Annotated in this window: 42 protein-coding genes and 2 pseudogenes (1 of these 44 only partly in view); 22 read left to right on the forward strand and 22 right to left on the reverse strand. The window is 73.5% G+C overall.

Going from position 1 to position 51,472, the window contains the following annotated elements; all coding sequences use genetic code 11:
• Positions 1–672: the 5' portion of an iron uptake system protein EfeO gene (efeO, locus tag J5Y04_RS27360; protein ID WP_209415075.1), read on the reverse strand. 474 nt of this gene lie to the left of the window's left edge; only the first 672 of its 1,146 coding nucleotides appear in the window; it begins with the start codon at positions 670–672; its stop codon lies beyond the left edge, outside the window.
• 424 nt (positions 673–1,096) lie between these two features.
• Positions 1,097–1,936 (reverse strand): ABC transporter ATP-binding protein, encoded by an 840-nt coding sequence (locus J5Y04_RS27365; protein WP_209415076.1) that lies wholly within the window; start codon positions 1,934–1,936, stop codon positions 1,097–1,099.
• Positions 1,937–2,312: 376 nt separating this feature from the next.
• Between J5Y04_RS27365 and J5Y04_RS27370 the strand changes: the two genes are divergently transcribed.
• The gene (locus tag J5Y04_RS27370) at positions 2,313–4,646 is read left to right on the forward strand and encodes an AMP-binding protein (RefSeq protein ID WP_209415077.1); all 2,334 of its coding nucleotides are present in this window, start codon (positions 2,313–2,315) and stop codon (positions 4,644–4,646) included.
• A 175-nt stretch (positions 4,647–4,821) separates the two neighbouring features.
• On the opposite strand, the gene J5Y04_RS27375 is transcribed toward J5Y04_RS27370, so the two are convergent.
• Both J5Y04_RS27375 and J5Y04_RS27380 read right to left on the reverse strand, forming a co-directional pair.
• Positions 4,822–6,210, reverse strand: coding sequence for a hypothetical protein (locus J5Y04_RS27375; protein WP_209415078.1), 1,389 nt, complete (start codon positions 6,208–6,210; stop codon positions 4,822–4,824).
• A 44-nt stretch (positions 6,211–6,254) separates the two neighbouring features.
• Entirely contained in the window at positions 6,255–6,782 is a 528-nt protein-coding gene (locus tag J5Y04_RS27380) for a GNAT family N-acetyltransferase (RefSeq protein ID WP_245205510.1), read from the reverse strand.
• A 171-nt stretch (positions 6,783–6,953) separates the two neighbouring features.
• Here J5Y04_RS27380 and J5Y04_RS27385 point away from each other — a divergent pair, with 171 nt between their 5' ends.
• The 7 genes and pseudogenes from J5Y04_RS27385 (at position 6,954) to J5Y04_RS27410 (ending at position 15,293) form a co-directional block, all read left to right on the forward strand.
• A complete protein-coding gene (locus tag J5Y04_RS27385; protein WP_209415079.1) occupies positions 6,954–8,549 on the forward strand; it encodes a M4 family metallopeptidase in 1,596 nt (531 codons plus the stop codon).
• A gap of 441 nt (positions 8,550–8,990) precedes the next feature.
• Entirely contained in the window at positions 8,991–9,188 is a 198-nt protein-coding gene (locus J5Y04_RS42195) for a hypothetical protein (RefSeq protein WP_245205513.1), read from the forward strand.
• Between the two features lie 26 nt (positions 9,189–9,214).
• Positions 9,215–9,400: a hypothetical protein gene (locus J5Y04_RS44020; RefSeq protein WP_374106116.1), complete on the forward strand. Its 186-nt coding sequence runs from the start codon at positions 9,215–9,217 to the stop codon at positions 9,398–9,400.
• Between the two features lie 121 nt (positions 9,401–9,521).
• Positions 9,522–10,085, forward strand: a pseudogene (locus J5Y04_RS27395) (GNAT family N-acetyltransferase).
• A 155-nt stretch (positions 10,086–10,240) separates the two neighbouring features.
• The gene (locus tag J5Y04_RS27400; protein WP_209415081.1) at positions 10,241–10,849 is read left to right on the forward strand and encodes a TetR/AcrR family transcriptional regulator; all 609 of its coding nucleotides are present in this window, start codon (positions 10,241–10,243) and stop codon (positions 10,847–10,849) included.
• A gap of 818 nt (positions 10,850–11,667) precedes the next feature.
• A complete protein-coding gene (locus tag J5Y04_RS27405) occupies positions 11,668–13,032 on the forward strand; it encodes an FAD-dependent oxidoreductase (RefSeq protein WP_209415082.1) in 1,365 nt (454 codons plus the stop codon).
• 479 nt (positions 13,033–13,511) lie between these two features.
• Entirely contained in the window at positions 13,512–15,293 is a 1,782-nt protein-coding gene (locus J5Y04_RS27410; protein ID WP_209415083.1) for an alpha/beta fold hydrolase, read from the forward strand.
• A 745-nt stretch (positions 15,294–16,038) separates the two neighbouring features.
• Here the strand turns inward: J5Y04_RS27410 and J5Y04_RS27415 are convergent.
• Together J5Y04_RS27415 and J5Y04_RS27420 are read right to left on the reverse strand one after the other, a co-directional pair.
• Complete coding sequence (locus J5Y04_RS27415; protein WP_307853317.1) at positions 16,039–16,632, reverse strand: DUF4291 domain-containing protein; 594 nt, start codon at positions 16,630–16,632, stop codon at positions 16,039–16,041.
• Positions 16,633–17,102: 470 nt separating this feature from the next.
• On the reverse strand, positions 17,103–17,768 hold the full coding sequence (locus tag J5Y04_RS27420) for a hypothetical protein (RefSeq protein WP_209415084.1): 666 nt from the start codon (positions 17,766–17,768) through the stop codon (positions 17,103–17,105).
• A gap of 263 nt (positions 17,769–18,031) precedes the next feature.
• On the opposite strand from J5Y04_RS27420, the gene J5Y04_RS27425 reads away from it, so the two are divergent.
• Both J5Y04_RS27425 and J5Y04_RS27430 read left to right on the forward strand, forming a co-directional pair.
• The gene (locus tag J5Y04_RS27425) at positions 18,032–18,550 is read left to right on the forward strand and encodes a DinB family protein (protein ID WP_209415085.1); all 519 of its coding nucleotides are present in this window, start codon (positions 18,032–18,034) and stop codon (positions 18,548–18,550) included.
• 235 nt (positions 18,551–18,785) lie between these two features.
• Positions 18,786–19,199, forward strand: coding sequence for a hypothetical protein (locus J5Y04_RS27430; protein WP_209415086.1), 414 nt, complete (start codon positions 18,786–18,788; stop codon positions 19,197–19,199).
• A 494-nt stretch (positions 19,200–19,693) separates the two neighbouring features.
• Here J5Y04_RS27430 and J5Y04_RS27435 read toward each other — a convergent pair whose 3' ends face one another.
• Positions 19,694–20,257 (reverse strand): class I SAM-dependent methyltransferase, encoded by a 564-nt coding sequence (locus J5Y04_RS27435; RefSeq protein WP_307853318.1) that lies wholly within the window; start codon positions 20,255–20,257, stop codon positions 19,694–19,696.
• Between the two features lie 84 nt (positions 20,258–20,341).
• The gene (locus tag J5Y04_RS27440) at positions 20,342–21,346 is read right to left on the reverse strand and encodes a zinc-binding dehydrogenase (protein ID WP_209415088.1); all 1,005 of its coding nucleotides are present in this window, start codon (positions 21,344–21,346) and stop codon (positions 20,342–20,344) included.
• A gap of 113 nt (positions 21,347–21,459) precedes the next feature.
• Here J5Y04_RS27440 and J5Y04_RS27445 point away from each other — a divergent pair, with 113 nt between their 5' ends.
• The gene (locus J5Y04_RS27445) at positions 21,460–22,062 is read left to right on the forward strand and encodes an ABATE domain-containing protein (RefSeq protein ID WP_209415089.1); all 603 of its coding nucleotides are present in this window, start codon (positions 21,460–21,462) and stop codon (positions 22,060–22,062) included.
• Positions 22,063–22,280: 218 nt separating this feature from the next.
• On the opposite strand, the gene J5Y04_RS27450 is transcribed toward J5Y04_RS27445, so the two are convergent.
• Positions 22,281–22,523 carry a hypothetical protein gene (locus J5Y04_RS27450; protein ID WP_209415090.1) on the reverse strand — a complete coding sequence of 81 codons (243 nt, stop codon included), beginning with the start codon at positions 22,521–22,523 and terminating at the stop codon, positions 22,281–22,283.
• A gap of 244 nt (positions 22,524–22,767) precedes the next feature.
• Positions 22,768–23,004, reverse strand: coding sequence for a hypothetical protein (locus tag J5Y04_RS27455; RefSeq protein WP_209415091.1), 237 nt, complete (start codon positions 23,002–23,004; stop codon positions 22,768–22,770).
• Between J5Y04_RS27455 and J5Y04_RS27460 the strand changes: the two genes are divergently transcribed.
• Positions 23,003–23,545 carry a hypothetical protein gene (locus tag J5Y04_RS27460; RefSeq protein ID WP_209415092.1) on the forward strand — a complete coding sequence of 181 codons (543 nt, stop codon included), beginning with the start codon at positions 23,003–23,005 and terminating at the stop codon, positions 23,543–23,545. The two genes, J5Y04_RS27455 and J5Y04_RS27460, sit on opposite strands and share 2 nt — an antisense overlap.
• A gap of 223 nt (positions 23,546–23,768) precedes the next feature.
• Here the strand turns inward: J5Y04_RS27460 and J5Y04_RS27465 are convergent, their stop codons facing one another.
• The 3 genes from J5Y04_RS27465 to J5Y04_RS27475 all read right to left on the reverse strand — a co-directional run bounded on the left by J5Y04_RS27465 (position 23,769) and on the right by J5Y04_RS27475 (position 28,702).
• Entirely contained in the window at positions 23,769–25,838 is a 2,070-nt protein-coding gene (locus J5Y04_RS27465; protein WP_209415093.1) for an acyltransferase family protein, read from the reverse strand.
• Between the two features lie 319 nt (positions 25,839–26,157).
• Positions 26,158–27,960 carry a glycosyltransferase family 2 protein gene (locus J5Y04_RS27470; RefSeq protein WP_209415094.1) on the reverse strand — a complete coding sequence of 601 codons (1,803 nt, stop codon included), beginning with the start codon at positions 27,958–27,960 and terminating at the stop codon, positions 26,158–26,160.
• Positions 27,961–28,117: 157 nt separating this feature from the next.
• The gene (locus tag J5Y04_RS27475; RefSeq protein WP_374106114.1) at positions 28,118–28,702 is read right to left on the reverse strand and encodes a GNAT family N-acetyltransferase; all 585 of its coding nucleotides are present in this window, start codon (positions 28,700–28,702) and stop codon (positions 28,118–28,120) included.
• A gap of 278 nt (positions 28,703–28,980) precedes the next feature.
• Here J5Y04_RS27475 and J5Y04_RS27480 point away from each other — a divergent pair, with 278 nt between their 5' ends.
• Positions 28,981–29,337, forward strand: a complete 357-nt coding sequence (locus tag J5Y04_RS27480) for a helix-turn-helix transcriptional regulator (RefSeq protein WP_209415095.1) — start codon at positions 28,981–28,983, stop codon at positions 29,335–29,337.
• A 51-nt stretch (positions 29,338–29,388) separates the two neighbouring features.
• Positions 29,389–29,514 carry a hypothetical protein gene (locus tag J5Y04_RS43000; RefSeq protein WP_256463560.1) on the forward strand — a complete coding sequence of 42 codons (126 nt, stop codon included), beginning with the start codon at positions 29,389–29,391 and terminating at the stop codon, positions 29,512–29,514.
• Between the two features lie 152 nt (positions 29,515–29,666).
• On the opposite strand, the gene J5Y04_RS43650 is transcribed toward J5Y04_RS43000, so the two are convergent.
• Positions 29,667–30,122: a HEAT repeat domain-containing protein gene (locus tag J5Y04_RS43650; protein WP_307853319.1), complete on the reverse strand. Its 456-nt coding sequence runs from the start codon at positions 30,120–30,122 to the stop codon at positions 29,667–29,669.
• 302 nt (positions 30,123–30,424) lie between these two features.
• Here J5Y04_RS43650 and J5Y04_RS27495 point away from each other — a divergent pair, with 302 nt between their 5' ends.
• The gene (locus J5Y04_RS27495) at positions 30,425–31,387 is read left to right on the forward strand and encodes a lysozyme (RefSeq protein WP_209415096.1); all 963 of its coding nucleotides are present in this window, start codon (positions 30,425–30,427) and stop codon (positions 31,385–31,387) included.
• Between the two features lie 426 nt (positions 31,388–31,813).
• On the opposite strand, the gene J5Y04_RS27500 is transcribed toward J5Y04_RS27495, so the two are convergent.
• Positions 31,814–32,206 carry a hypothetical protein gene (locus tag J5Y04_RS27500; protein ID WP_209415097.1) on the reverse strand — a complete coding sequence of 131 codons (393 nt, stop codon included), beginning with the start codon at positions 32,204–32,206 and terminating at the stop codon, positions 31,814–31,816.
• Positions 32,207–32,404: 198 nt separating this feature from the next.
• Positions 32,405–33,304 (reverse strand): aminoglycoside phosphotransferase family protein, encoded by a 900-nt coding sequence (locus tag J5Y04_RS27505; RefSeq protein ID WP_209415098.1) that lies wholly within the window; start codon positions 33,302–33,304, stop codon positions 32,405–32,407.
• 225 nt (positions 33,305–33,529) lie between these two features.
• Between J5Y04_RS27505 and J5Y04_RS27510 the strand changes: the two genes are divergently transcribed.
• A complete protein-coding gene (locus J5Y04_RS27510) occupies positions 33,530–33,925 on the forward strand; it encodes a ribonuclease domain-containing protein (RefSeq protein ID WP_209415099.1) in 396 nt (131 codons plus the stop codon).
• Between the two features lie 78 nt (positions 33,926–34,003).
• Here the strand turns inward: J5Y04_RS27510 and J5Y04_RS27515 are convergent, their stop codons facing one another.
• The gene (locus J5Y04_RS27515; RefSeq protein ID WP_209415100.1) at positions 34,004–35,629 is read right to left on the reverse strand and encodes a metallophosphoesterase family protein; all 1,626 of its coding nucleotides are present in this window, start codon (positions 35,627–35,629) and stop codon (positions 34,004–34,006) included.
• Between the two features lie 239 nt (positions 35,630–35,868).
• On the opposite strand from J5Y04_RS27515, the gene J5Y04_RS27520 reads away from it, so the two are divergent.
• A complete protein-coding gene (locus J5Y04_RS27520) occupies positions 35,869–36,666 on the forward strand; it encodes an SAM-dependent methyltransferase (protein WP_209415101.1) in 798 nt (265 codons plus the stop codon).
• A gap of 84 nt (positions 36,667–36,750) precedes the next feature.
• Here the strand turns inward: J5Y04_RS27520 and J5Y04_RS27525 are convergent, their stop codons facing one another.
• Entirely contained in the window at positions 36,751–37,758 is a 1,008-nt protein-coding gene (locus J5Y04_RS27525) for a transcriptional regulator (RefSeq protein WP_307853320.1), read from the reverse strand.
• 405 nt (positions 37,759–38,163) lie between these two features.
• Here J5Y04_RS27525 and J5Y04_RS27530 point away from each other — a divergent pair, with 405 nt between their 5' ends.
• The 5 genes from J5Y04_RS27530 (at position 38,164) to J5Y04_RS27550 (ending at position 44,368) form a co-directional block, all read left to right on the forward strand.
• On the forward strand, positions 38,164–39,249 hold the full coding sequence (locus tag J5Y04_RS27530; protein WP_209415102.1) for a prephenate dehydrogenase: 1,086 nt from the start codon (positions 38,164–38,166) through the stop codon (positions 39,247–39,249).
• A 468-nt stretch (positions 39,250–39,717) separates the two neighbouring features.
• Positions 39,718–40,515, forward strand: coding sequence for an alpha/beta fold hydrolase (locus tag J5Y04_RS27535; RefSeq protein WP_209415103.1), 798 nt, complete (start codon positions 39,718–39,720; stop codon positions 40,513–40,515).
• 118 nt (positions 40,516–40,633) lie between these two features.
• Complete coding sequence (locus J5Y04_RS27540) at positions 40,634–42,613, forward strand: ABC transporter ATP-binding protein (protein WP_245205515.1); 1,980 nt, start codon at positions 40,634–40,636, stop codon at positions 42,611–42,613.
• 307 nt (positions 42,614–42,920) lie between these two features.
• Positions 42,921–43,343 carry a cold shock domain-containing protein gene (locus tag J5Y04_RS27545; RefSeq protein ID WP_209415104.1) on the forward strand — a complete coding sequence of 141 codons (423 nt, stop codon included), beginning with the start codon at positions 42,921–42,923 and terminating at the stop codon, positions 43,341–43,343.
• A 74-nt stretch (positions 43,344–43,417) separates the two neighbouring features.
• The gene (locus J5Y04_RS27550; protein WP_209415105.1) at positions 43,418–44,368 is read left to right on the forward strand and encodes a TauD/TfdA family dioxygenase; all 951 of its coding nucleotides are present in this window, start codon (positions 43,418–43,420) and stop codon (positions 44,366–44,368) included.
• Between the two features lie 269 nt (positions 44,369–44,637).
• Here J5Y04_RS27550 and J5Y04_RS27555 read toward each other — a convergent pair whose 3' ends face one another.
• From J5Y04_RS27555 to J5Y04_RS44025, 4 genes and pseudogenes are all read right to left on the reverse strand, one after another.
• Entirely contained in the window at positions 44,638–45,297 is a 660-nt protein-coding gene (locus J5Y04_RS27555; protein ID WP_209415106.1) for a response regulator transcription factor, read from the reverse strand.
• Positions 45,294–46,475: a sensor histidine kinase gene (locus J5Y04_RS27560; protein WP_307853323.1), complete on the reverse strand. Its 1,182-nt coding sequence runs from the start codon at positions 46,473–46,475 to the stop codon at positions 45,294–45,296. The genes J5Y04_RS27555 and J5Y04_RS27560 overlap by 4 nt, the downstream gene beginning before the upstream one ends.
• A gap of 140 nt (positions 46,476–46,615) precedes the next feature.
• The gene (locus J5Y04_RS27565) at positions 46,616–51,235 is read right to left on the reverse strand and encodes an amino acid adenylation domain-containing protein (RefSeq protein ID WP_374106117.1); all 4,620 of its coding nucleotides are present in this window, start codon (positions 51,233–51,235) and stop codon (positions 46,616–46,618) included.
• Between the two features lie 45 nt (positions 51,236–51,280).
• Positions 51,281–51,472: pseudogene (locus J5Y04_RS44025) on the reverse strand (AMP-binding protein); the annotation flags it as partial.

A 51,472-nucleotide genomic window follows, 5' to 3' on the forward strand; every position in this document is an offset into this window, starting at 1 on the left:
CTCCAGCTTGTGCCAGCCGGTCCACTCCTGACCGGCCTCCAGCTTGTCCTCGCGGGTGTCGGTCTTCGGGTCGACGTCACCGAAGCTCTCGGCGACCGGCTCGGTGCGCTCCCAGCCGGCGCGCGACGGAGCGTACAGCGGCTTGGCCTTCTCCACGTCGCCGGCCTTGATCGCGGCGGCGAAGGCCTCGACGGCCGGGATGGTGGCGTCGGCCTGCTCCTGCGCGTACTTGCGGTAGGCGTCGACGGCGGCGGTCAGGCGCGGGTCGGCCGGGGCGGCCTGGGCGGAGGCGTCACCGGTGACGGTGATCTTCTGGCGGATGCCGTCGCCGACCATGCCGGGCTTGCAGGCGACCTCGTACGAGCCGGCCTTGATCTCGGCGTTGATTGTGGCCTTGGTGCCGGGGCCGATGTTCTCGCGCTCGGTGATGATCTTGTCACCGTCGCCGTAGACGTAGACCTCGGTGGTCTTCGAGCCCTTGTTGGCGATGTCGATCACGACGTGGCCGGCCGGGAAGCTGGTCCTGGAGACCTCGCAGGCCGTGTCGGTGGCGTTCACCTTCACGGCGTCGGCGGACGCCTTGTCGTCCTTCTTCTGCGAGCAACCGGCCAGAGCGGCGGTTGCCACAGCGAGGGTGAGCAGCGTGGCTGCGGTGGAACGACGGGCGGACATGAAGGCTCCAGCGGGAGGGCAGGGTGAACCAGGGCAGGGCTGAGTGTGGATGCGGGAACCGGAGCCACCCGGAGCCCCCACCCACTTAGCTAAGGCATACCTTAGAGATATCTGTTTTTGCCGTCTACACCGCCCCCCATTCGCCGTCCTCGCAGGTGGGGACGGCCCTTGGCGGCGGCATGTCGTCAGCCCACCGACGAATTCCGGCCACCACCCGCCGAACGGCGGGGTTGACCTCGCCCGCTTCCCCTGTTCCCCCTGCTCCTGGCGTTCCTCCCGCCTCTCCCACCCCTCGCGGTTCGCGCGGTCCGCGTGGTTCGTGCGGTCCGTGCGGTCCGCGTGGTCCGCGTGGCCCGCGCGGTCCGCACCTCGTGCGGTTCGCTCTCGCACGGTTCGCACCTCGCGGCTCGCACCTCGCGCGGTGTCAGCGCTCCGGCGTACGGCGGGTGGCGGCGCGGGCGGTCCAACGGCCCTCGTGACGGGTGATCCGGATGGGGTGGCCGAAGCAGGCGCTGATCAGCTCGGTGGTCATCACCTCGTCCACCGGCCCGGCCGCGAGGCACTCGCCCTCGCGGAGCAGCAGCGCGTGGGTGGTGCTCTCCGGCAGCTCCTCCAGGTGGTGCGTCACCAGCACGCTGGCCAGCTCCGGATGCTGGTGGCGCAGCAGGTCCAGGCTGTCCAGCAGCAGCTCGCGGGCGGTGAGGTCGAGTCCGGTGGCGGGCTCGTCGAGCAGCAGCAGACGGGGGCTGGGCATCAGCGCGCGGGCGATCAGGGCGCGGCCGCGCTCGCCCTGGGAGAGCGTGGTCCAGGGGGACTCGGCCATCGCGGTCATGCCGAGGGTCGCGATCAGTTGCTCGGCCCGGTCGAGCTCCTCGGGGGCGGGCTTGCGGTTGAGGTCCGGCTCGATGGTGTTGCCGGTGCCGGTGAGCACGACCTCGCGGACGGTCAGCGGCGAGCGCAGCGGGTGACGCGGGTTCACGTGGCCCAGGTGGGCACGCAGTTCGCGGATGTCGACCCGGCCGAGCCGGCGGCCGAGCACGTCCACCTCGCCGCGGGTGGGATGGGAGACCGCACCGAGCAGGCCGAGCAGGGTGGACTTGCCCGCGCCGTTGGGGCCGAGCAGCGCCCAGTGCTGACCGGGCTCGATGGCCAGGGTGATCCCGCGCAGCAGGTGGCGGCCGTCGCGGACGACGTCGACGTCCCGGGTGCGCAGCAGCGGGCCGGTGGGCAGCGGGTCGGACGTACTCGTGGCGGACGTACTCATGGCGGGCGGTCCTCCGGGGGTCGGCGCCGGGCAGGGGTGCGGGTGCGGCGCCGCGCCGGGCGGGCAGGCACCGACCGTCCGCGTGCAGAGTACAACCATCGCCGCGATGGCGGCCCGTGACGTCCGAGGGGCGGACGGGCAGGGCGGGCCGGAAGTGGCCAGGGCGGGCGCGCCGGAAGTGGCCGGGACGGGCGCGCCGGAAGTGGCCGGGACGGGCGGGGCGGACGGCACGGACGGGCGGCGAGTGACCGGGACGGCGGGGGCGGACGGCCCTTGCGAGGGGGCGCGCGCGAGGCGGTCGTTCGCACGCCCCTGTCGCCGGAAGGCAGTTGGCGGCAGGATCGGAGGGAAGCACGATGCGAAGGGGGCTGACAGGATGGGGTGGGACGCGGAACCGGTGGGGCGGGCCGGGACGTTGCACGGACGGTTCGAGGAGCAGGCCCGGCACTCGCCGGGCGCGACCGCCGTCCGCTGCGGCACCCGGGAGCTGACGTACGGTGAGCTGGACGCGCGGGCGGACCGGTTGGCCCGGCACCTCGCGGCACAGGGGCTGGCCCCGGGCGGCCGGGCGGCCGTGGCACTGGGCCGGGGCACCGAGGTGTTCGTCGCGCTGCTCGCGGTGCTGAAGGCGGGTGGCGCGTACGTACCGCTGGAACCGGGCGCGCCCGACCCGCTGCTGCGCCACGTGCTGGCGGACGCCGATCCGGCGCTGGTGGTGACCGAGGAGGCCCACCGGGTACGGCTGACCGACGCCAGCGGGCGGACGGTGGTCTGCGTGGACTCGGCGGCGGAGACGGTGGCGGCACTGCCCGCCGGACCGCCCGAGGCGTCCACCGGGCCGGAGGACCTCGCCTGCGTCTTCTTCACCTCCGGCTCCACCGGACTGCCCCGGGGCGCGCTGATCGAACACCGCAACCTGCTGGCCGCCCACCAGGGCTGGCACGAGGTGTACGGGCTCTCCCCCGCCGACCGGATCCTGCAGACGGCGAGCCTGGAGTTCGACGTCTTCACCGCCGACTGGGTCCGCGCGCTGTGCACCGGCGCCACCCTGGTGGTCGCGCCGCGCAACCTCACCCTGGACCGCACCGCCGACATCGCCGACCTCCCGGCGCTGGTGGCCGCCGAGCGGATCACCGTCCTGGAGCTGAACGTCCGCACCGCGCGCCGCCTGCGCGACCACCTGGCGGCCACCGGCGGCTCGCTGCCGGGTGTACGGCTGCTGACCGTGGGCGCGGAGAAGTGGTACCTGGACGAGCAGCTGAGCCTCCAGCAGCTGCTCGGCAGAGCCGGCGGCGGGCGTGTTGCGGGTGGCGCCGGCGGCAGGGGCGTCGAGGGTGGTACGGGCGGCGGGGGCGGCACCGCGGGCCTGGTCAAGCACGGCCCGGAGGACGGGGCCGCGGACGGCCCGGAGGACGGGGCCGGGAGTGCCACGGTGGACGGGGCCGGGGGCGCCACGGTGGACGGGCCCGGGGGCGGTGGCACGCGGGTGCTCAACGTGTACGGGCTCGCCGAGGCGTCCGTGGACAGCACCTGGTTCGACGCCGCCGGCTCCGCGGGCGGCGAACTCAGCGAACGCGTCTCGCTGGTCGGCACGCCCTTCCCCGGCACCCGCGTCTACGTGCTCGGCCCGGACGGCACCCCGCTGCCGCACGGGGAGGTCGGCGAGATCGCCGTCGCTGGCCCGGGCCTGGGCCGCGGCTACCTGAACCGCCCCGAGGAGACGGCCCGGCGCTTCGTCCGGGCGGTCTTCGACCCCGACGGCCGCGTCCTGCTCACCGGAGACCTCGGGCGGGTCCGCGAGGACGACGTCCTGGAGTTCACCGCCCGGGCCGAGGGCGTGGTCGGACCCACCGACTCCGTGCAGGCCGCCGACGTGGTCGAGCGGGTCACCAGGGCCGCCCACGCCGAGGGCGTGCTGCGCGCTCACCCGGCGGTGCGGGAGGCCGCCGTCGCCGAGGTCGAGCCGGAGCCGGGGCGGCGCGTCCTGGTCGGTTACGCGGTGGCGGCGCCGAACGCCGACGAGGTCGACGCCTGGTCGCTCTCCGCCCACCTGTCCGAGCGGCTGCCGGCCGGGGCCGCGCCGGCCGCCGTGGTGCCGCTGCCCACGCTCCCCCGCACCCGGGCCGGCAAGCCGGACCGCGCCGCCCTGCCGCTGCCGGCCCCGCGCGACTACTTCGCGTCCAACGGGCCAGGGGCCCCGAGGGGCGGTAAGGGCGGCAGGGGTGGAAAGGGTGGCGGGGGCGGCGGCAAGGCGGGGGGTCGGCGGCCGGGCGACGACCGGGCGGCCAAGCTCGGCTGCGGCTGGATCGCGCTCGCCCTGCCCTTCGCCTTCGTCGCCTGGCTGCTCACCGACACCCTCTGGCCGGGATCCACCGACGTCTCGGCGGTGCCTGACCCCTATTCCGGCTGGTTCCGCATCCTGTACGTCTTCGAGTACCTCTCCTTCGGCCTGGGCGTGGCCTTCCTCATGGCCGGCCCCGCGGTCATCGCCAGGTTCAACCGGCCGGTCGGGCTCTCCATCGCCACGGCGGTGTCGGTCTTCTGGCTGCTCGCCGCCTGGTGGCCCCAGGACAACCTCTACCGGACCAGCTCGCCGACGGACTGGCCCCGGCAGGCGGTCCTGGTCTACGCGTTCAACATCGCACTGATGATCGCCGCCGCGATCGTGGTGCGCTTCCTGGCCTGGAGGTCGCCGGCCGAGCGGAGGTGACAGCCCGCCGGGCGGAGGTGACGGCCCGCCGGGCGGAGGTGATGGTCCGCGGGGCGGAGGTGCTGGTCCGCGGGGCGTCAGGAGGCGAGGCGGCGAGAGGGCCCGCGGCGCGGCGAGCCGGCGAGAGGGCCCGCGGCGACGCAAGCCGACGGGCCCGCGGCGAGGCGCCGCGGGCTCAGCGCAGGGCCTCGAACATCCGGCCCAGCGCCTGGTTGGCCGCCCCGACCAGAGCCTCGGCCGCGTCCAACGCCTCGACCGCACCGGGCGCCCCGGCGTTCGGTGCGTCACCGCGCGCGGCGAGCGCCAGGCCGACGGCCGGTTCCGGGTCGTATCCGGCCGTCACCACCAGCGGCAGCAGGGTGACGCCGAGCGCGGCGCAGCGCGGGCGCAGCCGGTCCAGGTGGTCGTGGAGCGCCTGCTGGGAGAGCCGGGCGCCGAGCGGCATCGCGTCCAGGGTGCGGACCACGTGCCCCGGACCGCGGACCTGGTCCAGCCGAGCCTGCAGCACGAAGGCGATCGCGGGGCCGGTCAGCCGCAGGTTGGTCTCGGTGGGCGCGAGCCTCCGCTCCCGGTCGGTGACGAAGTCGACGTCGTACCAGCCGCGGTGACCCTCCGCCGCGAGGCGCTCGCCGACCGCGCGTCCGAACCTGCGGGCGGTCGCCGCCGCACCCGGCGGCACCACGCCCGGGCCGACCGTCACCCCCTGGTACCGGGTGCCGTCCACCGCCATCGCGCCGACGCCGACCGGGTGGACGGTCCCGTCCTCGCCGATCACCGCGTCGAAGGTGAGGTCGCGCAGACGGTCCGCCCGGCCGCCGTCGATGTACTCCTCCAGTAGCAGCCCTCCGCCGGGCGGCAGCACCTCCTCCCGGGCCAGGCGGCGCAGCAGGGCCCGCGCGCCGCCGGCCGCGAACAGCTGCTGCGGGGTCACCACGACGGTGCCGTAACCGCCGACGCCGTGCGGGCTCTTGACCACCGTGGTCTGGCCACGGCCCGCCCGGGCGGTGAGTCGGCGAGCGGTCCGGCGGGGCGAGTCCGGCTGCTCCTGCCGTGGCACGACGATCCCCGGGTGGTCCGGGGCCAGCCCGGCGAAGAGCCGGTGCGAGGCCGCCTTGGACTCGTACCGCCGCACCGCCGCGATTTCGGGCCCCTCCCCCTCGGGCCCCTCCCCCTCGGGCCCCTCCCCCTGCGCGGGCGTCCGTCCCCAGGCCAGCACCGGTTCGGGGCCTCCGGCGATCCGCGCCGCCAGCGCCGGACGGGCGGCCAGCGCCCGGGCGAGCGTCTCCCCCGGCGCGACCCCGCTGTACAGCTCCACCGGCCCCCAGTCCAACTCCCTTGCCAGCCAGTCGATCCAGTCCCGCTCGACCTCGCCGGGCAGCACCACCAGCGCCGGCTCGGGGCTGTAGCAGGTGGCCATGCCCGCGTAGTGGTGCGCCTGCCGCAACCGTCGTGCCCGCTGCGCGTCGTCCATCCCCGCCGCGAAGAACTGCTCGTTGAAGTCGGCCACGTTGCCCAGGTGCACGGCCCGCCGCCCACCCGTCCAGGCCCCCACCCATCCGTCCATCCGGCGAGCCTACGGTTTCGCGGCCCCGGGGTCGGCCGGGTCCGTCACATTCGGAGCCGGAGGAGGCCGGCGTCGGTGCTTCGGAAGCCGCAGGCGTCCAGGTAGAAGGCGCGCAGGTGGGGCTCGAAGTCGACGTGCAGCCATTCGCAGCCGGCCGCGCGGGCGCCGTCGGCGGCGGCGGCAACCAGGCCGGTGCCGACCCCGGTGTGGCGGGCGGCGGTGGCGACGACGGTGTCGAGCAGGAAGGCATGGGCGCCGCCGTCCCAGGCGACGTTGACGAAACCGGTCAGCGGAGCGGCGGCCGGCGGAGTGCCGGTTGACGCGGTGCCGGTCAGCGCGGTGCCGGTCAGCGCGGTGCCAGTCGGCGGAGCGACGGTCGTCCGGCCATCGGTCAGGGAAGTGGCCGTCAGCGGGTCGGCGGCCAACGGGCGGGCGCAGACCCAGCCGAGGCTGTGCCGCTCCACCCGGGCGCGCCAGCCGACCGACCGGCGGGGGTGACCGAAGCCTTCGGCGTGCAGGGCGTCGAGTTCGTCGTCGGTGAAGACGTCGCGCCAGGTGTAGCGGGTCGTCATGGAGCTGCTCCCAGAAAGGTGTTCGCATTCGATCAAATTTGATCAGTACAGGACACAACTTGGTCAAGATCTGACTCAATGTCTAGCCGAGGTTGGCAGCGCACCGTCAATCTCAGAGCTCGCGGCCGCGTCCGCAGCTCCTTCCCTGCAGCTACCCCGACTGGAGTCAGAGTGAGCCCCACCTCCTCTCACCGCCGCCGCCACCTCGCGGCCGGAGCCATAGCGGCCACCGCCGCCCTCGTCGCCGCCACCTTCCAGGCCGGTACGGCGTCCGCCGCCCCCGCCGGCCGTGACGCGGCGATCGCCCAGGCCAGGGCCAACGTCGCCCACAACGCCGGGGTCTTCGGCTTCGGTGACGGCCAGGACCTCCAGGTCAAGGACGTCATCATCGACGCCGACGGCACCCAGCACGTCCGCTTCGACCGCACCTACCGCGGACTGCCCGTCGTCGGCGGCGACCTGGTGGTCCACCAGGACGCGCGCGGCCGGCTCAAGGACTCCTCCCGCGCGGCGGCCCACGACGCCACCGTGAAGTCCACCGTCCCGAAGGTCCCGGCGCAGGCGAGCGCGAGCCAGGCGCTCCAGGCCGCGCCGACCATCGATGCCGCCACCAGCTCGCCCGAGCTGGTCGTCTGGGCCGCCGACGGCACGCCCCGGCTCGCCTGGAAGACCACCGTCGCCGGCGTCGGCGAGCACGGCCAGCCGGCCGGCAAGGTCGTCGTCACCGACGCCACCACCGGAGAGCAGATCGAGTCCTACGACTCCGAGCACCAGGCCAGCGGTACCGGCCACTCCGAGTACACCGGTGACATCACCATCGACACCACCCCGCAGAACGGCGGCTACGCGCTGATCGACCCGCTGCGCGGAACCATCACCAAGGACGCCCACAACGTCTCGTCCAACTCGCTCAACGCGAGCTCCGGGACGCTCTTCACCGACGCGGACAACGTGTGGGGTGACGGCAAGAAGTTCTCCGGCGACCGCGCCACCGCCGCCGTCGACGCCCACGCCAACACCGCCTGGACGTACGACTACTACAAGAACACCTTCGGCCGTAACGGCATCAAGAACGACGGCAAGGGCGCCACCGTCTTCGTCCACGTCGGCACCAACTGGGACAACGCCCAGTGGTCCGACAGCTGCTTCTGCATGATGACCGGCGACGGCGACGGCACCACCGACCCGGAGCAGGTCGACCTCGACACCATGGGCCACGAGATGACCCACGGCGTCACCAGCGCCACCGCCAACCTGCGCTACAGCGGCGAGTCCGGCGGCCTCAACGAGTCCACCAGCGACATCTTCGGGACGATGGTGGAGTGGTACGCCAACAACTCGGTGGACACCCCCGACTACCTGTTCAGCGACCAGTCCACCCCGCCGTGGCTGCGCCGGATGGACAAGCCCTCCCTGGACGGCCGGTCCGCCGACTGCTGGAGCCGCAAGGTCGGCCAGCTCGACGTGCACAACTCCTCGGGCGTCGGCAACCACTGGTTCTACCTGGCCAGTGAGGGCAGCGGCACCAAGACCGTCAACGGCTTCACCTACAACAGCCCCACCTGCAACGGCTCGACGGTGACCGGCATCGGCAACCAGAAGGTCGCCAAGATCTGGTACCGCGCGCTGACCGTCTACATGACGTCCACCACGGACTACAAGGGCGCGCGCGTCGCGTCCCTGAACGCCGCGAAGGACCTCTACGGTCTCAACAGCACCGAGTACAAGGCGGTCGCGGCCGCGTGGAGCGCCGTCTCCGTCGCCTGATCCGTCCCGCCCACGTGACCCTGCAGACGTGACCCTGCGCGGGTGATGCTTCGCGGGTAATGGTTCGCGGGTAGTGCCTCGTTCGTCATCCTGCTCGCGTCATCCTGGTCGCGTGACCTTCACGACTGTGGGCCCGCTATTTGCGGCGGGCCCACAGCCATGTCCGGGGCCCGGTGGCGGGCGAGGGTCGCGGGGCTCGGGACCTCGGGGCTCGGGGCTCGGGGCTCGGGGCCTCGGGGCTCGGGGCTCGGGGCCTCGGGGCCTCGGGCGAGGGGAGGCGGGCGCACCAACCGGCCGCCGTACGGGAAGCCGCTGCCCGCGTCCTGCCGGGCCGTTCGCCGACGACGACACGGGCCGCTCCACGATCGGCGTCCTCGGCCGGGCCGGGGCGTTCCTGCTGGGCCGGCGGGCGGACGAGCTCTCGCGAACCACTGGCCGAAGGTGACCGACCCGGCCGACCCCACCGCAACCCGGCTCACCACCCTGCCCAAGTACGTCGCCTCGAACACGCTGACCGCCCCGCACTGGGCGCTCACCCAGGTGCCGGCCGGCGACACCCCGGGCGAGGTCGCGCCCTCCGGGAGTGGCTGCCCGACACGCCCGACGGCGAGCCGCAGATCCACGGCGGTGGCGCACTGACGCGGTCGCTGACGGACCACGACCTGATCGACGAGTGCCACCTGCTCGTGTACCCGGTGGTCCTGGGCCGGGGCCAACACCTCTTCCCGGCGGGCGGGTTGCCGGCCTCGTTCGAGCTGACCGACTCCCTCACGTCGGGTGGCAGATTCGCCGTCCACACCTACCGGCCCACGGAGCGGCCCGCCTTCGGGCCCTTCGCGCCGGAGCAGTAACGGGCGGGCGTGGAACGCCCGCCGGCCCGACCCCGCCCGCCCCGTCGGCCCCGTCGGCCCCGTCGGCCGCCGTGAGAGGATCACTCGGCGGCGTGCGCCGTCCCCGACCCGGAAGGTGACCATGTTCGCGATACCCCTGGGCGAGGACGGCAGCGCACTGTGCCCGCTGTAGCCGTGGCAGGCCGAGGAGTTCCTCGCCCATGTGGACCGGGGGCGGGAGTTCATCGGGCGGTTCAACGGCCTGCCCGACGTCGTCACGGACCTGGAGTCGAGCCGCACGCTCCTCCAGGCCTACGCGGACCGGACCGCGGCCGACAGCGGGCGACTCTTCGGGATCCGGACGGCCGAGGGTCTGCTGGTCGGCGCGGTGCTGTTCCGGCGCTTCGAGACCGGCTCGGGCATCGCCGAGGCGGGCTGCTGGTTGGAGCCCGCGGCGGTGGGCCGGGGCCTGGTGACCCGGGCCGTCCGCGCGATCATCGACTGGGCCGTCGAGGAGCGCGGCATCCACCGCGTGGAGTGGTGGGTCTCGGCCGGGAACGAGCCGAGCATCGCCGTCGCCCGCCGGCTCGGGATGACGAAGGAGGCCGTCATGCGCGAGAGCTACCTGTACCGGGGCACTCGGCACGACGAAGAGGTCTGGTCGGTGCTGGCCCCGGAGTGGCGGGCGGCCAAGCAGACGTCCTGACCACCGACAGCGCAGCCCGAGCCCGGCTGCGCGGGCGCCGGAAACAGAGGGGCCGAGGGGCTGAGGGGCCGGGCGACGCTACTGCTGGGAGACAGGGCGACTGGGAGACTTCGCGGCTGTCGACAGGAATATGCAGACCGGTCTACTGTTTCCGCATGGGAGTCAAGGGTGAGGAGACCCGCGCCCGGCTGATCGCCGGAACGCGCAGTCTGATCGAGGCGCAGGGCTACTTCGGCACTGGCCTGAACCAGATCGTGGCGGAGAGCGGCGCACCACGCGGCTCGCTCTACTTCCACTTCCCCGAAGGCAAGGACCAGCTGGTCGCCGCCGCCCTCCGCCAGGCCGGCCAGGAGATCGAGGAACTCCTCAAGGCCCTGGCCCGCAAGGGCGCGGACGCCACCACGATCGTCGGACAGCTCACCGAGGCCTTCACGGCCCGTCTGGAGGACTCCGACTACACCAAGGGCTGCCCGATCGCGACCGTCGGCCTGGAAGTGGCCGGCACCAACGAGGCCCTGCGCAGCGTCTGCGCCGAGGTCTACGCGAGCTGGCAGGCCGTCCTCACCGAACGCCTGACGGCCGACGGCTTCGAACAGGACGAGGCCGAGACCGCGTCCGGCCAGGCCCTCGCCCTCCTGGAGGGCGCCGTCCTGCTCGCCCGCGTCCGCCGTGACCGGCACCCCCTCAACGACGCGCACCACGCCGTCCGGCACCTCCTCGTCACGCGCCGGGACCAGACGTCGAGCCGGTCGACCCACCACTGACGGGCAGGGCGCACTCGGAGCCGGTCGTCCCGGGAACCCCCGGCGTGCGCCGAGCCGGCCACGCTCGCGCTTTCCCGGGGTCGTCCCGCCGACACCGCTGGCCGACTCGCGCGACGCAACAGCCCAGTCGTGGGTTCCGACACCGGCTGGTGGCTACAGCCCCTGAAACAACGGCGGCTTCAGCATCAACCGCGGCGGCACCAACCGTGCCCCGACCAGCGCTCGGAGGAGCCCGTGGGAGCGGCTACGCACTGCGCGTGCCCTGCCCTGCCCGGGCCGGCGGCCGACGACCGGGCGACGCCGCGGCCGGCCATCGCGTCGGGGCGCAGGCTCAACGGTTCAAAACCGAAGTGATCGGTCGGCTCGTACCGTAGGGGCGCCGATCTCCCGCTGCCTGGCGCCGGCGTGCAGCCGGCCGAGTACGGGGGCGAGCATGCAGTCATACTCGGCCTGCACGTCGTCGGCGACGCCGACCGGGTGCCACCCGTCGAGCAGGTGCCGCGGGCCGTTCTCAGGGGAGGCGGTCCAGGGGTGCACCGCCCAGGGCCGCCACCCCGGATCGGCCGCTCCGCTCCGGACTCCGCGCTGCGTGGCGTGGCCGTGCGAACCGCCCTGAGAGCCGTGCCAGCCGCGGCGACCGTGAGAACCGCGGTGGCAGAGAGAGCCATGGTGGCAGTGAGCACCGTGGTGGCCGTGATGTTCCCGGCCGGGCCATAGGTCCGCTCTATGGGGTCATCGCTCCCTGGCCCCTACAGCGCTGCGGGTGGAGCGGGTTTGAATCAAGCACCCGCCCGTCTGCCAGAAGGAACGCACCGCCCATGACCCGCCCGATCCGTATCGCGATCGTCGGAGCCGGCCCCGCCGGCATCTACGCCGCGGACGCCCTTCTCAAGTCCGACGCAGCCCGGGAGCCCGGGGTCTCGATCGACCTGTTCGAACGGATGCCCGCCCCGTTCGGACTGATCCGCTACGGCGTGGCGCCCGACCATCCGCGGATCAAGGGCATCGTCACCGCGCTGCACCAGGTACTGGACAAGCCCCAGATCCGGCTCTTCGGCAACATCGACTACCCCGGCGACCTCGGCCTGGACGACCTGCACCGCTTCTACGACGCCACCGTCTTCGCCACCGGCGCGACGGCCGACCGCGCGCTCGACATACCGGGCGTCGGCCTGGACGGTTCGTACGGCGCCGCCGACTTCGTCTCCTGGTACGACGGGCACCCCGACGTCCCCCGCACCTGGCCGTTGGAGGCCGAGAAGGTCGCCGTGCTCGGCGCGGGCAACGTCGCCCTGGACGTCGCCCGGATCCTCGCCAAGACCGCCGACGAGCTTCTGCCCACCGAGATCCCCCCGAACGTCCACGCCGGGCTGAAGCGGAACAGGGCGCTGGAGGTCCACGTCTTCGGCCGCCGCGGGCCGGCCCAGGCCAAGTTCAGCCCGATGGAGCTGCGCGAACTCGACCACTCGCCGAACATCGAGGTGATCGTCGCCCCCGAGGACATCGAGTACGACGACGGGTCGATCGCCGAGCGGCGGGCCGCCAAGCACGTCGACATGGTCGCCTCCACGCTGGAGAACTGGGCGATCCGCGACGTCGGCGACCGCCCCCACCGGATCTACCTGCACTTCTTCGAGTCCCCGGTCGAGGTGACCGGCGAGGACGGCCGGGTGAGCGGCCTGCGCACCGAGCGCACCGAACTCGACGGCACCGGGAACGTCCGCGGCACCGGCCGCTTCACCGACTGGGACGTGCAGGCCGTCTACCGGGCGATCGGCTACTACTCCGACGAACTGCCCAAGCTGCCCTTCGACCCCGTCTCCGGCACCGTCCCCAACGAGGCCGGCCGCGTCCTGGCCGGCGACGGCTCGCACCAGGCGGCCACGTACGTCACGGGCTGGATCAAGCGCGGCCCGGTCGGCCTGATCGGCCACACCAAGGGCGACGCCAACGAGACCGTCGCCTGCCTGCTCGCCGACCACTCCGCCGGACGCCTGCCCGGAGCCATCGATCCCGACCCGGACGCCGTCGTCACCCATCTGCGCGACCGGGGCGTCCGCTACACGACGTGGGAGGGCTGGCACCGGCTCGACGCCCACGAGCGGGCCCTCGGCGAGGCGGAGGGGCGGGGGCGGGTGAAGGTCGTGGAACGCGAGGAGATGCTCCGGCGCAGCGGCGCCTGAGTGCAGCTCCCAGAACAGCACCGGTGAGAAGCCGTTGCACGTGGGCGCCGGGCGGGCCTCCCCGAGGACGGGGAGGCCCGTCGGCTGCTCAGGGTGATCCTGCGGGACGGTCGCCCCTCCTGCTCCTCCTCCCCTACTTTCCGTCGTTCCCCTTGTTCCCCTTCCTCCGGACTCCCCGGCGGCGGTATCTTCGCCTGCGTACACCGCTATTCCCGTCGACGCACGGGGCAGGGGTTCTTTGTCGCGCAAAAAATATACAGACCGGTCTATAGAAACTCTCTCGGCACCGCACGCCGGCACCCCGGCAACCCGGCAACCCGGCAGCCGGAACCTCAGGCCCCCGGAACCCGCACACACAACCAGCGCCACGCCCGCACCAGACCCCCACCCCCAGGCCCCGCATCCTCACGTCCCCACGGCCAAAAAATATGCAGACCGGTCTACATAAGTAGACCGATCTACAGAGAAGGAGCCCGCCCATGAACGCCACACCCCCGACCGCACCCACACCTGCCCCGACTCCCCCGGACTCGGTCCCCCTGCCCCCGCGCACCCTCGTCCTCGGCGCGACCGGCTTCCTCGGCCGCTGGCTCGTCCTCGAACTCCTCGGACGGGGCGAGCCGGTGGCCGCCGGCGTCCGGGGCGGGCGCGGGACCGCACGCGAACACGAGCTGCGCAGCTGGCTCCGCGCCCACGGGGCCGACGACACCGCGCTGACCACCGTCGCCGCCGACCTCACCCGGCCCGGGCTGGGCCTGTCCCCCGAGGACGACGCCCGCCTCGAAAACGTCCGCGACGTGCACAACCTCGCCGCCCTCTACCGCTTCGGCCTGTCCCGCGCCGAGGCGCACGCCGCCAACGTCGCCGGCGCGCTGCACGCCCTGGACTGGGCCGCCGGCCGCCCTCACCTGCGGCGGCTGGTCCACCTCTCCGGCTACCGGGTCGGCCGGGACGCCACGCCTCGCCACCCGCTGCCCGCCGCCGAGGCGGACGCCCTCTACGCACGGCTCGGCGCGTACGAGGCGTCCAAGCAGCTGGGCGACGCCGCCGTCCGGGTCACGGCCGCCCGGCTCGGTGTGCCGCTCACCACGGTGAACCCGAGCAGCGTGGTGGGCCACTCGGTCACCGGTGAGGCCGGACAGTACCTCGGCCTGGCCGACCTCGTCCGCCAACTCTGGTACGGGCGGCTGCCGTTGCTTCCCGGTTCGGCGCGCACGTTCCTGCCGGTGGTCGCGGTCGACCACCTGGCACGCTTCCTCGCGGCCGTTCCCGGGTACGACACCGGTCCCGCCCACGCACACACCGTGCTCGACCCGGCCACGCCGCCCCTGCCGGAACTGATCGCCCTGCTGGCCGAGCACCTCGGCGTTCCCGCGCCCCGGCGGCTGATCCCCGTCGGCCTGGTCCGCCGGCTGCCCCGCGCGCTGACCGGCGCCGACCCGGAGACGCTCACGTTCCTCTCCGAGGACACCTACGACACCGCCTCCGCCGACCGGCTGGCCCACGCCGTCGGCCTCCACCACCCACCGGTCGCCGAGCTGTTGCGCCGCTGGGCCACCCGGCTGGTCACCGACGGCTTCGGCGCCCCGCCGTCGGGCGGGGCGCTCGCGGGAAGGTTCACCGACGTCGCCGGTGGGCGGAGTTACCTGGTCGGCGACGGCGAGGCCCCGCGCTTCGTCCTGCTGCACGGCCCGGGCTCGGACGCGGACGTGTGGCGTGCGGTGACCGAACGGCTGGACGCGCCCGCGTTGGCGGCCGACCTGCCAGGCCTGGGCCGCTCCTCCCCCGTGACCGTCCCGGACGACCACTGGCTGGCCGAACTGCTGGCGCCGGTCCGCACGCGCCCCGTCCTGGTCGCCCACTCCGCCTCCGCCACAACGGCGTTGCGCCACGCGACCACACACCCTGACACCGTGGCCGGCGTCGTCCTGGTCGCGCCGTCCTTCGTCGGGCCACACACCGGAGGGCCGCACACCGGAAGGCCAGCCATCGGCGAGCCGGCCACCACGTCGACGCCGCCCGCGTCCCATCGCCCCGGCGCCGGCAAGCGCGCCGCTCGCCGGCTGCGCCGGGCCGGGTGTCCGGCCGAACAGGCCGAGGCCGCTGCCCTGATGCGGGCGTGCCCGGTGCCGGTCACCGTGATCCCGGGCGTCCCGGAGACTGCCGCGCCGCCCGCCACGACCCGGCCGGCCGGCTCTCTCCCGCTCCCGTATGCCGCCGAACTCGCCGACGACATCCGCGCTTCCACGGCGAACTGGTGAAGCGCGAAGATGTCCGGGTCGCACCCGTGCGCCGGCCGGGACGGCATTGGGGACCGGCCACCGGATCGGGCCAGCGGGTCGGGCCACCGGATCGGGCAGCGGGTCGGGCCATCGGATCGGGCCCTCCCGGCCGGCCCGTGGACGGGCGAACGAGGAGGTGCAGCCGCCTGCTGCTTCCCCCGCCCCGGTTCGGGTGAGGCTGAGCGAGGGCCCGGGACCGGGGTAGGCGGGACGCGGCCCCACTGCCGCACGGGCGACCGTGGACGGCGAGGCAGTCTCGGCGCGCACTCGAAGGGCGTCTCAGTCCGCGGTCGGTTGTGTCATCGCGCAGTGGTGGGTACGGGCCGAAACGGTATCGGAGGGGCAAGCGTGACCGCTGCTGAACTCCTGTGGGGCCACCAGCTGGTACTCAGGGACCGGCGGGAGGTGTGTACGGGGACGCTGTTCGACGCTCGCGTCGTGATCGCGAAGATGGCGCAGGACGTCAAGGACGAGTTCCGCCGCGATGACGTGCCCCGGAACCGCTTCCTGCTGGGCAACAGCCCGACTGAGGAGCCCTCTGGCCACCGACGACCTGCCCCGCGCCCTCGACCACGTGCCGTGGATCCGGCACGTCGACGAATGGGCGGTCTCGCCGACACCCCCGACCAGATCACTGAGGGCATCGCGTACTGGATCGTGATGAGTTGCCCAGGTAAGTGGCGACAGAACGAGCAGTCGGTCGTCCCAGGCGGGTGGGATCGGCTCAGTCGCTCAGGTGGCTCAGAAGCGTGTCGCCCGACGGATAGGGGCGTTCGACGGGAAGGAGTTGCCGGGCGGCTTCCAGAGCCCCGTCCCTCACATGGGCATGGATGGCATGCGCGAGTGCGGTGACGTCGTTGATCGAGACGATCCAGTCCTCCGCGTAACGCTCGGCGGCCTCGCCGGCGAGGCCGAGTTGAAGAGAGCGGTGAGGAAGCGGCCGTAGGTGAAGGTCGCGTTCGGGATCCCACTGCACTCGGGCCGGGGCTCGCTTCAACTGGCGCTTCCAGGTGGCGCGGTCGGTGTGCAGTCCGTGTTCGTAGTGGGCCAGACAGGCGTTTGCCAGGGCCCATTCGAAGCCCGCACGGGTGATTTCGATCGCGAGGACGGTCTCCTGGCCTTCCTTGCTCGCCCATCCGCAGCGGTACATCATCCAGAGGAACGACGGTTTGATCCACGTCATCCGGTCCCTCTTCCAGGCCGCCGGAAAGCGACCGTCCTGTGCAGCGGGCAGGCCTATTTCCGGAGCGTATGCCTGGTAGACGGTCACCGTGGAGGCCGTGTGGAGGGCGCGGATCTGATGCTTGAGTTCTGGCACGGTGACCAGGGTCGGGGTTGGGTGCGCGTGACGCCATCGAATTACCAGCCTGGATGGGGCTGCCTGGGCGCTGGAACGGAGTGGGGCTCCGGCTTCGGGTTCAGGGCGTCCGGGCCGACGTCGGTGTGGGGCGCAGACCCCCCCAGGGCCGCTCCGGCCTGGTCGGCGTGTTCCTCGGCGCATCGGGCGCGTAACCCAGTGCCTGGGTGGCGACAGCGGGCGGCACCTACCGGACCGGGGCGCGGATGGCTGCGAGCCGGGTGCCGTCAGGTGGATGCCGTTCCTGGCCATCTGGTTCATCAGGCGGGTGGATTGGCTGTGCTACCCCGGTGTACCTGCGGGCTGGTGCCGCGCTCACGCGCCAGGTCAGGAAAATGCTCGCGCGGGCGAGGCAGCTCTCCGGGGTCCCATCGGACCCTTCTCCGGGATCGTCCGGCGCGATCGGCCCACGGACACAGATGGTCAGGAGATCACGATCCCTGTGCCGGCCGACGGCGCCGCCCCTCCGGGGTGAAGGTGAGGCTCGCGGCGAACGGAGCGTCACCACGTCGGACGGCCAGGAGCAGTGGTTGCTCGTGGGCCGGTGGCCAGGAGGAGTCGGCACCCGGGTCAGTGCCGTTCCAGAGGTGGAAGAACAGCATGGGTGCGGAGGGGTCCGTGGTCACGTAGCCAAGTGTCTTCCCGTAATAGGGGTTGGTGCTGCCGAACAGGACCGACGGCGGGCCGAACGCCGAGGTGACGTCGGCCCACACCCGGTCGTGGGTGGCCCACGAGTCGATCGTGGTGAGCATCGAGTCGTACTCGGCCGCGTCCAGTAGCCGGTCCGCCTTGAGCCATCCCTGTCGATGTGCGAACTCCGCGTAGACGGAGGCGACGCTGGTGCCGTGATCAGCTGGAAGGAAGTCCTCGAACGCGCCCTTCACGCCGATCGGTGTCCACGCCTTGCGCTGCTCCAGGGCGCGCTGCTCGTCCCCCCATGCTCCCTGCCGACGTTCAGCGAACAGGAGGTGGTCCAGCATCAACCGGATGGCATGCTCCCCGCCCCACATTCCCGGCCGACGGAGGGCGTCGTTGAGTCTGGTGACGAGATAGGTGTGGATCTCGTCCGAGGACGCGAGCGTGTCGGCGGTAGGCATGCTGTCAGTCTCTCCCACAGCCTTTCCGGAGCGGTGAGAACGTCCTCGTTCAGGGGCAACCCGGCGGCGGCGTGGCGAAGCATGGGTGGTGGTGGAGCCGCTGCTGACCGGTGACAGGCCCACCATGCCCCGCTTCGCGGCCCCAGCGATCAGGCCATCCCACAGGTTGACCACGGCTCGGCACGCGCCCTGCGGCGGCCGTGGGACCGCCGTGGGCGGAGTGCCCTCCGGGCGCCGACGTGCGTGGTGGCAGACTCGGGACCATGAATTCCTCCGTACCCGAGCCGGACCGGCAACTCTCCGATCCGAGCATGCTGTTGCTGGACTATCTCGACTACTACCGGTCCGTGATCGGCGCCAAGATCGAGGGAATGTCCGATGCAGAGCTGCGCGTCAGCCGGCTCCCCTCCGGGTGGACCCTGCTCGAACTGCTGAAGCACCTCGTACACATGGAGCAGCGCTGGCTGCGCTGGGGCTTCCGGGCCGAGCAGGTCGCCGCACCGTGGGGCGACCGCGGCCCGGCGGACCGCTGGCACGTCGGTCCGCAGGAGACGGCCGCCGACCTGCTCGCCGCGCTGCACGCGGGTGGTGAGTACACCCGAGCCGTCGCGTCGGGTACGCCGCTGTCCACGATCGCCGCAGCCGGCGGCCGCTTCCCGGACGACGGCACCCCGCGGCCCAGCCTGGGCTGGATCCTGTTCCACGTCCTGCAGGAGTACGCCCGTCACGCGGGCCACCTGGACATCGTCCGGGAGCTCACCGACGGCGTCACCGGCCCATAGCCACCGGCTGCCGTGCGGGGCCGACAGCGCCTCGCCCCGCACGGCAGCCGGTGTCGGACCGTCAGCGTTCGCCGCGCGCCCGGCCACGGAGCAAACGGTTGGTTCCGTCCCCGAACTGCCGCTCCCCGGAGCACGGGGCGTTGACGAGCTCCTGAGCAGGTCAGGAACAGGTGACCGCCGCCGCTACGAACGCGGGCCGGCCGGCCTGTGGACCGGGCCGCGTAACCTCGACTCCGTGCCCCGTCATCCGAAGAAGCCCCGTCGGCTGGTCACCGACGGGCGCACGTACCTGTGGACGCTCCGCCACCGCCACTCCTCACCGGACGGCGGCCGGTCCGCGGACTGCCGCGAGACGCTGACGCTGTACCCGCAGCCCGCCGGCACCGGCGGTCCGCTGCGCATCGTCTTCGCCGACGGCCCGGGGCGGTACGTCCCCGGCGGGTTCCCCATGGGCTCCGGGGACGTGGGGTACGTCCGGGGCGGCTCTCTGAACCTGCACGAACCGGGCGCCGTCCGGGCCCTGCTCGACGCGGCCCTGGCCGACGGGTGGCAGCCGGGAGAGCGGGGGGCGGTGGAGATCGACGGCTGGCCCCTACTGGAGACGGCGGCCGCTGCGCGAGCTGCGGCCACCGGCCCCGCAGGCCGGTAGGCCCGCAGACGCGGACGCCCGGACGCCCGCAGGCCCGCAGGCTGGGGGAGGCGGCCCCGAGGACCTCACTGATCCCCGCTTCCGCGCTTCCACGCTTCCGCCCGGCCGCCCCGCGATCGGGCTCACCGTGCCCGCTGGCGCTCACCGCCCTGGCGGTCCGCCGGCGCTGGCTTCGGGCCTGGTGGTTCGTGCTGCCGGCCGTGCTGTTCGCGGTGGCGGTGGCCAGGCTGCTGTACATCGACCGGACGTACCCGCAGACCAGCGGTCTGCGGCTGACTGGGCACGGCTGACGGGGCACGGCTGACGGCGGGGTCCGGCCGGTCCTGGGCGCGCCGCGCGGGCAGCGCGTCCAGGTCGGCGGCGGCCGGTCCACCACCGGGCGCCGCCGCCTGAGCGCCCGGCGGCGACCCCCATCCACGACCGCCCTACGCCCGCGCCGCACCAAGCCACGTCCCGCCCCGCCACGCCACCCGCACGCCCTGTGACGGCCCCCGCTACGGCCGCGGCCCGCCCGCCGACTCGAAGGCGAGCACCGCCCAGCTCACACCCGCGCGGTCGTGCAGGTCGTGCCGTTCGGTGCGGACCAGCAGGTCCAGCCCGCGGGCCCGGGCCTGCGCGATCGTCTCCTCGGCCGGGACGTCGAACATCCGGCGGCCCGGCGGGACGGGGCCGTAGCGCAGCGAGAGGATGACCCGGCCACCGGGGGCGAGCAGCCGGGCGAGGGCGTCCATCGCCAACGGGCGTTCGTCCTCGGCCAGATGCATCCAGACGGCGGTGAGCAGGATCAGGTCGTAGCGCTCCCCCGCCGTGCCGAGGCGGGCCACCGAGGGCAGTGCGTCGTCGACCCAGCGGATGCCGCTGCCCGCGTGGATGCGCTCGCCGGCCCGGCGCAGCTCCGCCGTCGGTTCGGCGGCGACGACACGGTGGCCGCGCGCGGCCAGGGCGGCGGCGTCCCGGCCGGTGCCGGCGCCGATGTCGAGGACGTCGGAGGGTTGCCCGGGGATCAGGTGCAGCACCTCGCGGTGGACCTCCTCGAACGTCACTTCCTCGTACTGCACGACGAGTTGGTCTGCCGCCTCGCCGTAACCTGCGTTGCTCGCCCGTCCGTCCACTGCTCCCCCTGGTCCGTACGCGTGCCGCGGTCAGGCCGGATCGCCCGCCACGGTGAGAACGATCTTCCCCCGGTTGCCGCGCCTTTCCAACTGCCGGTGGGCGTCGGCTGCCTGCTCCAGCGGGAAGACGGACTCCACGGGGACCCGGAACGCCCCGGCGGCGACGCGGGCGGCGATCTCCCGCAGATCGGGGCGCGGGTCGTAGCCGTGGTCCAGCAGGTTGGTGATCTGGAAGCCGTGGATGGACACGTTCTTCGGGTAGAAGTGCCGGGTGTCGATGGTGCTGGGCTCCAGGGCGACGTTCGCGAGCGCGACGACGCGTCCGGCCTGGCCGGCCTGGCGCAGGCTCTGGCCGAACACCCGCCCGCCGACGGTGTCGAGGACCACGTGGGCGCCGCGACCGCCGGTCAGCCGGAGCACCTCGTCGACGGCGGCGTCCTCCGGGTGGACGGAGGTGTCGACGGTCGCCCCGGCGCCGAAGCCGGCCGCCCATCCGGCCTTCTCCGCCGAGCCGGCCACGGCGATGACGCGCGCGCCGGCCTCCGCGGCGATCTGCACGGCCGCGCTGCCGACCCCGCTCGCCGCCGCCTGCACCACCACCGTCTCCCCCGCCGCCACCCGGGCCAGCCGGTGCAGGCAGTACCAGGCGGTCAGCCAGGCCGACGGGAGGGCGGCGGCCGCGAGCAGGCCGACGCCGTCGGGCAGGGGCGTGACCCGGCCGGCCGGGACGACCGCGAGTTCGGCGTAGAAGCCGGAGCCGGCTGCGGCGCCCATCGCCAGGACGGGCTGCCCCGGCTCCAGGCCGGTCACCCCCTCGCCCAGGGCCGCGACGGTGCCGGCCGCCTCGATGCCGGGGATCAGCGGCGGCCGTCCGGCGCGGTGGTAGACGCCCGAGCGGACCAGTGCGTCGGCCCGGTTGACGCCTGCTGCGGCGACCCGTACCAGCACCTCGCCGGGGCCGGGCACCGGATCTGGGAGGTCCGCCGGGAGGAGGACCTCGGGGCCGCCGAACCGGTCGATCCGTACTGCGCGCATGCTTCCGTACCCGCTCTCGTTGGTGACGCCGAATGACACCGGATGAACAGGTGTCACCTTGCGACACCGGATGAAGTGGTGTCAAGGGCGGTCCCGGGCGTAGGCTCTCCTCCATGCCGCGCAGCACCCACGCCACCGACCCGCAGCTCACGTTCCCGTTCATCGGCGGACGCCCCTGCCTGAACTTCGTCGCGACCCTCGGCCGCCGCCACGCCACCCCCGTCGAGCGCCTGCCCGACCCGGACGCCCTGACCCGCTGGTTCACCGAGGCCGGTCTGCACCCCGACGGCGCTGCCGCCGAGGCCACGGACCGCGACCTCGCGCAGGCACGCCGGCTGCGCGAGGCCCTGTACCGGCTGCTGCGCGCAGCGATGACCGGCCACCCCCCGGCCGCGGACGACCTCGCCGAGGCCAACACGGCCGCCGCCGCCCCCGACCTCGCCCCCCAACTCGCCCCGGCGGACGGCGGACTCCGCCTGCACTGGCACACCGGGGCTCCCGCGGACGGCGTCCGGGCCGCCCTCTCCGCGGTGGCGCGTGACGCCGCCCTGCTGGCCGGCGGCCCGCTGCTCGGGCGGGTCAAGGAGTGCGAGAGCCCGGACTGCTCGCTGCTCTTCCTCGACGACTCCCAGGCCCGCCGGCGCCGCTGGTGCTCGATGGAGCGCTGCGGCAACCTCGCCAAGGTCGCCGGCTACCGCGCCCGGACCCGCCCCTGAGAGGGCCCCGGGACGGCCCTGAGACACCCCCGGACGGACGGCCCCGCGGCAGAACACCCGCCCCACGGACACCGCCCCCGGCCGAAGCGCTCGTCAGGGACCCGTCGGCGGGCGGGTGAGGCCCCGACTGTCGGGCCCCGGCCGTAGGGACCGAGCCGTCGAGCCCCGACTGTCGGGGTCAGGCCGTCGGGATTGCCGTCGGGATCGAGCCGTCGGGATCAGGCCTCGCCGGGGTGCCAGGCGGGCCACTCCCAGGGGCGGTCGGCCCAGTGGACGCGGACGGGGTCGTGCGGATCGAGGTCGGGGAAGAGCTGGTGGACCCGCGGCTCGAACTCCTCGGGGGCCAGGGGCTCCCAGCCGTGGCCCTCGAAACGGACCAGGCGGTAGCGGCTGTCGGTGCGGAACTCGGCGACCTCGACCAGGTGCTTCGACGTGCTGTTCGACGTGCTGTTGGTTTCCATGCCCCCAGCATGTGGTGGACCCCGGGCGTCCGCACCCGGGGTACGGCAGGCAGGGTACCGGCGCGCGCGGACGGCCGGGCGCCGATCGGCGAGAGAACCCTCTTCCGGGTCATGTCCCGGCGTCCGCCAGCTCGTTGAGCACGTCGAACGGGTCGCCGGAAGTCGGCGACGACCGGCAGGAGGAGACGGGTATGGGCGGTCAACCGGCGGCGGGACAGAGATCGGACGGCCAACCGGCGGCGGGTCAGAGAACGGGCGGGCAGGCGGCGGGACCACGGGCGGGCGGGGAGCCGGTCGGCGGCCGGCAGCCGGGCGGGCAGTGGCAGTGGCCGGCCCAGCGGTGGGAGCCGCCACCGGTGCCACCGCCACCCACCGGTGCGACGCCCGTCCCGGCCGCCGTCCCCGCCTCGACCGCGCCGGCCCCGGCGCGCAGGTCGCGCCGGGTGTGGGCGGCGACGGCGGCCGGGACCGTCGGCGTCATGGCCGCCGTCCTGGCGATGTGCGGGCCCGGGTCGGGTGACGAGGGCACCGGGGTGGTGGCGTTCCCGTCGACCGCGCCCTCCCCGTCGACGTCCCCGTCGACGTCCTCGTCGGCGGAGGTGTCCGCCGCTCCCGCGTCGCCCCTCGAACCCTCGTTCCCCCTGTCGCCCGACCTGCTGGCGGTCCCGGACACGCCGCCCGCCGGCACCCCGGCCCCCTCGCCGGAGATCGTCCCCAGCCCCGTCCAGCAGGCCGGCGGCGACGGCGAGCCGGCCGGGCCCGACCGCGCCGAGACCGGTAGCGCGGCGAGCGGCAGCGCCCGGCCCAGGCCCGGCCACACAGCACGCCCGGGCCCGCCCCGCCCGGCGGCCACCCACGCCGCGTCCGCCCCGGCCGCCGCGGTTCCGGCCCCCGCACCGGGCGGAGCGCCCCGACCTCCGGCGGCCGTCGACCCCAAATCCGTCTGCGACCAGGCCGAGCACTTCGGCCACTGGCCCGCCGGCTCGGACCAGGCCCGGCTCTGCCACAGCCTCTACGGCTGAGCCGACCGGGGGCGCCGGACGGAGCACGGGGCCGCACGACACCGCACGGGGCCGCACGGGACCGCACGAAGTCGGACCCGCCGGGCGCCGGACCCTGCACGCGGCTCCGTACGAGGGAGCCCCGGAACGGGGGCCAGCGCCGGGACAGCCCCAGCACTGGCTCCCGACCTGGTCCCCCGAACACAGGTACCCGACCTGGTCCCCCGACACTGGTCCCCGGCGCTCACCCCGCGCCCAGCAGCCCCCTGTCCAGCCGGGGCGCCAGCACCCGCGCCAGCGTGTCGGTGATGTGCCCGGTGTCCCGGTAGAGCACCACGCCCTCCAGGACCGCCGGGCAGTCCGGGCCGGTGCCGGGGCAGAGCAGCGGGCCGAGGTCGAGGACGCGGACGCCGTAGCGGCCCGCGAGGCCGCCGTCGGTCAGCGGGTCCCGCTCGAAGGCCGACTCGCGGGGGAAGAAGCAGGCGTCCGAGCGGCCGTCGGAGGCCGCCAGGCAGGTCGGGATGTCCTTGCCCGGCATCGGCGTGTCCGCGAGGTAGGCGAGCGGCGCGCCGACGGCGGAGAGCCGGTCGAGGGTGCGGGTCCAGCCCTCCGTGCGCTCCTCCTGGCTGCCGTACCGGTTGAGGCCGGCCATCAGGATCAGCCGGGGCCTGGGGCCGGTGGCGAGACGGGTGAGGGTGTTCTCGCGCCAGCGGTCGCACTCGTCGAAGGTGCGGCCGAGGACGTTGTTCCGCACGGTCAGGGTGGCCAGCGGGCAGCCGGGCTTGACCAGCACCTCCAGCGCCCAGTGCCGCTGCCCGGCCAGTTCCAGCGCGGCCGAGATCCACTGGCCGGCGTGCGAGTCGCCGACGAGCACGATCCGGTCGGGGCTGGTCTCCGCGCCGAACAGGCAGCGCGGGCTGCTCTCGGCGCCGAGCGGGATCTCGCACCCCTTGCCGGGTGGGAAGTCCTCCCGTGCCCGGGCGAGCGAGGGCGTGAGGGTGAGGACGCGGGTGCCGGGGGCGAGCAGCGCGGGCCCGTCCACCGCGCCCGCCGGGACCACCACGGGCAGGTCGGCCTTGCCGACGGCCCGGACGGTGCCACCGCCGAGGGTCAGCCCGGCGATCAGCGGGATGACCAGCGCGCTGGCGCCGACCGCGAGGCCCCGGCGGGGCGCCGGGCTGCTGCCGTACCGCAGCGGCTGCTCGACCAGCCGCAGGGTGAGCCAGGCGGGCAGGGCGGAGGCCGCGGTGAGGGCGGCCAGCGTGGTCCACGGCAGGGCGCCGTAGCGGGCCTGGGCGATGGTCAGCACCGGCCAGTGCCAGAGGTACCACGCGTACGAGAGGCGGCCGGCGGCGCGCAGCGGCCGGGTGGCGAGCAGCCGCCCGGCGTCGGTCGGGCCGAGGGCGCGGTGCGCCGGTCCGGCGAGCAGGACGGCCGCGGTGCCGAGCACGGGCAGCAGGGCGGCGCTGCCGGGGAACGGCGTGTTGCGGTCGTACCGGAAGACCGCGAGGACGACGGCCGCCGCGCCGGCCCACCCGAGCAGCCGCAGCGCCCGGTCCGCGGGCCGGGCGGCCCGGCCCGCGCGGGGCAGCCATCCGGCGATGGCCGTCCCGAGCAGGGCGGCGCAGGCGCCGGTGGCGAACTCCCAGAGCCGGCTGGCGGTGGAGAAGTAGCCGAGCGGTGCGGAGTCGGCCGTCCAGCGGATGCAGAGTGCCAGGGAGACGCCGCCGATCACGGTGGTCGCGAGGGCGATCGCGGCGGTGCGGCGGCGGCCCGCGAGGTGGCGGGCGAGGCCGAGCAGCAGGATGCCCCAGAGCAGGTAGAACTGGTTCTCCACGCCCAGGGACCAGAAGTGCTGGAGCGGGCTCGGGTCGCGTTCGGCGGCGAGGTAGTCGGTCTGCCGGCCGACGAACCGCCAGTTGGCGAACTGGCCGGCGGAGGCGATCAGGTCGCGCGCCAGGTCGGTGCCGCGCAGCGGGTCGAGCAGTGCTCCGCCCGCGAGCGCGGTGGCGACCAGGACGACGGCGGCGGCGGGCAGGATGCGGCGGGCCCGGCGGGCGGCGAAGTCCCGCAGGCCGATCGGGCGGCCCAACAGCAGGCCGGTGATCAGGAATCCGGAGATGACGAAGAAGACGTCGACGCCGACGTAGCCGCCGGTGAACGCGGGGACCGCGGCGTGGAAGGCGAGGACGGCGAGCACGGCGACGCCGCGCAGCCCCTCGATGTCGGGCCGGAAAGCGGCCGGCCGGCGGGGCGCCTCGGCGGCGTCCTCGCCCGTCCGCCCGGCCGGTGCGCCGGCTTGCCTCGGTGCCAACCCGGCGCCGGGGGCGGGACGGTGGGATGGTTCGACCAGGGTGTCGGGTGTTCCCGGACCGGTCGCGGGATCGGCTCGGACGGCGCTCGACGGTTCGACGGGCGGGCGTCCGGCACTCGGTGGTTCGGCCGTGGGCACGGCGGTGCTCCTTGCATGACTGGCAGCGGTGTTCGGGGCCGCCGGGCCGATGGGGCGGCCGGGCGGCGGGTCCGCGCCGGTGGGGCGACGCGCAAGGGGTGCGGGAAGGTGCTCGGAGAGCGGGAAGGTGCTCGGGGAGCGGTGGACCGACGAGTCGACCAGCCGACCGACTGGCGGATCGTCAGAAGATGAGCGGGTCGGCCCAGCCGGAGGCCAGCAGGCCGCAGAGCAGCAGCACGGTGGTCAGGGCGACGGCCTCGGCCCGGCCGAAGCCGAGGTCGGAGGTGCGTCGGCGGGGCGGGGCGACCTCGGCGACGGCGGCACCGTTGCCGCCGCGCAGGAGGGGCAGGAGGGCCCGGACGAGCGGAACCGTCGTGTAGGCGGTGAGCCCGAGCAACGCGGCGAGGGCCCAGAAGGGCTGCCAGCCGTACAGGGCGACGGCCCGGGCGAGGCCGGCGACGCCGGCGAGGACGACGAGGCCGAGCCAGCCGACGCCGATCCGGGCGACCGTGCGGGCCAGCGAACTGCCGCCGGAGACGGCACCGGTGGGCACCCAGTCGGCGCTGCGTCGGCGCAGCGCGTGCGCGATGGCGACCACGTGGCACAGCCCGCCCAGGAGTTGGACCCGGGTGACCTCGAAGCGCCACCGGGTGCGGGACATCGCGGGCAGCAGGACGAGCGCGACCCAGATCGGCGGCAGGAAGGGCAGGACCTGCCAGGGCTGGATCTCCTCGGGGCGGAAGAACAGCATGATCAGCGCCGGCAGCGGGACGGCGAAGACGTTCACCGCGCTGGTGAGGTAGCCGAGGATGCCGTTCCAGAAGCAGAGCCGGGCCGATCGGGGGAGCGGCCCGCTGCGGAAGCCGGGGTCGCCGACCAGGGCGAGGGAGCCGAGGCACCAGCGGTACTGCTGGCTGATGAAGGCGGGCAGGCCGGTCGGCGACATGCCCTTGGCGACCAGCGCGGGCACGTACCGGGTGGTCCAGCCGGCGCGGGCGAGCGAGAGGCCTGTGTAGAGGTCCTCGCTGTGGTCGATCTCGGCGAAGCCGCCGACCCGCTTCAGTGCGGCGCGCCGGTAGAGCGCGTTGGTGCCGCAGCAGACGGTGCCGTCCTGGGCGTCCCGGGAGGGCTGGATCCAGCGGTAGAAGATCTCCTGGGTGGCCCCGGCGGCCCGCTCCAGCCACGACATGTCGGGGTCGGTGTCGAAGCACTGCGGGCTCTGGACGATGCCGACCTCGGGGGTGTCGAGGTAGGGCACCAGGTGGTGGAGGAAATCGGGGCGCGGGCAGAAGTCGGCATCGAGGACGGCGACGATCTCGCCGCTGCCCTCGGCCAGACCGTGGTTGAGGTTGCCGGCCTTCTTGAAGCGGCCACGGTCGGGCCGGGCCCGGTACTCGAAGCCGTGGGACTCGGCGAGTTCGCGCACCTCGGGGCGGGCGGCGTCGTCGAGGACCAGGACGGTCAGCTCCCCGGGCCAGCGGACGGCCGCGGTGTGGCGGTAGGCGTTGGCGAGGACGTCGAGCGGCTCGCCGGCGGTGGGCAGCAGCAGGTCGACGCTCGGGTGGCGGGCCGGCTGCCACGCGCGCAGCAGCAGGTCGTGCGAGTCGCGGGTGTAGCGGCGGGCGCGCTGGCCGTCGGCGAGGGAGAGCAGCCAGGTGGCGGCGTTGAGCAGGGTCAGGGCCAGGAAGGGCCAGAGCAGTGGCCGGCTGAGCGCGAAGAGGCCGAGCGTGGCGGTGGCGCCGGCGTAGGAGAGGGTGGCGCAGAGCAGCACCCAACGGCGCTGCGGGCCGAAGTACCAGTAGAGCTCCTCGTCGTCGGGCGGGGCGGGCAGGCGCTGGGCACCGACCACGACCGGGCCGCGCGCGGTGTCCGGGCGGCGCGTTCCGGCCGGACGGAGTGCGGCGGCGCCGGTCGCGGGTAGGGCGAGGTCGCCTGCGGGCCGGGCGGCCCCGGTCGCGGGCGGGGTCGTGTCGGTTGCGGACATGGCGGTGCCATGGAGTGCGGGCATGCGGAGATGGCCCCCCTGGGCTGGACGGAACGTGGCCGTTCGTCCGTCAGCCTCTCACATTGGCCTAGACCAATCATGAACGAGGTATGACATCTCCGCATTGCCGCAGGTCAACCTTGACGGATCCTCAGGCCTACCGACCAGTAAGCTTCTTCACCAGCTTCTCGAACCGCAGGTCGGGACGGAGCGGGATGCCGAAGCGCTCGTCGCCGTACGGGAACGGGGAGTAGATCCCGGTGCGGGAGAAGCCCCGGCGCTCGTACCAGGCGATCAGGTCGGCGCGCTGCTCGATCACCGTCATCTCCAGCTCGACGGCGCCCCACTCCTCCCCCGCGAACCGCTCGGCCTCCTCCAGCACCGCCCGGCCGACGCCGCCGCCCTGCCGGCCGGGACGGACCGAGAACATCCCGAAGTAGGCGTGCTCCCCCCGGCGCTCCAGCTGGCAGCAGGCAAGCAGCTCACCGGCGCGCTCGGCCAGCAGGACCACGCCGTCGGCGTGCGTCACGGCGGCGGTCACGCCTTCGACGTCGGTGCGCTGCCCTTCGAGCAGGTCCGCCTCGGTCGTCCAGCCGGCCCGGCTGGCCTCGCCGCGGTAGGCCGACTCGACCAGCTCGACCAGGGCCGGCACGTCGGCCTCGGTCGCGGGGCGGAAGGCGAGGCCGCCGGTCTCGGGCAGGGCGGTCGCGGGCTGCGTCACGTCTCGGGTGGTCTCGGGCACGGGGGTCCTCTTCTCTGCGGTGGGGCGGCGGCGGGCTCACGGCCAGGCCTCTGGCATCGTGCCACAGCCCCCCGAACGCCGGCCGGGCCGGGCGGCGCGGGCCCGCCGGGCCCGGGTCGCAGCCCGCCCGGGTCGCAGCCCGGGTCTCAGCAGCCCAGGTCACAACGCAGCCCAGGTCACAGCGGCCCAGGCCACGGCGCAGCCCGGGTCGCAGTCGCGGCCGAACGGACCGCACACGGGGCCGGGCCACGGTCGGACTGTCGCGCTACCGTGGGACCATGAGCTACCGCCACCCGGACCGCGAGCAGATCCGCATCGAGAGCGTCCTCTCCGCCCTGGGCAGCCCGGTGCGACTGGCCGTCGTACGGGTGCTCGACGCGGGGGGCGAGCACAACTGCGGCAGCGTCCTCGGCATCCTGGGCGTGACCTCGAAGTCGACCATGACCCACCACTGGCGGGTCCTGCGCGACAGCGGCGTCATCTGGCAGCAGCCCTCCGGGCGGGAGAACCTGCTGCGGCTGCGCCGGGCGGACCTCGACGCCCGCTACCCCGGCCTGCTCGACGCCATCCTCACCGGCGCGCTCGACGACGAGACCGCCGAGGCCGACCGCGAGCGGCTCCGCACCGGCAGCTGAACCCACGGCGCGGAAGCCCCGAGCATCGCCCGGAAGCAACCGAACTCCCGTATGTACAAACTCGCTCCGCTCACCGCCCAGTGGCCCCTGGTCCTCACCCGCACCAACTCGCACGAGGCCGCCGACCCCGCCGACCTGCGGAGCCGTCTCGCCTTTGCCGGCCGGGCCCGTGCGTGACGGCCGAGGACATCCCCGCGGCGCTGCACCGGGCGGGCGACCTCGCCGGGCCCGGCGGCCTGATCGTCGTCATCGGTTCGCACCACCTCGTCGGCGAGGCCCGCACCGCCGGAACCGCCGACCGTGCCGAAGACATGCACGGCGGCGACCTGTCATGCCCGGTCGCTCCGATTGCTCGCGCGGTACTGCCAGAGGCCGGAGGTCCGGTGGTCGTGCTCCGAGAACGCGTCGAGCGGTCCGACCCGCTCGTACGCCTCCTCGGTCCGCGGGTCGCCGCGGCGAGCGAGTGCCCAGGCTGCCTCCAGGCGCAGATCCTTGTCCTCCTCGTCGAGGAGCGCGAGGAAAGCATCCAGGGTGGGTGTGGTCCGATCGTCAGAGCCGGCGAGGGATTGTGCAGCCTGCCGTCGTACCCAGAGGGTGCCGTCGCGAACCAGCAAGAGCAGGGCGTCCCGGATCGCCGGCGCGAGTCGGTTGTCGGGAGTGAACCGCGGGGCGAACGTCTGGGCGACGGAGGCCCGGACATCAGGTTCGGGATCGTGGACGAGGCCGAGCAGTGCCGATGTGGCCGCGTCGCTGCGAGCGGTCCGCTCCCGGCTCACGCAGAACACGGCCTCGCTGCGTACGCGCGGGTCCGGATGGCCGATGTACCGCAGGCCGATGGCCTCCTGGTCCGGGTGATTCCTGCCGGTATAGACATCCAGCAGGCCGGGCCGGGCGTTGCCGGACCTCCGGGCATTGCCCGGGGCCCGGCCGGGTGTCGGCGTGTCACACGCGACGGCCGTTCGGTGTGTGATTCACGGGACCTGGTCAGCCTGGCGGGTACATGGCTACTGTGCTCCGGGCCGGGCGCACACGGCGCACCGGCCGCACCGCGTCCACAGGTCGTCAGGACCGGACCAGAGGAGTGTTCATGCCCAGCACTTCCCGCTCCGCCCGCCCCACCGGCAACACGGGTAACACCGGTAACACTCGCAACACCGGAAACCCCGGTGCCGCCGGCGCCACCGACGGTGCCGGGACGCCCAAGTCCCGCCGGTTGCCCGTCCTCGCCGCACTCGCCGCGGCGGCCGCGCTCGTCGCGGGCGCCGCCGCACCCGCGTACGCGGTCGACCCCGCCCCCGGGCAGTCCGCGGAACAGGCGGACTCCCAACGCCCCGTCCTCCACCCGGAGCGCGACTTCGCCGGCTCCACCGTCGCGGCGCACGAGGGAAGAGAGAGCACCGCGGGCGTCCTCGCCCTCGCCGCCACCCAGACCCCCGGGCTGGACGTCGCCAGCTACCAGGGCAACGTCAACTGGGCCTCGGTGGCCGGCAACGGCGCCCGCTTCGCCTACGTCAAGGCCACCGAGGGCACCGGCTACACCAACCCGTACTTCGCCCAGCAGTACAACGGTTCCTACAACGCCGGCCTGATCCGCGGCGCGTACCACTTCGCCCTGCCGGACCGCTCCTCCGGCGCCACCCAGGCCAACTACTTCGTCAACCACGGCGGCGGCTGGTCCCGTGACGGCAAGACCCTGCCGCCCGCCCTCGACATCGAGTACAACCCCTACGGCGCCACCTGCTTCGGCCTCAGCCAGAGCGCGATGGTCAGCTGGATCCGCTCCTTCAGCGACACCGTGCACTCCCGCACCGGCCGCTACCCGACCATCTACACCACCACCAACTGGTGGAGCACCTGCACCGGCAACAACGGCGGCTTCGGCGCCACCAACCCGCTCTGGATCGCCCGTTACTCCTCGTCGGTCGGCACCCTCCCGAACGGCTGGGGCTACCAGACCTTCTGGCAGTACGCCGACTCCGGCACCTTCCCCGGCGACCAGAACCTCTTCAACGGCGCCTACGACCGCCTCCAGGCCCTCGCCAACGGCTGAGCCGCACCACCGGTCCGGGCGGGTGGAGAAACGTTCCTCCCTGCCCGGACCGACACCCCTTCCATCACGCACCGCACCATCCGCCCGGACCGTCGGCACCCGAGAGGCCGGCCACCCGGGCGGATCGCCGGAACATCGCACAAGTCGCCTGCAAAACATCGGAGTTCGACGGGCGTTCGGCTGATCACCTGGCCTCCGTGCGACGCCATCGGCCGGAACGCCGCCGCCCGCCCTGCACCGGGTGGCTGAGCCGGCACCATCGGCCTTCGGCGGCCGGGTGGCCGGGTGGCCGGGTGGCCACGGGAGGGTGATGTGCGACTGCGGCCTCGCCGCAGTCGCACGGGCGCTCACGGGGCGGGCCGGGCCCCGGCGCAGTGCACCTGAGGGGTGCCCCGCGCCGGGCGTGGGGCACCCCTCAGGCGGCCGTCAGATCCAGACCTGCTGGAGCCAGGCGCCCGTCGGTGCGGCCGACAGGGTGGTGGTGTAGTCGAAGGTGTTCTTCGAGGTGGGCACGTTCGGCTGGGCGCAGACCATCGGCCCGCTCTTGTACGACGTGCCCAGCTTGATGAACCAGGCGGAGCAGATCGGGCCGTTCCAGGCGTCGTAGGGCAGGCTGGTCTCGATGAAGCCGGTGACCCGGTAGGTGCTGCCGCCCTGCGGACAGACCGAGATCTGGCCGTCTCCGGCGGCGTTCGCGGTGGTGACGTCCACGCACGGGGCCGAGCCCGCCGGGGCCGCCGCCTGCGAGGCGGGGGCGGCGAGCAGCAGGAGTGACCCGGCGGCCGAGGCCACGGCAAGGGTACGGGCGAGGCGCTTCATTGCGCTCCTTAGGTGTGTCGCTGACGGATGTGGTCGCCGGCCGCAGCCCCGCCCGGGGGCCGCGGCAGCTCTGATGAAGCGTCAACTTCCTTTGGGTGACGCCAATTTCAGAAGAACACGGCCGCGATCGACAGCACCAGCGATGCCCGTCCCACCGCTCCTGAACACCACCGCCACGGACTGCCCTCGCGGCCGACCTCAGTCCTCCTCCAGCACCGCCCGGATCACGTGCCGGGCGTTGCGCGCCATCGCCGGGTTGGTCCTGCGGTAGTACGGCAGCGCGGTCAGCGCCTGCGCGAGTGTCCGGCCCCGGCCGCGGGTCCGGGTGGCGTCGTCCACGTCGAGTGCCCCGAGGAAGGCCCTGCGCCCGTCGGCCGGCAGCAGGTTCCAGGCCGGGAAGAGGTCGCAGGCCGGGTCGCCCACGCCCGTGCAGCCGAAGTCGATCACCGCGGTCAGCCTGCCGCCGGCCACCAGCAGGTTGCCGGGCATCAGGTCGGCGTGCAGCCAGACCGGCGGCCCGTCCCACGCCGGGGCCCGCAGCGCCTCCTCCCACACGGCGGTCGCGGCGTCGCAGTCGACGCCCTCCTCGGGGATGTCGCGCAGTTGCGCGATCGCCGCGCGGGTCGACGCGTCGAGCCGCGCGAGCGGCCCGCCGCGGTAGGCGGCCGGCGCACCCGGCAGGGCGAGGCCCCGCATCGCGGTCACGAACCCGGCAAGGTCCTCGGCCAGAAGCACCGGCTCGTCGAGCGCACCCGCCTCGGGGTTCTCCCCCGGGAGCCAGCGGTACACCGACCACGGCCACGGGAACCCCTCGGCGGGCTCCCCGGCGCCGAGCACCTCCGGGACGGAGGTCGGCAGGTGGGGCGCGAGGCGGGGCAGCCACCGCTGTTCCAGTGCCACGTCCTCGGCCCCGCCGCCCACCATCGGCAGCCGGACGACCATCGCGTCGCCCAGCCGGTACAGGACGTTGACCGTGCCACCGGACGGCAGTCGCTCCACGGCCAGCCCGGCCCACTGCGGGAACCGCCCGGCGACCAGCCGCCGTACGAGGTCGTCGTCGACGGGGTGCTGACCGGGGTGCATCTGCTCTGCGCTCATGAGGTGCCATCCGACCGGCGGTCACCCACGGACGTCAAACCCTTTTCGAGCCGGGGCGGCGGCCGGCCGGCGCGCCCGGATGACAGGAGCGCAGCCCCGGGACGCTCATGGTGGCGGTACACCACGAGTCCTGCCGGTTCTGGGGCGGTTACGCCGGAATGAAGTGTTCCTCCGCCGCCCCGACGAGCCTTCCGCCTGAACCTGACAACACTTCAGACTGCTGTCATGCGAATTGTTCTACGCGCGTTGAAGACCCGCACCGCCGCCGCCCTCACCGTCGGCCTGCTCTCCCTCGCCCCCACCGCTGTGTTCGCCACCGAGGCACACGCCACCGTCAGCGGCAGCGTCTGTCTGAGCGACCTGCCCAGCCAGGCCTGGGACACCCTGGACCTGATCGACGCCGGCGGGCCGTTCCCGTACTCGCAGGACGGCGTCGTCTTCCAGAACCGCGAGCGCGTGCTGCCCGCCAAGTCCTCGGGCTACTACCACGAGTACACCGTGATCACCCCGAACAGCCCCACCCGTGGCGCGCGCCGGATCATCACCGGCAAGGTCTACCACGAGGACTACTACACCTCGGACCACTACGCCAGCTTCTACAAGGTCGACTGGAGCTGCTGACCCCTCCCCCGGTACCCCACTACCCCCGCCGGGCCGGCGGGTTCGGCCACCCCGGCCGCGCCCACCGGCCCGGCCTCGTCAGTCCCGGGCGTCGGAGCGGCTGCGCTCCAGGGTGAAGGTGTCCACCGGGGTCAGGTCGCCGTGCGGGCCGTCGAAGGTGTAGTACGTGACCCGCATCCGGGTGCGGCCGCCGCGACGGTCGCCGGGGTCGACATCGAAGGCCGCGAAGCCGTGGGTGTGCTTGCGGTCCTGAACGGCGGCCCAGGGGGCGTCCTCGGTGAGCCAGATCGACTCCCGGTACGGGGCCCCCGGCTTCGGGTCCTCCAGCCCGATGACCACCCGGCCCTTGGGCTGCTCGAACAGGTCGTCCTGGGTGGTGGCGGCGTTGCCGCCGGCGCCGATGATCATGTGGACGGTGCCGCGGTCGGTGTCGGCCAGGTCCGGGTCGGTGCCGGACGGCACCGGGGTGCGGGTGTCGTTGGGGAGGGTCCCGCGGACGGGGTGGGAGCGCTCGTAGTAGTGCTCGTGGCCGCTGACGACGAGGTCCACGCCGTAGGCGTCGAACAGCGGGCCCCAGGTCTCGCGGATGCCGAGGTCACTGCCGCTGCCGTGCAGGGAGCTGGAGATCATCGGGTGGTGCATGCAGACGACGATCCAGTCGATCGCCCGGCTGCCCCGGGCTGCTCTCAACTCGCGCTCCAGCCAGCGCTTCTGGGCGCCGCCGGAGTAGCCCCGCAGGTAGGTGTCACCACTGTTCTGGATCGCCACGTCGTCGTTGGCGAGGCTGATGAAGCGGACCGCGCCGACCGTGAACGCGTACCACATCCCGCGGGTCTCCTCGTCGAGGGAGGCCGAGGAGTCGGGGAGGTTGAAGTAGGCCTGGTAGCCCGCGGCGCCGATCGGGCCGTTGCCGCCCTCGTTCTCGTGGTTGCCGGCGCACGGCATCCAGGGGCGCAGCCTGGTCGAGCGGCTGTTGTTGATGAACCAGTCCGCCCAGGTCGCCACCCGGCTCTGCCCGTGGCGGCCGCTGTACGAGGCGTAGCAGAGGTCCCCGTTGACGAGGTTGAACAGCGGGCCGACCCGCTCGACGGCCGCCACGATGTCGGCGGACGCGGCGGTGCCGACCTGGCTGCTGGTGAACACCGGGTACTTGCCGAGCGGCGAGGGGACGCCGTCCGGGAACACGACCTGCCGCCGGAGGTTGGGGGTGGCCTGGTCGCCGAAGCTGGTGAAGGTGAAGGCGGAGCGGCCGCGCGGGGCGGTGGTGAAGGAGCCGGTCTCCGGGTTGGCGCCGTCGTGGCCGGCGGCGTAGAGGTAGGTGGTCGCCGGGCGGAGTCCGGACAGCCGCGCGTGGTGGACGTACACCTCCTCCTTGGAGAGCGCGTCCCGGTAGGTGCGCGTCTCGGCGTCGACCACCCTGCCGAGGCCGCCGTCCGGCGAACCGAGCCGGACGTGCGGGCGGCCCACCGACTGCGGGGTGATCCAGGAGACCGTCATCTCCGACGAGGCGTCCGTGCCGAACTGGAGGTGGAGCCCGTTCACGCTCGGCGCCCCGAGGCGGTGCGGGGTCGACTGGAGCAGCGGGCTCGCGGCCGGTGCCGGATCGGGTGCGGGCTCGGCGGCCGCAGCGGGCGCACCGCCCGCGACCAGGGCGGCACCGGCCGCCGAAGAGCCCTTGAGGATGGACCTGCGCGCGATGGCCATGGAACTCCGCTCACTGCGTCGGCTGTTGACGTTGCAGCACTCTAACGACATGGACATGCAAAATCGATGGAATTCGCACGCGCCCGATTCGGACGCCCACCGCCGCGGCGTCGTGCCCCTTCGGGAAGGGACCGCCCTCCCCCGTCGACCGGGCCCGCTATCATGCGTGGACGTTCGACCGGGCGGCGTCCCTGCCGCGCAGGCGGATGAATGCCGTTCAGTTCACCGGAGGGGACCGGATGTTCGACGCCAGAGGAACCAGCGGGACAACGGACCTCCAGACCGACCGTCCGCATCCCGCCCGGATCTACGACTACTGGCTCGGCGGGAAGGACAACTTCCCGCCCGACCGGGTCGCCGCCGAGCACGCCGTCTCCGCCGCTCCCGACATCCCGCAGGCGGCCCGCGAGAACCGGGAGTTCCTGCGCCGCGCCGTCCGGCTCTGCGTGGCGGCCGGCATCCGCCAGTTCATCGACATCGGCTCGGGCCTGCCCGCCCAGGGCAACGTGCACGAGGTGGCGCAGGCCGTCGCCCCCGACGCCCGGGTCGTCTACATCGACAACGACCCGATCGTGCTCGCCCACGGCCGGGCCCTCCTCGCGGACAACCGCACCACCACCGTCCTGACCGGCGACCTCCGCGACCTCGAAGAGCTCCTGGACCGCCCCGCGCTGCGCGAGCTGATCGACCTCTCGCAGCCGGTCGCCGTCCTGCTGCTCGCCGTCCTCCACTTCGTCGGCGACGACCACGCGCACGCCGCGGTCCGGGCGGTCCACAGCCGGCTCGCCCCGGGCAGCCACCTGCTGCTCTCCCACAGCACCTTCGAGGGCAACCCGCAGCGGGCCGCCGAGGTGGCGAAGACGTGGGACGACACCGAGTCGCGCATCAACGGACGCGGCCGGGCCGAGGTCGAGGCGTTCTTCGAGGGCTGGGAACTGCTGGATCCCGGCGTCGCCTTCGTCCCGCTCTGGCGGCCGGACGGCCCGACCGAGGACACCACCCGCTGGATGTACGCCGGCGTCGCCCGCAAGCCCTGACGGACGGACGGCCACCGGCGGGACCGCCGCCACCCCGGGGTCGGGGGGCGGCGGTCCGGCCAGGAGCCGCGCGCAGGCGGGGGCCTACCGGGTCGCGGTGGGGTGCTCGACGGAGCGCACACGATCGTCGAGCTCCTGGGCGAACTCCGCCCACGTCTCGGCGAACTGCCGCGCGAGCTCGACGACGAGCGCCCCGCAGTGCGGCGGCACGACGGCGCTCAGGTCCGCCCAGCTGCGGGAGCCGATCGAGTTCTGCTGGAGCAGGCGCAGGAGTTGACGGCCCTCCTCCTTGTGACGCAGGGAGGGGTCGCGCAGGAGCTTGTCGAGGACCGAGGCGGGGTCGAGGTGGAGCAGCCGGACCCGCCGGTCCGCCTTCGCCTTGGCGCTCCTGGCCTGTGCGCCGGCCCGGTCGCCGCCGTTGCCCTCGCCCGCCCCTGCGGCGTCCTGGTCACCGCCGTCGTGGCGGTGGCCCTCGGAGCCGGGGACGGGTGACTCACCGGACTCAAGGCGCTTGCGGACGTCGCTGACGGTGGCCGGGGAGATCCCCGCGAGCCGTGCGACCTCGCGCAGGGAGGCGAAGGGGCGTTCCGCTATCAGCTGGGCGGCGCGTTGTCGACCCTCCACGCTGTTCAGCGGCCGGACCCTGCCGTCGCGGCCGACACGCGTGGCGGGCTGGGGAACGGTCCGGGCGCAGCGGTGGCGAATGGTGGCAACGGTCTTGGCGCCGAGGCCCGCGGCCCGTGCGATGGCGCGGTCGGACATGTGCGGGTGGGTCTGGATGATCCGTTCGGCCGCGGCACGGCGGTCGGAGTGCGAGAGGGGCAGGCCGTGGGAAACGTTGGCTTCGACGGCACGCAGGAAGGCATCGTCGGTGCTACCGTCGAAGAACTCGACATCGATGGTCTCCTGGCCCTTCAGCAGCGCGGCCATGACGCGGTGCATTCCGTCGATGACGCGCATGGTGTCGCGTTCGACCAGGATCGGTGGCAGTGGCGCGTCGAGTTCTGCCAGTTGGGCGACGTGATTGGTGTCCTTCCCCTCGGATCGCGGCGAGTCGCCGGGGCGCAGTGAGTGGATGGGAACGGCCGTCACCCTCGTTCGGCGGGTTTGAGAGGGTATAGCTGGTTTGATGGCATTGACAGTCGTCCTTGCATCCGCGGACTCGAGCGATTGCGCGACTGACTGGCTCAAGGTGTTCTCCCCGTTGGATAGCGGCTCGCCGACTACAAAAGCCGGAGTCGACCTCACCGGGTGTCCGGGTCAACACCAGCTGCCCTCTGGTGCTTTGCGGTCGACTCTCAGGCAACACGCGCGTGGATCAGCCCTAATCGTCACTCCTGGTCGTGCTCCTGTCGAGGCGTTAGATCTGACACAGGGACAATCTTGCCCCCCGGGACGGTGTGACATGGCGGTCCGGCGCCGGGTTACCATCCGGTCCGGGCCGGCCCCGAGGCGGCTTCGTGCCCGATTCATCTCTCCGGATTGGGAGTTGGGGCAGTGAGAAGTGCCGCTGTGATCGGGACCGGAGCGGTCGGGACGTCGGTCGCGCTGGCGCTGGTGCGTCACGGCGTTTCGGTGTACCTGGAGGACTCGGACAGCACGGCGGCCAGGACGGCCGAGGCCATGGGCGCCGGATCGCTGGAGGCGGTGCGGGCGCCGGTGGACCTGGCGGTGGTCGCCGTACCGCCCGCCCGGGTGGCCGGGGTGCTGGCGCGGGTGCAGAACGGCCTTCTGGCGCGGGCGTACACCGATGTCGCGGGCCTGAAGGCGGGAGCGCGGCGTGAGGTCGTGTCCGCGGGTGTCGACCCGTCGCGCTACATCGGCGGCCACCCCCTGACCGGCGCGGGGCGTCCCGGTCCGCTGGCGGGGCGGGCCGACCTGTTCGAGAACCGCCCGTGGGTGCTCACGCCGTCGGCCGGAACCGCGCGGGACGTGCTCAACCGCGTACTGGAACTGGTGGCGCTCTGCGGCGCGACGCCGGTGGTCATGGACGGCGGCGAGCACGACCGGAGCGTGGCGCTGACCTCGCACGCGCCGCACCTGGTCGCCGCGCTCATGGCCGCACGGCTGGAACACGCGCCGCCGGGGAGCATGCGCGTGCTGGGGCAGGGGGTGCGCGACGTCACCCGGGGCGCGGACGGCAATCCGGCGCTCTGGGGGGAGGTCCTGGGGGCCAACGCGGACGCCGTGGCCGATGTGCTGGAGGCGTACGGCGCCGACCTGGACCGGGCGGTGCAGGTGCTGCGGGCGCTGGGCGGCGGTGCTCCGGCCGCCCGGGAGCACGCCGCCGCCGAGCTCGATGCCCTGCTGCGCCGCGGCAACCGGGGGCACGAGAGGGTCGAGCCCGGCAGCGGTCCGGCACCGGGCGGCCTGGCCGCGGTCACCGTGACCCTGTCCGACCGGCCGGGCTCGCTGTCCCGGGTGTTCGCCGCGGTCGGCGAGGCCGGCGTCGACATCGAGGACATCCGGATCGACCACACGCCCGGCCAACCCCAGGGACTCGTCGAGTTGCGCGTGCGCCAGGAGACCGCGGCCGCCCTGTGCCGGCGACTGGACGCCGCCGGCTGGACGGTCTCCCGCTGAGCCCTCGGCCGGGCGGCCCACGGGAGGCGGCGGGCAGCAGGTGACCCACGGCGGGCGGCGGGCCGCGGGCGGCAGACGGCTTCCCGCGGGGCTGGCGGCAGCATCCCAGGGCGGGCGGGCGCGTCGCGCGGTGTCGGACGCTGATCGCCTCAGGTGTTCAACTGCGCCTCGGGAGCGGGTTGAACGGTGACGGGCGGGCGGACTCCAGGGCTCTTGATCGGCCCGTGCACGTGGTGCCATGGTGGAGACCCGGCGGGGCGCGGCCGAGGCGCGGGTGCGCCCGACGCACTTTCCCGGGTCGGCCCCGGGGGCCCACGGCCCCGCATCGGCCCGCCGACCGGCGCCGGTACCGGGCAGCGGCGGCGGCCCCGGGCAGCGGCGTTCTCGTGCCCGTCCGGGTCCTCTCTCGCCGATCACGATCACCAGGAGCCCTGTCTTGCACGCGAACACCGTCAGCGAGGCCGCGTCATGCCCTTCGTGACCACCAACGGGATCCGGCTGTCCTACCAGCGCGCGGGCCACGGGGATCCGGTGCTGCTGATCATGGGCTCGGGAGCCGGCAGCCGGGTGTGGACCGTGCACCAGACGCCCGCGCTGCACCGGGCCGGCTACGAGACGATCGTCTTCGACAACCGCGGCATCGCCCCCTCGGACTCGCCTGCCGGGAAGTACACGCTCGCCGAACTGACCGCCGACACCCGGGGGTTGATCGAGGCACTGGACCTCGGCCCGTGCCACCTGGTCGGCACCTCGCTCGGCGCCATGATCGCCCAGGAGCTCGCCCTCCAGGCACCCCACCTGGTGCGCTCCGCCGTCCTCCTCGCCACCCGGGCCCGCTCCGACGTCGCCCGCCGGGCCATGGCGGCGGCCGAGCGGCTGCTGCTGGAGCGCGGCGTCGAACTTCCCGCGCGCTACCAGGCCGTACGCACCGTCCTGGAGATGCTCTCCCCCGCGACGCTCAACGACGACACCGCGGTCGCCGGCTGGCTGGACCTCCTCGAACTGGCGGGCGCGACCAGCTCCGGCGGCCAGGCCTGGATCGACGTCGCCACCGACCGGCGCGAGGCCCTGCGACGGATCACGGTGCCCTGCCGCGCCATCGCCTGCCGCGACGACCTGATCTGCCCGCCCCACCTGGTCGCCGAGGTCGCCGACGCCATCCCCGACTGCGACCTGGTGGAGATCCCCGACTGCGGACACCTCGGACACCTGGAACGCCCCGACGAGATCAACACCGCGATCATCGAGTTCCTCGACAAGCACTGATCGCGCTCCCGGGCCTTCACCCTGCTCCTCCCACCCTCTTCATCCATCTTCTTCTTCCATCACGAGAGCGAGGCGGGATTCCGTGGCAATGATGGGCGCCGGCCCGGGCATGGGCCCCATGGGACCCGTGCGGTTCGACGACGACTCCCTCACCCGCCAGCGGGTGAAACCCGGCACGGTGCGCCGGATCGTCCCCTACATCCTCAAGTACCGCTGGCCGATGGCCCTGCTGCTGCTGGTGACCGTCGCCGACGCCGTCATCACCACCACCAGCCCGCTGGTCCTCAAGCAGATCATCGACAAGGGCATCCTGCCCCGCGACACCGGCGTGGTGGCCTGGCTCTGCGCCCTGGTCGCCGGCCTGGCCCTGGTCGACGGGGTGGCCATCTACCTCCAGGCCTGGTGCTCGGGACGCGTCGGCGAGGGCCTCGTCTACGACCTGCGCACCAAGGTGTTCTCGCACGTCCAGGAACAGCCCCTGGCCTTCTTCACCCGCGCCCAGACCGGCTCGCTGGTCAGCCGCCTCAACTCGGACGTCGTCGGGGCCCGGACCGCCGTGACCACCCTGCTGTCCCAGTCGGTCTCCACCGTCCTCACCCTCGTCCTGGTGCTCGCCGCGATGTTCTACCTCTCCTGGCAGATCACCGTCGCCGCGCTCGTGATGGTCCCGCTGTTCCTCTTCCCCGCCAAGCTCATCGGCCGCCGGCTCCAGCGCATCGTCCGCGAGACCATGCAGCTCGACGCCGAGATGAGCTCGACGATGAACGAGCGCTTCAACGTCTCCGGCGCCATGCTCGCCAAGCTCTACGGCCGCACCGACAGCGAGGCCTCCCTCTTCTCCGGCAAGGCCGCCCGCGTGCGCGACATCGCCGTGTCCGGCGTCGTCTACGGGCGCCTGCTGTTCATTCTCGTCACCATCCTCACCACCTTCACCACCGCCCTGGTCTACGGCCTCGGCGGCATCCTGACCATCCACGGCACCCTCCAGCTCGGCACCCTCGTCGCGATGGTCACCCTCCTCCTGCGCCTCTACGGCCCCATCAACCAGCTCTCCTCCCTCCAGGTGACGGCCATGACCGCCGTGGTGAGCTTCGACCGCGTCTTCGAGGTCCTCGACCTCAAGCCCCTGATCTCCGAGCGCCCCGATGCCCACGACCTTCCCGGCACCCGCACACCGCACACCGGCCCGGCCGCCGCCCGCGGAAAGGACCGCCCGCACCCCGGCGCCAGGACGCCCGGCGACGACGGCGCCACGGCCCCCGACATCGAGTTCGACGGCGTCAGCTTCCGCTACCCCAGCGCGAGCGAGGTCTCCCTCGCCTCCCTGGAGTCCATCGCGCTGCGCCGCCCCGAGCGGGCCTCCGACGCCTGGACCCTCCAGGACCTCACCTTCCGCGCCCCGGCCGGCAGGCTGACCGCGCTCGTCGGCCCCTCCGGCGCCGGGAAGACCACGATCACCCAGCTCGTCCCCCGGCTCTACGACCCGAACCAGGGCACCGTCCGCATCGGCGGCCACGACATCAGGGACGTCACCCTCCAGTCACTGCGCGACACCGTCGGCGTGGTCACCCAGGACGCGCACCTGTTCCACGACACCCTGCGCGCGAACCTCGAGTACGCCCGCCCCGACGCCACCGAGCACGAGATCACCGAGGCCTGTCGCGCCGCCCTCATCTGGGACACCATCAGCGCGCTGCCCGACGGCCTGGACACCGTCGTCGGCGACCGCGGCTACCGGCTCTCCGGCGGCGAGAAGCAGCGGATCTCGCTGGCCCGCCTCCTCCTCAAGGCACCGCCGATCGTCGTCCTCGACGAGGCCACCGCGCACCTCGACTCCGAGTCCGAGGCGTCCATCCAGCACGCCCTCAAGACCGCACTGGCCGGCCGGACCTCACTCGTGATCGCCCACCGCCTCTCGACCATCCGCGAGGCCGACCAGATCCTCGTCATCGACAACGGCCGGGTCCGCGAGAGCGGCAGCCACGACGAACTCCTCACCGCGGGCGGCCTCTACGCCGACCTCTACCGCACGCAGTTCGCCCAGCAGACCCCCGTTACCCCGGACCTCGACCCCGACCTCAGCCCCGAGCTCCACTGACACCCACGGCGCCCACGACGCCCCCTCGGCGACGCCCCGGCGACGCCCCCGCGACGACGCCCCGGCGACGCCCCGGCGACGACGAGAAGCCCCGGCCGGGTCCCGGATTCCACGGGACCCGGCCGGGGCCTTTCCGCTTCCGGACCGGCATCCGCCCAAACCCCCGAGTTCCGAGACCCTTTGGGCGACCCGCGCGTATCGGATGTTCGAGGGGCGGCAGCAGGGATTTCTTTTCCCGTGAATCCCATTCGACTATTCTCTGGTTCAGGTTTCGGGCAAGGGGCCCGGGTTGTCTTTGGGGGTACACGTGGTTGCCGGTCGTGTGGTGCGTTACGACAGTGTCCGGGGTTATGGCTTCATCGCTCCCGACCACGGCGGGGAAGACGTCTTCCTGCATGTCAACGACATGCTGATGCCCGAATCCACGGTGCATTCGGGCCTCGTGGTCGAGTTCGAGATGGAAGAGGGGGACCGCGGTCTGAAGGCCTCCTCCGTGCGCCTGCCCAAGGGCGCCCTCGCCCGCCCGGCCGCCACGGCGCCGGCCACCACCGCCCGGTCGGTGGCCGACGACGACGACTCCCTGTGCGACGTCCTCACCTCCGCGCAGTTCCTCCGCGACGTCACCGAACTCCTGCTGGAGAGCGCGCCTTCGCTGACCGGCGAGCAGGTCCTCCAGGTCCGCGGCGCGCTGTTGCAGTTCGGCAAGAACCACGGCTGGACCGAGGGCTGACGGACGTTCAACCGCGGCGGTACGCCAGTTGCACCCGTCGGCCCCGGTGTCCCACACATCGAGGAGATCCTTCCATGAGCAACTGGCACCACCGCGGGCAGAGTTGGGCTCCCGAGCTGATCACGCCCGAGAGCGCGGGCATCCCGGCCGACCCACGGGCGCTGGCCGGGCACCTCGCCTCGGCCGACGTCCGTGAGATCCTCGACCGCCACCAGGCCCTGCTCATCCGGGGGTTCGACGTGACGGAGGCGTCGCTGGCCGGGGTGATGCCGCTGCTGCTCCCCGAGCGCCTCGCCTACATCCACGGCAACACGCCCAGGACGAAGGTCGGCGAGAACGTCTACACCTCGACGGAGTACCCGCCCGAGTACGCCATCTCGATGCACAGCGAGCTCTCCTACGCCCCCGCCTGGCCGGCCCGGCTGCTCTTCTTCTGCGTGCAGCCGTCCGCCACCGGGGGCGCCACCCCCCTGCTCGACAACGCCGCCTGGCTGGCCGCCCTCGACGAGCCGTTGCGGCGGGAGTTCAGCGGGGGGCTGTGCTACCGGCAGTACCTCCACGGCGGCCGCGGCTTCGGGAAGAGCTGGCAGGCCACCTTCGAGACCGACGACCGCGCCCAGGTCGAGAAGATCCTCGCCCCGACCGGCACCCAGTGGGAGTGGACCGCCGGCAACGCCCTCCGCACACGGACCGTACGGCCGGCGACGATACGTCACCCCGCCACCGGTGAGGAGCTCTGGTTCAACCAGGCCGACCAGTGGCACCCGGCCACGCTCGGCGAGGACACCATGCGCGAGCTGGCGTCGATCGTCCCCGCCGACGAGCTGCCCCAGTCGGTCACCTTCGCCGACGGCTCCCCCATCCCGGCGGAGTACGTCACCAGGATCCGCGACACCGGCCTCGAACTGGCCCACGACATCGCCTGGCAGCAGGGCGACGTCCTGCTCGTCGACAACCTCACCCTGGCCCACGGCCGCCGGCCCTACAGCGGCGCCCGCCGGGTGCTCGTCGCCATGTCCCACTGACAAACGGCGGGCGGTTGCCTCTCGGGTCGCGCCGCCCTTCGGTCGCACGGCGGCGCGGTGGCCCTCACGCGGCGGTGCGGTGGCCTTCGCACGGCGGTGCGGTGGCCTTCGCACGGCGGTGCGGTGGCCTTCGCACGGCGGTGCGGTGGCGTGGGTGGCGCGGCCAGGCCGGCGATCCGGTGCGGGACACCCGTGCCCCGGAGCCCCGCACCTCAACGGCTCCGGGGCCTCGGGGCTTTGCGGGCTTCCGGGGCCTGCGGGCCTCCGGTTCAGCCGGCGGGCTCGATCAGGCCCGTCTCGTAGGCCGCGATCGCCAGCTGCACCCGGTCCCGGGCGTCGAGCTTCGCCAGCAGTCGCGCCACGTGACTCTTCGTCGTCGCGACACTGATGTACAACTGCTCGGCGATCTCGCTGTTGGACATCCCGCGCCCGATCAGCACCAGCACCTCGCGCTCGCGCTCGGTGATCCCATCGATCTCCCGCCGCCGCGACGGGCGCACCGGGCCACGCTCGACGAAGCCCTCGATCAGCCGGCGCGTGACCCCAGGCGCGATCAACGCGTCCCCGGCCGCGACCACCCGCACCGCCGCCAGGATGTCCTCCAGCACCATGTCCTTGACCAGGAACCCGCCCGCGCCCGCCCGCAACGCCGCGTAGACGTTCTCGTCGTCGTCGAACGTCGTCAGGATCAGCACGTTCGGCGGATCGGACAGCTCCTTGATCAGTCTCGTCGCCTCGATGCCGTCCATCACCGGCATCCGGATGTCCATCACCACGACGTCGGGGCGCAGTTCCCGCGCCAGCCCGAGCGCCTCGGCCCCCGTCCCGGCCTCCCCCACGATCTCGATGTCGGGCGCGTCCGTGATCACCATCCGCAGTCCCGCTCGCACGAGTGGCTGGTCATCGGCAAGTACGATCCGGATCGTCATAGCGGAAGTCTAGCCATCACACGGAAGCCGCCCCGGGGCCCCGGCCCGGCACTGAACTGACCGTGCAACAGGCCCACCCGCTCGCGCATCCCCACGATCCCGTAGCCGCTTCCGACGCTCGGGCTCGCGCCCGCCCTCCCGCGCCCGTCGTCGACGATCTCCAGGGAGAGCTCCTCCTCCCCGTAGTCCACGTCCACCCAGCACCGGGCACCGCCCGCATGACGGACCACGTTGGTCACCGACTCCTGGACGATCCGGAACGCGGACAGCTCGACCTCGGGAGGCAGCGGCCGCCGGCGTCCGCGCCGCCGCACCTCCACCCGCACGCCGGCGTCCGCCGCGGTCTCGGCCAGCCGGTCGAGATCCGCCAGCCCCGGCGCCGGCGCCGAGTCCGACTGGTCCGCGTCGGCCTCCCGCAGCGCGCCCAGCATCCGCCGCAGGCCCGCCAGGGTCTCCCGGCTGGTCGTCTCGATGACCACCAGTGCGTCCCGCGCCCCGACCGGCTGGGTCTCGATCACCCTCGCCGCCGCACCGGCCTGGATGGCGATCACCCCGATGCTGTGCGCCACCATGTCGTGCAGCTCACGGGCGATCCGGGCGCGCTCCGCCTGTACCGCCCGGGTCGCGCTCTGGGCGCGCAGGGTTTCGGTGTGCTCCTGCCGCAACCGCACCCAGCTGCCGGCGATCCAGGCGAGGACGGTGGTCACCACGAGGCTGGCCCACGGACCGCCGATGCTCTGCAACACCGACGCGGACCGCAGGGCCACCGACACCGTGGCCCACACCACCACCACCGAGGAGACCGCCACCGCGGCCGTCCGGCGCGACCGGGTCACGGTGACGTAGAAGACCAGGAGGTCCGCCGCCAGGAGGAAGGGCCACGTCCGTTCCCCGAACACCTCCGCCGCGACCGCCTCGGCCAGCAGCACCCCGAGCACCGGCACCGGCAGCCGGCTGGCCCACCCGATCGGCAACGCCAGGGCCACGATGATCAGCACCAGTGCCCAGGGAGCCAGGTGGAGGAACTGCTTCGGGGCCATGAAGACCGGATGGGTGGGCCCCGGCATCGTCCCGTACAACACGAGCGCGAACGCGGCCGCCGCCCACCAGCTGAGCATCGTCAACGCGTCCGGCGACAGCCGCCTCAGCAGGACAGGAGGCTTCGGAGATCGTTCCACGCCAGCGATGCTAGCCGCCGGGGGCTCCCGGCAAATCGCTCCTCAGGACTCAGCCCAGAGGCTGATCCGGGACACGGCCGGGGCCGGCACCCGCACTGCGGATGCCGGCCCCTCGTAGCGTCCCGGGCGGATCGTCCGGCCTACTCCCGGTCCAGCCAGGCGGCCACCGCGTTCCAGACCTCGCCCAGCGTCTCGGGCCGGCCCAGCTCGTCATGGGTACGGGCGAGCCGGGGGGCGGAGACGACGCCGGTGACGTACCGCTGCCAGCTCTCCGGGCCGGGCGTGTCCTCCCGCTTGCCCTCCGTCGCCACGACGACCAGGACGTCACCGTCGAAGCGTCCGAAGCCGTGCGCCCGGGTGACCAGCGCATTGTTCACGAACACCCGCGCACACGCCTCCAGTTCCGCCTCGGACATGCCCCCCAGGACGGCGCTGAACTGCTCGCGGGCGTCCTGCGTCCGCCGGGCGACCTCCCTGGCCTTCCACTCCTCGACCGACTCGGTCCCGGTCTCGGTCTCGGTCTGGGTCTGGGTCTGGGTCTGGGTCTGGGTCTGGGCAGCGTCCTCCCGCTCCCCGTCGAGGTCCTGATCCAGGTCGAGCGGGTAGGTGTCGAGGATGACCAGGGCCGACACCTCCTCCCCCACGGCCTGCAGCTGGACGGCCATCTCGTGCGCCACCAAACCACCGGAGGACCAGCCCAGCAGCTGGTACGGGCCGTGTTCCTGTACGGTCCGGATCTGCGCGACGTAGTCCGCCGCCATCTCCCGCAGGGACGACGCCGGCTCGCTCGTTCCGTCCAGACCCCGCGACTGGAGCCCGTAGATCGGGATGCCGTCCGGCACGTAGCCGGCCAGGGGCCGGTAGCACCAGCTCAGCCCGACCCCCGGGTGAACACAGAAGAGCGCCGGCCCGTCGCCCTGCGCACGGATCGGCAGGAGCGTCCCCAAGGCGTCCTGGATCGACGACAGGGTCAGTGCGCGCAGGAGGCCGGCCGGGGTCGGTGAGGAGATCACATCGCGCACCGAGACGGCCACGCCCCGCTCCTGCAAGCGCTCCACCAGCGAAACCGCCAGCAGCGAATGCCCGCCGAGTGCGAAGAAGTCGTCGTCCGTTCCCACCGTCGGCAGACCCAGGACCTCCGCGAAGGCCGCACGAACGGTAGCCGCGAGGTGGCCCAGCGGTCCGTGGTCCACCTTCGCAGCCGTGACCGTGTACTCGGGGGCGGGCAGGGCCCCGCGGTCCAGCTTGCCGTTGACGGTCAGCGGCAGCGCGTCGAGGACGACGACGGCGGACGGGACCAGGTAGGACGGCAGCAGGTCGGTCGCGAACGCGCGTACGGTGGCAGGGAGTTCGCTGGCAGTCCGGCCGTCGGCGGGGACGATGTAGGCCACCAGCCGGGTGTCGCCCGGGGTGTCCTCGCGGGCGACGACCGCCGCCTGCGCGACACCGGCACACGCCGACAGCGCCGCACTCACCTCACCCGGCTCCACCCGGAACCCGCGGATCTTCACCTGCTCGTCCGCCCGCCCCGAGAACACCAACCGCCCGTCCGGCGTCCAGCGCGCCCGGTCACCGGTGCGATACATCCGCCCGCCCGCCACGCCACCGAACGGCGCCGCCACGAACCGCTCCGCCGTCAACCCCGCCCGGCCCGCATACCCGCGCGCCAACTGCCCGCCCGCGACATACAGATCACCCGGCACACCCACCGGCACCGGCTGCAACCGCTCGTCCAGCACATAGACCCGGGCACCCGCCACCGGCGCGCCCATCGGCACCGCCGACTCCGTACCGTCGATCCGCCCGGCGGTGACCATCACGGTCGACTCCGTCGGACCATAGGTGTTCACCAGCCGCCGGTCCTGGGACCAGAGCTGCGCCTGCTCACGGCTGATCGGCTCCGCGCCCACCAGAAGCGTTCCGAGCCCCGGCACGGCCTGCGGGTCCAGGACGGCGAGCAGGGACGGCACCACGCTCGCCGCGCTCACACGGCTGTCGCGCAGCATCCGGGTCAGCAGGGCCGTGTCCGCTCGCTCGGCCGCCGACGCGACCACCAGCGTCGCGCCATTGGCGAGCGTGACGGCCAGGTCCAGCACCGACGCGTCGAAGCTGAACGACGCGAACTGCAACACCCGCACCCCCGGCGCCGCACCCAGCTCCGGTGACAACGCCGCCACCATCGACGCCACCGCAGCGTGCGAAACCGCCACACCCTTCGGCACACCCGTCGAACCCGACGTGTAAATCACATAGGCAAGCTGCTCGGCACCCACGACGACGTCCGGTGCCGTCGACGGCCTCGCCAAGACCTGAGGATCGTCCAGGGACAGACCACCCCCGCCGATGACAACCGATGCACCACTGTCCGCGAGCATGAACTCCAGCCGCTCCGCCGGATACTCCGGATCCAACGGCACATAGGCCGCCCCCGCCTTCCAGGTCGCGAGGATCGCCGCCACCATGTCCACACCCCGCGGCAGGCACAGACCCACCACCGACTCCGCACCCACCCCCATCGCCAGCAGCTGATGCGCCAACCGGTTCGCCCGCGCATCCAACTCCCCGTACGACACCTCCACATCCTCGAACACCACCGCCACCGCACCCGGCGACCCCGCCACCCGACCCGCGAACAACGCCGGCACCAACACCCCCGGCACCACACGACCCGTGTCGTTCCACCCCTCCAGAACCTGCCGGCGCTCCTCCGTTCCCAGCACCTCGACCGCCGAGAGCCGGGTGTCCGGCTCGTCGGCGACCGTCTCCAGGACGCGCAGCAGCCGGATCACCAACTGCTGCGCGGTCTCGGGGTCGAACAGGTCGGCCGCCGCGACAAGCGCGCCGCGGAGCCCCGCCGGTGCGCCGTCGGGGCCGAACGCCTCGCCGAGGCTGACGTCCAGGTCGAACTTGGCCGCCGCCGTGCTCGCGGCGAGCGGGCCGACGCGCAGCCCCGGCAGCTCCATGGCCGCGTTCCCGGCGCCGGCGACGGAGCCGGTGTTCTCAAGGGTGAGCATGACCTGAAACAGCGGGTGGCGGGCCAGCGAGCGGACCGGGGCGAGTTCCTCGACCAGGCGCTCGAACGGCACGTCCTGGTGCGCGAACGCGTCCAGGCCGGTCTGCCGGACCCGCTCCAGCACTTCACCGAAGGTCGGGTCACCGGAGAGGTCGGTGCGCAGCACCAGGGTGTTGATGAAGAAGCCGACCAGGTCGTCCAGCGCCTCGTCCGTGCGCCCGGCGACCGCCGCGCCGATCGGGATGTCGGTGCCCGCGCCGAGACGCGACAGGGTCACCGCGAGGGCGGCCTGGAGCACCATGAACAGCGTCACCCCCCGCTCGCGTGCGACGGTCAGCAGTCGGGCGTGCAGCTCGGCCGGGATCTCCAGCCCCGTCTCGTGGCCCCGGTAGGAGGGGGCGGCGGGGCGTGGCCGGTCGGCGGGCAGTGCGAGCTCCTCCGGCACGCCGGCCAGGGCCTCGCGCCAGTACCCCACCTGGCGGGCGAGCAGGCTCTCCGGGTCGTCCTCCGCCCCGAGCAGCTCACGCTGCCACAGGGCATAGTCCGCGTACTGCACCGGCAGCGGCGACCAGTCCGGCGCCCGGCCCGCCAGCCGCGCCGCATAGGCGACCGTCAGATCACGCGCCAACGGACCCGTCGACCAGCCATCCCCGGCAATGTGGTGCATCAGCACCACCAGGACGTGCTCGTCCGCGCCCAACCCGAACAGCCAGGCCCGGAACGGGATCTGCTCGGACAGGTCGAACGCGTGGCGCACCGCGCCGGTCACGGCCTCGGCCAGGTCGTCGGCCCGGATGTCGGTGACGGCCAGTTCGAAGCCGCTCTTCTCCACGGGCAGGACCTGCTGGTGGGGCTGCCCGTCGGTGACGTGGAAGACCGTGCGCAGCACCTCGTGCCGGGTGACCACGTCCTTCAGTGCGGCGTCGAGTGCCGCGCGGTCGAGCTCCCCGGTCAGGCGCAGGGCCATCGGGATGTTGTAGGTGGCGCTCGGACCTTCGAGCCGGCCGAGGAACCAGAGCCGGCGCTGGGCGAAGGAGAGCGGTACCCGTTCGGGGCGCTCGGCGGCCGTCAGTGCGGTGCGGCCGCGGGTCGCGCGGGTCAGCCAGGCGGCGAGGGCGGCCGGGGTCGGGCTGTCGAAGAGGACCCGGATCGGCAGTTCCACGCCGAGGACGGCGCGGACCCGGCTGACCAGGCGGGTCGCCAGGAGCGACTGGCCGCCGAGGGTGAAGAAGTCGTCGTCGGTGCCGACCGCAGGCAGCCCGAGGACGTGGGCGAAGGCCTGGCAGAGGAGTTCCTCCTGTGCGTCGGCCGGTCCTCGTCCGGTTCGTGTCCCGCCGGTGTGCTCGGGGGCGGGCAGGGCCTTGCGGTCGAGCTTGCCGTTCACGGTCAACGGCAGGGCGTCCAGGACCACGACGGCGGACGGCACCAGGTGTTCGGGCAGCCGTTCGGCGGTGGCCTCGCGCACCTGGCCGGCCAGGCGGGCCGGGTCGGCGTCCGCCTCGGCGGGTACGACGTAGGCGACCAGCCGGGTGTCGCCCGGGGTGTCCTGCCGCGCGACGACCGCCGCCTGCGCCACTCCGTGGTGGGCCAGGACCGCGGCCTGGACTTCGCCGGGCTCGATCCGGAAGCCCCGGATCTTCACCTGCTCGTCCGCCCGCCCCAGGTACTCCAGCAGCCCCTCCGTACTCCACCGCGCCACGTCCCCCGACCGGTACATCCGCGCACCCGCCTCGAACGGGCACGCCACGAACCGCTCCGCCGTCAACCCAGGACGGCCCACATACCCGCGCGCCACCTGCGCACCCGCGATGTACAACTCACCCGCCACACCAGGCGGCACCGGCTGCAGACACTCGTCCAACACGTACAACCGCGTGTTCGCCACCGGACGACCCACCGGCACCGCATCACCCACCCGGTCACCGGACGCCACCTCGAACACACAGCAACCCACCACCGTCTCCGTGGGCCCGTACTCGTTCAC

Origin of the sequence: Kitasatospora sp. RG8, from assembly GCF_017813315.1 — a bacterium.
Lineage (GTDB): Bacteria > Actinomycetota > Actinomycetes > Streptomycetales > Streptomycetaceae > Kitasatospora.

Coding starts and splice junctions, on each gene's coding strand:
- J5Y04_RS27365 (WP_209415076.1), bottom strand. CDS start 1,936: ATGAGTACGTCCGCCACGAGTACGTCCGACCCGCTGCCCACCGGCCCG.
- J5Y04_RS27370 (WP_209415077.1), top strand. CDS start 2,313: ATGGGGTGGGACGCGGAACCGGTGGGGCGGGCCGGGACGTTGCACGGA.
- J5Y04_RS27375 (WP_209415078.1), bottom strand. CDS start 6,210: ATGGACGGATGGGTGGGGGCCTGGACGGGTGGGCGGCGGGCCGTGCAC.
- J5Y04_RS27380 (WP_245205510.1), bottom strand. CDS start 6,782: ATGACGACCCGCTACACCTGGCGCGACGTCTTCACCGACGACGAACTC.
- J5Y04_RS27400 (WP_209415081.1), top strand. CDS start 10,241: ATGGGAGTCAAGGGTGAGGAGACCCGCGCCCGGCTGATCGCCGGAACG.
- J5Y04_RS27405 (WP_209415082.1), top strand. CDS start 11,668: ATGACCCGCCCGATCCGTATCGCGATCGTCGGAGCCGGCCCCGCCGGC.
- J5Y04_RS27410 (WP_209415083.1), top strand. CDS start 13,512: ATGAACGCCACACCCCCGACCGCACCCACACCTGCCCCGACTCCCCCG.
- J5Y04_RS27420 (WP_209415084.1), bottom strand. CDS start 17,768: ATGCCTACCGCCGACACGCTCGCGTCCTCGGACGAGATCCACACCTAT.
- J5Y04_RS27425 (WP_209415085.1), top strand. CDS start 18,032: ATGAATTCCTCCGTACCCGAGCCGGACCGGCAACTCTCCGATCCGAGC.
- J5Y04_RS27440 (WP_209415088.1), bottom strand. CDS start 21,346: ATGCGCGCAGTACGGATCGACCGGTTCGGCGGCCCCGAGGTCCTCCTC.
- J5Y04_RS27445 (WP_209415089.1), top strand. CDS start 21,460: ATGCCGCGCAGCACCCACGCCACCGACCCGCAGCTCACGTTCCCGTTC.
- J5Y04_RS27450 (WP_209415090.1), bottom strand. CDS start 22,523: ATGGAAACCAACAGCACGTCGAACAGCACGTCGAAGCACCTGGTCGAG.
- J5Y04_RS27460 (WP_209415092.1), top strand. CDS start 23,003: ATGGCCGCCGTCCTGGCGATGTGCGGGCCCGGGTCGGGTGACGAGGGC.
- J5Y04_RS27455 (WP_209415091.1), bottom strand. CDS start 23,004: ATGACGCCGACGGTCCCGGCCGCCGTCGCCGCCCACACCCGGCGCGAC.
- J5Y04_RS27470 (WP_209415094.1), bottom strand. CDS start 27,960: ATGTCCGCAACCGACACGACCCCGCCCGCGACCGGGGCCGCCCGGCCC.
- J5Y04_RS27480 (WP_209415095.1), top strand. CDS start 28,981: ATGAGCTACCGCCACCCGGACCGCGAGCAGATCCGCATCGAGAGCGTC.
- J5Y04_RS43000 (WP_256463560.1), top strand. CDS start 29,389: ATGTACAAACTCGCTCCGCTCACCGCCCAGTGGCCCCTGGTCCTCACC.
- J5Y04_RS27495 (WP_209415096.1), top strand. CDS start 30,425: ATGCCCAGCACTTCCCGCTCCGCCCGCCCCACCGGCAACACGGGTAAC.
- J5Y04_RS27500 (WP_209415097.1), bottom strand. CDS start 32,206: ATGAAGCGCCTCGCCCGTACCCTTGCCGTGGCCTCGGCCGCCGGGTCA.
- J5Y04_RS27505 (WP_209415098.1), bottom strand. CDS start 33,304: ATGAGCGCAGAGCAGATGCACCCCGGTCAGCACCCCGTCGACGACGAC.
- J5Y04_RS27510 (WP_209415099.1), top strand. CDS start 33,530: ATGCGAATTGTTCTACGCGCGTTGAAGACCCGCACCGCCGCCGCCCTC.
- J5Y04_RS27515 (WP_209415100.1), bottom strand. CDS start 35,629: ATGGCCATCGCGCGCAGGTCCATCCTCAAGGGCTCTTCGGCGGCCGGT.
- J5Y04_RS27520 (WP_209415101.1), top strand. CDS start 35,869: ATGTTCGACGCCAGAGGAACCAGCGGGACAACGGACCTCCAGACCGAC.
- J5Y04_RS27535 (WP_209415103.1), top strand. CDS start 39,718: ATGCCCTTCGTGACCACCAACGGGATCCGGCTGTCCTACCAGCGCGCG.
- J5Y04_RS27540 (WP_245205515.1), top strand. CDS start 40,634: ATGGGACCCGTGCGGTTCGACGACGACTCCCTCACCCGCCAGCGGGTG.
- J5Y04_RS27550 (WP_209415105.1), top strand. CDS start 43,418: ATGAGCAACTGGCACCACCGCGGGCAGAGTTGGGCTCCCGAGCTGATC.
- J5Y04_RS27555 (WP_209415106.1), bottom strand. CDS start 45,297: ATGACGATCCGGATCGTACTTGCCGATGACCAGCCACTCGTGCGAGCG.